Origin of the sequence: Oceanihabitans sp. IOP_32, from assembly GCF_009498295.1 — a bacterium.
GTDB lineage: Bacteria > Bacteroidota > Bacteroidia > Flavobacteriales > Flavobacteriaceae > Wocania > Wocania indica.
The window spans coordinates 415,001-472,671 of sequence record NZ_CP040813.1; the positions used below are offsets into that span (position 1 = coordinate 415,001).

49 protein-coding genes, 1 tRNA gene and 1 rRNA gene (2 of these 51 running past the window's edge) are annotated in these 57,671 nt (G+C 35.1%); 37 read left to right on the forward strand and 14 right to left on the reverse strand.

Going from position 1 to position 57,671, the window contains the following annotated elements:
• Positions 1-1,292, reverse strand: a 16S ribosomal RNA gene (locus FEZ18_RS01700) (it extends 230 nt beyond the left edge of the window).
• A 1,024-nt stretch (positions 1,293-2,316) separates the two neighbouring features.
• Between FEZ18_RS01700 and thrS the strand changes: the two genes are divergently transcribed.
• The 5 genes from thrS (at position 2,317) to FEZ18_RS01725 (ending at position 6,627) form a co-directional block, all read left to right on the forward strand.
• Entirely contained in the window at positions 2,317-4,251 is a 1,935-nt protein-coding gene (gene thrS / locus FEZ18_RS01705) for a threonine--tRNA ligase (RefSeq protein ID WP_153266709.1), read from the forward strand.
• Positions 4,252-4,283: 32 nt separating this feature from the next.
• Positions 4,284-4,829: a translation initiation factor IF-3 gene (gene infC / locus FEZ18_RS01710; protein WP_228122913.1), complete on the forward strand. Its 546-nt coding sequence runs from the start codon at positions 4,284-4,286 to the stop codon at positions 4,827-4,829.
• A 94-nt stretch (positions 4,830-4,923) separates the two neighbouring features.
• Positions 4,924-5,121 (forward strand): 50S ribosomal protein L35, encoded by a 198-nt coding sequence (gene rpmI, locus FEZ18_RS01715; RefSeq protein ID WP_153266711.1) that lies wholly within the window; start codon positions 4,924-4,926, stop codon positions 5,119-5,121.
• Between the two features lie 140 nt (positions 5,122-5,261).
• Positions 5,262-5,606 carry a 50S ribosomal protein L20 gene (gene rplT / locus FEZ18_RS01720; protein ID WP_153266712.1) on the forward strand — a complete coding sequence of 115 codons (345 nt, stop codon included), beginning with the start codon at positions 5,262-5,264 and terminating at the stop codon, positions 5,604-5,606.
• Between the two features lie 196 nt (positions 5,607-5,802).
• The gene (locus FEZ18_RS01725) at positions 5,803-6,627 is read left to right on the forward strand and encodes an HAD family hydrolase (protein ID WP_153266713.1); all 825 of its coding nucleotides are present in this window, start codon (positions 5,803-5,805) and stop codon (positions 6,625-6,627) included.
• A 4-nt stretch (positions 6,628-6,631) separates the two neighbouring features.
• On the opposite strand, the gene FEZ18_RS01730 is transcribed toward FEZ18_RS01725, so the two are convergent.
• Both FEZ18_RS01730 and FEZ18_RS01735 read right to left on the reverse strand, forming a co-directional pair.
• Entirely contained in the window at positions 6,632-7,054 is a 423-nt protein-coding gene (locus FEZ18_RS01730; protein WP_153266714.1) for a secondary thiamine-phosphate synthase enzyme YjbQ, read from the reverse strand.
• 93 nt (positions 7,055-7,147) lie between these two features.
• Entirely contained in the window at positions 7,148-7,993 is an 846-nt protein-coding gene (locus tag FEZ18_RS01735; RefSeq protein ID WP_194269502.1) for a universal stress protein, read from the reverse strand.
• 284 nt (positions 7,994-8,277) lie between these two features.
• Here FEZ18_RS01735 and FEZ18_RS01740 point away from each other — a divergent pair, with 284 nt between their 5' ends.
• A complete protein-coding gene (locus FEZ18_RS01740) occupies positions 8,278-9,279 on the forward strand; it encodes a M28 family metallopeptidase (RefSeq protein ID WP_153266716.1) in 1,002 nt (333 codons plus the stop codon).
• A gap of 189 nt (positions 9,280-9,468) precedes the next feature.
• On the opposite strand, the gene FEZ18_RS01745 is transcribed toward FEZ18_RS01740, so the two are convergent.
• The 3 genes from FEZ18_RS01745 to rlmF form a co-directional block, all read right to left on the reverse strand.
• Positions 9,469-9,544 (reverse strand) — tRNA-His (locus FEZ18_RS01745).
• 88 nt (positions 9,545-9,632) lie between these two features.
• A complete protein-coding gene (gene bshB1 / locus FEZ18_RS01750) occupies positions 9,633-10,349 on the reverse strand; it encodes a bacillithiol biosynthesis deacetylase BshB1 (protein WP_153266717.1) in 717 nt (238 codons plus the stop codon).
• Between the two features lie 209 nt (positions 10,350-10,558).
• Positions 10,559-11,524: a 23S rRNA (adenine(1618)-N(6))-methyltransferase RlmF gene (rlmF, locus tag FEZ18_RS01755; protein ID WP_410505146.1), complete on the reverse strand. Its 966-nt coding sequence runs from the start codon at positions 11,522-11,524 to the stop codon at positions 10,559-10,561.
• A gap of 3 nt (positions 11,525-11,527) precedes the next feature.
• Between rlmF and FEZ18_RS01760 the strand changes: the two genes are divergently transcribed.
• On the forward strand, positions 11,528-12,187 hold the full coding sequence (locus FEZ18_RS01760; protein ID WP_153266719.1) for an HAD family hydrolase: 660 nt from the start codon (positions 11,528-11,530) through the stop codon (positions 12,185-12,187).
• 169 nt (positions 12,188-12,356) lie between these two features.
• On the opposite strand, the gene mscL is transcribed toward FEZ18_RS01760, so the two are convergent.
• Positions 12,357-12,800: a large conductance mechanosensitive channel protein MscL gene (mscL, locus tag FEZ18_RS01765; RefSeq protein WP_153266720.1), complete on the reverse strand. Its 444-nt coding sequence runs from the start codon at positions 12,798-12,800 to the stop codon at positions 12,357-12,359.
• 232 nt (positions 12,801-13,032) lie between these two features.
• Here mscL and FEZ18_RS01770 point away from each other — a divergent pair, with 232 nt between their 5' ends.
• Positions 13,033-13,647, forward strand: a complete 615-nt coding sequence (locus tag FEZ18_RS01770; RefSeq protein WP_153266721.1) for a transcriptional regulator — start codon at positions 13,033-13,035, stop codon at positions 13,645-13,647.
• Positions 13,629-14,351 carry a DUF3307 domain-containing protein gene (locus FEZ18_RS01775; protein WP_153266722.1) on the forward strand — a complete coding sequence of 241 codons (723 nt, stop codon included), beginning with the start codon at positions 13,629-13,631 and terminating at the stop codon, positions 14,349-14,351. Before FEZ18_RS01770 ends, FEZ18_RS01775 begins: the two co-directional genes overlap by 19 nt.
• Before the next feature lie 85 nt (positions 14,352-14,436).
• Here FEZ18_RS01775 and ccsA read toward each other — a convergent pair whose 3' ends face one another.
• Both ccsA and FEZ18_RS01785 read right to left on the reverse strand, forming a co-directional pair.
• The gene (ccsA, locus tag FEZ18_RS01780) at positions 14,437-17,634 is read right to left on the reverse strand and encodes a cytochrome c biogenesis protein CcsA (protein ID WP_153266723.1); all 3,198 of its coding nucleotides are present in this window, start codon (positions 17,632-17,634) and stop codon (positions 14,437-14,439) included.
• A 142-nt stretch (positions 17,635-17,776) separates the two neighbouring features.
• Entirely contained in the window at positions 17,777-18,169 is a 393-nt protein-coding gene (locus FEZ18_RS01785) for a group III truncated hemoglobin (protein ID WP_153266724.1), read from the reverse strand.
• 143 nt (positions 18,170-18,312) lie between these two features.
• On the opposite strand from FEZ18_RS01785, the gene FEZ18_RS01790 reads away from it, so the two are divergent.
• From FEZ18_RS01790 to FEZ18_RS01830, 9 genes are all read left to right on the forward strand, one after another.
• Positions 18,313-19,080: a Rossmann-like and DUF2520 domain-containing protein gene (locus tag FEZ18_RS01790; RefSeq protein ID WP_153266725.1), complete on the forward strand. Its 768-nt coding sequence runs from the start codon at positions 18,313-18,315 to the stop codon at positions 19,078-19,080.
• The gene (locus FEZ18_RS01795; protein WP_153266726.1) at positions 19,061-19,591 is read left to right on the forward strand and encodes a KdsC family phosphatase; all 531 of its coding nucleotides are present in this window, start codon (positions 19,061-19,063) and stop codon (positions 19,589-19,591) included. Before FEZ18_RS01790 ends, FEZ18_RS01795 begins: the two co-directional genes overlap by 20 nt.
• Before the next feature lie 293 nt (positions 19,592-19,884).
• Complete coding sequence (locus tag FEZ18_RS01800; protein ID WP_153266727.1) at positions 19,885-20,475, forward strand: Maf-like protein; 591 nt, start codon at positions 19,885-19,887, stop codon at positions 20,473-20,475.
• Positions 20,476-20,510: 35 nt separating this feature from the next.
• Positions 20,511-21,446, forward strand: a complete 936-nt coding sequence (locus FEZ18_RS01805) for a septum formation inhibitor Maf (RefSeq protein WP_153266728.1) — start codon at positions 20,511-20,513, stop codon at positions 21,444-21,446.
• Positions 21,447-21,563: 117 nt separating this feature from the next.
• Positions 21,564-22,094 carry a mechanosensitive ion channel domain-containing protein gene (locus tag FEZ18_RS01810; protein WP_153266729.1) on the forward strand — a complete coding sequence of 177 codons (531 nt, stop codon included), beginning with the start codon at positions 21,564-21,566 and terminating at the stop codon, positions 22,092-22,094.
• 58 nt (positions 22,095-22,152) lie between these two features.
• Positions 22,153-23,220 carry a magnesium/cobalt transporter CorA gene (gene corA / locus FEZ18_RS01815; protein WP_153266730.1) on the forward strand — a complete coding sequence of 356 codons (1,068 nt, stop codon included), beginning with the start codon at positions 22,153-22,155 and terminating at the stop codon, positions 23,218-23,220.
• A gap of 159 nt (positions 23,221-23,379) precedes the next feature.
• Positions 23,380-25,905 carry a PIG-L family deacetylase gene (locus tag FEZ18_RS01820; protein ID WP_153269021.1) on the forward strand — a complete coding sequence of 842 codons (2,526 nt, stop codon included), beginning with the start codon at positions 23,380-23,382 and terminating at the stop codon, positions 25,903-25,905.
• Between the two features lie 114 nt (positions 25,906-26,019).
• Positions 26,020-27,834, forward strand: a complete 1,815-nt coding sequence (locus FEZ18_RS01825) for a sodium:solute symporter (RefSeq protein ID WP_153266731.1) — start codon at positions 26,020-26,022, stop codon at positions 27,832-27,834.
• Positions 27,812-28,801 (forward strand): Gfo/Idh/MocA family protein, encoded by a 990-nt coding sequence (locus tag FEZ18_RS01830; RefSeq protein ID WP_153266732.1) that lies wholly within the window; start codon positions 27,812-27,814, stop codon positions 28,799-28,801. Before FEZ18_RS01825 ends, FEZ18_RS01830 begins: the two co-directional genes overlap by 23 nt.
• Positions 28,802-29,100: 299 nt before the next feature.
• Here the strand turns inward: FEZ18_RS01830 and FEZ18_RS01835 are convergent, their stop codons facing one another.
• Positions 29,101-29,946, reverse strand: a complete 846-nt coding sequence (locus FEZ18_RS01835; protein WP_153266733.1) for a DUF2911 domain-containing protein — start codon at positions 29,944-29,946, stop codon at positions 29,101-29,103.
• A 181-nt stretch (positions 29,947-30,127) separates the two neighbouring features.
• Between FEZ18_RS01835 and FEZ18_RS01840 the strand changes: the two genes are divergently transcribed.
• The 19 genes from FEZ18_RS01840 (at position 30,128) to FEZ18_RS01930 (ending at position 45,768) form a co-directional block, all read left to right on the forward strand.
• Positions 30,128-30,784 (forward strand): TetR family transcriptional regulator C-terminal domain-containing protein, encoded by a 657-nt coding sequence (locus tag FEZ18_RS01840; RefSeq protein ID WP_153266734.1) that lies wholly within the window; start codon positions 30,128-30,130, stop codon positions 30,782-30,784.
• Positions 30,785-30,974: 190 nt separating this feature from the next.
• Positions 30,975-32,285 carry an ABC1 kinase family protein gene (locus FEZ18_RS01845; protein ID WP_153266735.1) on the forward strand — a complete coding sequence of 437 codons (1,311 nt, stop codon included), beginning with the start codon at positions 30,975-30,977 and terminating at the stop codon, positions 32,283-32,285.
• The gene (locus FEZ18_RS01850; RefSeq protein ID WP_153266736.1) at positions 32,285-32,917 is read left to right on the forward strand and encodes a flavin reductase family protein; all 633 of its coding nucleotides are present in this window, start codon (positions 32,285-32,287) and stop codon (positions 32,915-32,917) included. The genes FEZ18_RS01845 and FEZ18_RS01850 overlap by 1 nt, the downstream gene beginning before the upstream one ends.
• Before the next feature lie 49 nt (positions 32,918-32,966).
• Positions 32,967-34,391, forward strand: a complete 1,425-nt coding sequence (locus tag FEZ18_RS01855; protein WP_153266737.1) for an SDR family oxidoreductase — start codon at positions 32,967-32,969, stop codon at positions 34,389-34,391.
• Positions 34,384-34,533, forward strand: a complete 150-nt coding sequence (locus FEZ18_RS01860) for a DUF2256 domain-containing protein (RefSeq protein WP_153266738.1) — start codon at positions 34,384-34,386, stop codon at positions 34,531-34,533. Before FEZ18_RS01855 ends, FEZ18_RS01860 begins: the two co-directional genes overlap by 8 nt.
• The gene (locus tag FEZ18_RS01865; protein ID WP_153266739.1) at positions 34,503-35,810 is read left to right on the forward strand and encodes a DASH family cryptochrome; all 1,308 of its coding nucleotides are present in this window, start codon (positions 34,503-34,505) and stop codon (positions 35,808-35,810) included. The genes FEZ18_RS01860 and FEZ18_RS01865 overlap by 31 nt, the downstream gene beginning before the upstream one ends.
• Complete coding sequence (locus tag FEZ18_RS01870) at positions 35,811-37,343, forward strand: cryptochrome/photolyase family protein (RefSeq protein ID WP_153266740.1); 1,533 nt, start codon at positions 35,811-35,813, stop codon at positions 37,341-37,343.
• The gene (locus tag FEZ18_RS01875; protein ID WP_153266741.1) at positions 37,333-38,817 is read left to right on the forward strand and encodes a cryptochrome/deoxyribodipyrimidine photo-lyase family protein; all 1,485 of its coding nucleotides are present in this window, start codon (positions 37,333-37,335) and stop codon (positions 38,815-38,817) included. The genes FEZ18_RS01870 and FEZ18_RS01875 overlap by 11 nt, the downstream gene beginning before the upstream one ends.
• Before the next feature lie 100 nt (positions 38,818-38,917).
• On the forward strand, positions 38,918-39,346 hold the full coding sequence (locus FEZ18_RS01880; protein ID WP_153266742.1) for a hypothetical protein: 429 nt from the start codon (positions 38,918-38,920) through the stop codon (positions 39,344-39,346).
• Complete coding sequence (locus FEZ18_RS01885; RefSeq protein WP_153266743.1) at positions 39,343-39,615, forward strand: TIGR03643 family protein; 273 nt, start codon at positions 39,343-39,345, stop codon at positions 39,613-39,615. Before FEZ18_RS01880 ends, FEZ18_RS01885 begins: the two co-directional genes overlap by 4 nt.
• Before the next feature lie 36 nt (positions 39,616-39,651).
• Positions 39,652-39,876, forward strand: a complete 225-nt coding sequence (locus FEZ18_RS01890) for a hypothetical protein (RefSeq protein ID WP_153266744.1) — start codon at positions 39,652-39,654, stop codon at positions 39,874-39,876.
• A gap of 158 nt (positions 39,877-40,034) precedes the next feature.
• Complete coding sequence (locus FEZ18_RS01895; RefSeq protein WP_153266745.1) at positions 40,035-40,250, forward strand: hypothetical protein; 216 nt, start codon at positions 40,035-40,037, stop codon at positions 40,248-40,250.
• Between the two features lie 23 nt (positions 40,251-40,273).
• Positions 40,274-40,957 carry an SDR family NAD(P)-dependent oxidoreductase gene (locus FEZ18_RS01900; RefSeq protein WP_153266746.1) on the forward strand — a complete coding sequence of 228 codons (684 nt, stop codon included), beginning with the start codon at positions 40,274-40,276 and terminating at the stop codon, positions 40,955-40,957.
• Between the two features lie 2 nt (positions 40,958-40,959).
• The gene (locus tag FEZ18_RS01905) at positions 40,960-41,499 is read left to right on the forward strand and encodes a glutathione peroxidase (protein WP_153266747.1); all 540 of its coding nucleotides are present in this window, start codon (positions 40,960-40,962) and stop codon (positions 41,497-41,499) included.
• A gap of 5 nt (positions 41,500-41,504) precedes the next feature.
• Positions 41,505-41,672 carry a Lacal_2735 family protein gene (locus FEZ18_RS01910; protein WP_153266748.1) on the forward strand — a complete coding sequence of 56 codons (168 nt, stop codon included), beginning with the start codon at positions 41,505-41,507 and terminating at the stop codon, positions 41,670-41,672.
• Positions 41,669-42,130: a TspO/MBR family protein gene (locus FEZ18_RS01915; RefSeq protein ID WP_153266749.1), complete on the forward strand. Its 462-nt coding sequence runs from the start codon at positions 41,669-41,671 to the stop codon at positions 42,128-42,130. The genes FEZ18_RS01910 and FEZ18_RS01915 overlap by 4 nt, the downstream gene beginning before the upstream one ends.
• Complete coding sequence (locus FEZ18_RS01920; protein ID WP_153266750.1) at positions 42,130-42,591, forward strand: SRPBCC family protein; 462 nt, start codon at positions 42,130-42,132, stop codon at positions 42,589-42,591. Before FEZ18_RS01915 ends, FEZ18_RS01920 begins: the two co-directional genes overlap by 1 nt.
• Before the next feature lie 2 nt (positions 42,592-42,593).
• A complete protein-coding gene (locus tag FEZ18_RS01925; protein ID WP_153266751.1) occupies positions 42,594-43,898 on the forward strand; it encodes a cryptochrome/photolyase family protein in 1,305 nt (434 codons plus the stop codon).
• Positions 43,899-44,091: 193 nt separating this feature from the next.
• Positions 44,092-45,768 (forward strand): formate--tetrahydrofolate ligase, encoded by a 1,677-nt coding sequence (locus FEZ18_RS01930; protein ID WP_228122915.1) that lies wholly within the window; start codon positions 44,092-44,094, stop codon positions 45,766-45,768.
• Positions 45,769-45,963: 195 nt separating this feature from the next.
• Here FEZ18_RS01930 and FEZ18_RS01935 read toward each other — a convergent pair whose 3' ends face one another.
• The 4 genes from FEZ18_RS01935 to FEZ18_RS01950 all read right to left on the reverse strand — a co-directional run.
• Positions 45,964-46,890 (reverse strand): type IX secretion system membrane protein PorP/SprF, encoded by a 927-nt coding sequence (locus FEZ18_RS01935; RefSeq protein WP_153266753.1) that lies wholly within the window; start codon positions 46,888-46,890, stop codon positions 45,964-45,966.
• 23 nt (positions 46,891-46,913) lie between these two features.
• Entirely contained in the window at positions 46,914-53,834 is a 6,921-nt protein-coding gene (locus FEZ18_RS01940) for a gliding motility-associated C-terminal domain-containing protein (RefSeq protein ID WP_153266754.1), read from the reverse strand.
• 1,353 nt (positions 53,835-55,187) lie between these two features.
• Positions 55,188-57,173 carry an OmpA family protein gene (locus tag FEZ18_RS01945; RefSeq protein ID WP_153266755.1) on the reverse strand — a complete coding sequence of 662 codons (1,986 nt, stop codon included), beginning with the start codon at positions 57,171-57,173 and terminating at the stop codon, positions 55,188-55,190.
• Between the two features lie 10 nt (positions 57,174-57,183).
• Positions 57,184-57,671: the 3' portion of a type IX secretion system membrane protein PorP/SprF gene (locus FEZ18_RS01950; RefSeq protein ID WP_153266756.1), read on the reverse strand. 439 nt of this gene lie beyond the right edge of the window; 488 of the gene's 927 nt are visible here — the last part of the coding sequence; its start codon lies off the right edge, out of view; it ends in the stop codon at positions 57,184-57,186.

Here is a 57,671-nt window from a genome sequence, read left to right on the forward strand (position 1 = left end):
CGAACTGTGATAGGGTTTATAGATTCGCTCCTTCTCGCGAAGTGGCTGCTCTCTGTCCCTACCATTGTAGCACGTGTGTAGCCCAGGACGTAAGGGCCGTGATGATTTGACGTCATCCCCACCTTCCTCACGGTTTGCACCGGCAGTCTTGTTAGAGTTCCCGACACTACTCGCTGGCAACTAACAACAGGGGTTGCGCTCGTTATAGGACTTAACCTGACACCTCACGGCACGAGCTGACGACAACCATGCAGCACCTTGTAAATTGTCCGAAGAAAAGTCTATCTCTAAACCTGTCAATCTACATTTAAGCCCTGGTAAGGTTCCTCGCGTATCATCGAATTAAACCACATGCTCCACCGCTTGTGCGGGCCCCCGTCAATTCCTTTGAGTTTCATTCTTGCGAACGTACTCCCCAGGTGGGATACTTATCACTTTCGCTTAGTCACTCAAACCGAAGTCCGAACAACTAGTATCCATCGTTTACGGCGTGGACTACCGGGGTATCTAATCCCGTTCGCTCCCCACGCTTTCGTCCATCAGTGTCAGTTCATTATTAGTAATCTGCCTTCGCAATTGGTATTCCATGTGATATCTATGCATTTCACCGCTACACCACATATTCTAACTACTTCATAATAACTCAAGATAACCAGTATCAAGGGCAATTCTACAGTTGAGCTGCAGACTTTCACCCCTGACTTAATCATCCACCTACGGACCCTTTAAACCCAATGATTCCGGATAACGCTTGGATCCTCCGTATTACCGCGGCTGCTGGCACGGAGTTAGCCGATCCTTATTCTTACAGTACCGTCAAGCCTCTACTCGTAGAGGTGTTTCTTCCTGTATAAAAGCAGTTTACAACCCATAGGGCAGTCATCCTGCACGCGGCATGGCTGGATCAGGCTCTCGCCCATTGTCCAATATTCCTCACTGCTGCCTCCCGTAGGAGTCTGGTCCGTGTCTCAGTTCCAGTGTGGGGGATCCCCCTCTCAGGGCCCCTACCTATCGTAGCCATGGTATGCCGTTACCACACCATCTAGCTAATAGGACGCATAATCATCTTTTACCGATAAATCTTTAATATAAAATCCATGCGAATATTATATACTATGGAGTATTAGTCAGAATTTCTCCTGGTTATCCTCCAGTAAAAGGCAGATTCTATACGCGTTACTCACCCGTGCGCCGGTCGTCGACAAGTGCAAGCACTCTCGTTACCCCTCGACTTGCATGTGTTAGGCCTGCCGCTAGCGTTCATCCTGAGCCAGGATCAAACTCTTCATCGTTAATTTTTATCGTGCTCGCTAATTCTAAAACTAGCCAACAACTTTAACAACTAAATAGGAATGTTCTAGTTCTCAAAATGGTCTATTCTCTTTTGTGATCTTAACCGTTTCCAGTTAAAATCTTACGCTGTCAATTCAATATGTTTATGAACTTGTTTCTCTTGAACTAACGTCGTTTCCTCCGTTAGCGGGTGCAAATATAACACCTTTTTTTAATCTCACAATGCTTTTTAAAGTTTTTTTTTAAAAAAAATATCACTCTACTTTTTTATCCTTAAATCACACTCTAAATGAACTTCGCTTCTAACAAGTTTAATACCCGTTTTAGCGGGTGCAAACATACAATACATTTCCGTATTATCAACTACTTTTTTTAGCCTTTTTTTAAAGTTTTTTTGCCGCCTTTTTAATCGCCTTGTTTTGTGGGGGTTATAAACTTAAAACCAATCGAATACTATAAACTAATTTTGTTTGAGGCGGTTTTTTGGTGTTAAACACCTATAAGTCCCACACGTTTTACAGATGTTATCGTAAATGTATTGGTTTACATTGGGCCTACTAACAAATTTATTAGATTATGATTCTTTTTAGATAGTCTTTAAATAATACTCCTTAATAAGGTCGCACTACCTCATTACACCCCTACCTATTATAAGTCCGTATGGTATTACCTCGTTTTACGGTTTGTAGGTCTCCTTATTATATAGCTATAAGATTATATAGGTATAAGGTTTTACTCCACTACCATAATATACAGAACCCCAAAAAAAAGCTGAAAACCTACGTGCAACGATAGACTGGGTTAAGGATTAAGGTGACAGCCTTTATTTGCGGCCGCCTATGGTAAAAAAAAGATCTGCCGGCCGGCCGGCAGGTACAGCTCAAAGCCTGACCTTACAACATCCAATGCGCGGTAAGGGAACGCCCTAAGAAAAAAAACAACAGCTCTATTATAAATTACTCCTATATATTGTGTGGATTTATTTATATGTCTATTTTTGCGGATTGAATATAATTATATTAAATGATACATATAACATTACCTGATGGCAGTGTGAAAACGTTTAACGCGAACGTTACACCAATGGATGTTGCTAAAAGCATAAGTGAAGGGTTTGCTAGAAATGTGATTTCGGCAAATTTTAACGGTACCACAGTAGAGACCGAAACACCACTAACTACCGATGGTACTCTGATTTTATACACTTGGAAAGATGATGCTGGTAAAACCGCTTTTTGGCATAGTAGTGCGCACGTTTTAGCTCAAGCGATCGAAGAACTATACGTTGGCGCCAAACTTACTATTGGCCCTGCTATTGAAAATGGGTTTTATTATGATGTTGATTTTGGTGAACATACGGTTTCTGAAAAGGACTTTAAAGCCATTGAAACTAAAATGTTGGAGATCGCAAGAGGAAAACACGAGTTTAAAATGCGTTCTGCAACAAAAGCTGAGGCTTTGTCCTTTTACGAGGATAACCCATATAAAACCGAACTCATTGAAAACTTACAAGATGGTACGATTACATTTTGTGATCATTCTACGTTTACTGACTTATGCCGTGGCGGACATATTCCTAACACAGGTATTATTAAAGCTGTTAAGGTTTTAAGTGTTGCCGGTGCCTATTGGCGTGGTGACGAGAATAAGCCTCAATTAACCCGTGTTTACGGTATTTCGTTCCCGAAACAAAAGGAACTCACAGAATATTTACAACTACTTGAAGAAGCCAAAAAACGTGACCATAGAAAATTAGGTAAAGAATTAGAATTGTTTACCTTTTCACAAAAAGTTGGGCAAGGTTTACCACTTTGGTTACCCAAAGGAGCCGCTTTACGGGAGCGCTTAGAGAATTTTTTAAAGGTTGCGCAGAAAAAAGCAGGTTATGAAACAGTAATGACACCACATATTGGTCAAAAAGAATTATATGTAACCTCTGGGCACTATGCAAAATATGGTGAGGACAGCTTTCAGCCTATTAAAACACCAAAGGAAGATGAGGAGTTTTTGCTGAAACCAATGAATTGTCCGCACCACTGTGAGATTTACAAAAGCGCACCTTGGAGTTATAAAGATTTACCAAAGCGTTATGCAGAATTTGGTACAGTTTACAGATATGAGCAAAGTGGTGAATTACACGGTTTGACGCGTGTACGCGGGTTTACTCAAGATGATGCACATATCTTTTGTATGCCAGAACAATTAGACAAAGAATTTAAAGATGTTATCGATTTAGTGCTTTATGTATTTGGTTCGTTAGGCTTTGAAAATTTTACTGCACAAGTTTCTGTAAGGGATCCTGAAAATCCAGACAAATATATAGGAGATGTTAGCAATTGGGAAAAAGCAGAACAGGCCATAATAAATGCGGCTACAGATAAAGGCTTAGACTATGTTATTGAAACAGGAGAAGCAGCGTTTTATGGTCCGAAGCTAGATTTCATGGTGAAAGATGCTATTGGAAGACGCTGGCAACTAGGCACCATACAAGTTGATTACAACTTACCAGAGCGTTTCGATTTAACCTATAAAGGCAGTGATAACGAGACACATAGACCTATAATGATACACCGTGCACCGTTTGGTAGTATGGAGCGGTTTATCGCATTATTATTAGAACATACTGGCGGAAATTTCCCACTTTGGTTGATACCTACTCAGGCCATTATATTATCTATTAGTGAAAAATATGAGAAATACGCCGAAAAAGTTTTAAATTTGCTAGAAAATGACGAAATTCGCGCACTTACTGATCACAGAAATGAGACCATAGGCAAAAAAATTAGGGAAGCCGAAATGCAAAAGCACCCATATATGATTATTGTTGGTGAGCAGGAAGAACAAGAAGGTAAGATTACAGTACGAAAACACGGTGGTGAAGATTTAGGCATGATATCTGTAGAAGCCTTCACTGAGATGATAAAAGAAGACATTAAAAAAACGCTAAAATCGTTTTAAAAATAATTAGTTTAATTTAAAATTATAAAGTCATAGCAATTAGAAGAAGACAACAACCTAGAAGGGTTTCACAAGAGGATAAACACAAAATCAACTCCAAAATTACGGCACAAAAAGTGCGTCTTGTTGGGGATAATGTTGAAATTGGTATTTATACTAAAGGTGATGCTATGAGAATAGCAAATGAGCAAGAATTAGATCTGGTAGAGATATCACCAAATGCAGAGCCTCCTGTATGTAAGGTTATGGATTATAAAAAGTTTCTTTACGAACAAAAGAAACGTGATAAATCTTTAAAGTCTAAAGCCACCAAAGTTACGGTAAAAGAAATCCGTTTTGGACCTCAAACTGATGAACACGATTACGAATTTAAAAAGAAACACGCTGAAAAGTTCTTAAAAGAAGGTGCTAAATTAAAAGCATTCGTTTTCTTTAAAGGCCGTTCGATAATATTTAAAGAACAGGGACAAATCTTATTACTAAGATTAGCGCAAGATCTTGAAGAGTTTGGAAAAGTGGAACAAATGCCTCGTTTAGAAGGTAAGCGTATGACTATGTTTATGACCCCAAAGAAATAAACATAGGTATTGCACAAGTATATAACACTATAAGCCCATTTTAAACTGGGCTTCAAAATAATTAAGCGAATTAATTAAAAACTAGGAGAAAAAAATGCCTAAAATGAAAACCAAATCTAGTGCTAAAAAGCGTTTTAAGCTTACAGGCACTGGTAAAATTAAAAGAAAACACGCTTTTAAGAGTCATATCTTAACGAAAAAATCTAAAAAGCGTAAGAAAGCCTTAACTAAAATGACTTTAGTTCATGAGGCAGACTTAAATAATGTTAAACTCATGTTACGTTTAAAGTAACAGGATTTTAATCGGTTAAAACAATTTATAAACCCTGGAGTTAGGCTTATTTATTTCTAGTTTAAGAATTTTGATTTCAAGCTAGAAAAAATAGAAAAGTATCTCATATTGATCGCCTACTACAAAAAACAATTAAAATTATGCCAAGATCAGTAAATTCTGTAGCTAAAAGAGCCCGAAGAAAAAAGGTGATTAAGCAAGCAAAAGGTTACTTCGGACGTCGTAAAAACGTTTGGACAGTAGCAAAAAATGCGGTTGACAAAGCGATGCAATACTCGTATAGAGATCGTAGAAACAAAAAGAGAACATTCCGTAAACTATGGATTACGCGTATTAACGCAGGAGCCAGAGAGCACGGTTTATCTTATTCTCAATTTATGGGAGCCTTAAAAGCTAATGACATTCAATTAAACCGTAAGGTTTTAGCAGATTTAGCTATGAATAACCCGGAAGCTTTTAAAGCTGTAGTAGAGAAAATTAAATAAGGCGTTTCGCCTATTGTAAAACATATTATTCGCTTAATAAAAAATCTGATTCTAAATTGAATCAGATTTTTTTTTGTTCTTTATTAAACTTACTTCAGAATGACGCTCCTATTTGCTCCTACTACAATATATTTGAAATTAATTTAAACGATAAAAACTCGAGTACTAAGTTTGTAAACCGCAATAAAATAATTTGATGGATTTATCTAAAATAAAATTAGTTGTTACCGATTTGGACGGCACCCTACTAAATTCAAAACAAGAAGTGAGTGCACAGTTTACAGAATTGTTTAACCAACTATTGGCACATAATATTGTTTTTGTTGCCGCTAGTGGCAGACCACAATATAGCATCATAAAAAAACTACATACCATAAAAAATGATATTACCATAGTATCGGATAATGGTGCGCTAGTTTCCAAAAATAACGATGTTATTTTATCTTCCCCTTTAAAAAAAACCAAGCTGGCTCAAGTTATCCGTTTAATTAACGCCCTAAAACATACTCACCCCGTTTATTGCGGAAAAAACAAAGCATTTGTAAACAGTGATTCTAAAAACCTTATAGCACTTTTAGAAGAGTATTATCCCGATTACGAGTTTATTGAAAATGCAAATACTATAACAGAGGATATTTATAAGGTAGCACTTTTTCATGAAGAAAATTCTGAAAAACATATTTATCCTTTCGTAAAACATTTAGAACAGGACTTTAAAGTAAAAACATCGGCACATCACTGGGTAGACATATCGGACAAATTAGCTCACAAAGGATACGCCATTAGAATGCTTCAAGAGCGTTTAAATATTTCTTTTGAAGAAACTATGGTTTTTGGAGACTATAACAACGATATCGAAATGTTAAAACGTGGCTATTTTAGTTACGCCATGGAAAATGCTCATGAGACGGTTAAAAAAATTGCGCGTTTTAAGACCAAAACAAATAATGAATTGGGCGTAGAATACGTATTACAACAATTAATTTGTGCAAAAAACAAGTTAAAACCAAATGGAGTATAAAAGTTTATTGTCCAAAAGCAGTAATCACTAAAGCTCTTGAATTGGCATGGTTTCGATGTTCACATAAATAAATGCCTTGCCAAACTCCTAAATTAAGTTCCCCATTAGAAATAGGAATTTGCACAGACGCCCCTAAAACAGATGCCTTAATATGTGCGGGCATATCGTCAATACCTTCATAAACATGTTCGTAATAAGGAGCATTTTCGGGTATCATGACATTAAAATGACTTTCAAAATCATTTCTTACCGTATAATCGGCATTTTCGTTTATAGTTAAACTTGCAGAAGTATGTTTTATAAACACTTGAAGTACTCCAATTTTAATAAGATGTATTTCTGAAATTGCATTAATAATTTCATCTGTTATTAAATGAAATCCTCTAGAGCGCGGTGTTAATGTTATGTGTTTTTGAAAAAATTTCATTTGTAATTATTTCTGATAAGTCAAGCTATAAAAATAGCTATACACACTAATATTTGTAAAAAACATAATAGGCTTTTTAACAAAGCCCATTATTTAAAGGGCTGTGTTTCTCATCACTAAAAAGGGAATATCAATATTAAAAGCAAACCGTTGAATGTCTTGAATTTTAAAAAGACGTTCAAAAAAAGAATGTTTTTTATCTACCATTGCTAATACTTTAATATTATTGTTAACAATATAATCATGAACATCATCATACATTGTTTCAATCGAAGTATTAATAAATTCGTGCTTAGCCTCTTTAAAAATCGTATTGAAAAAGTCTTGAGCTTCTTCTTGACTATAACCCTCTTGTCGTTGATCTGAAAGATGTAAAATATCTAAAGTCGAATTTTGCACGGTCATTATATCTTCAAGGGGCTTAAAATTGTTGGTATTAATCAATTTGAAATTTGAATTTACAAAAGCGATTTTTTCAACACCCTGAAAACTATATCCAGACGGAATAGCAAGAACAGGAAGATTACTACGCTGCATGATTTTTACGGTATTACTACCGAAAAGAATTTTCTTTAAACCAGATGCACCCTTTGTTCCCATAATAATTAAGTCGATATTATGATTTTCTGAGACTTGATTAACAGCGTCAATAAAATCGTCGTAATCTACAACCGAGTGAAATAGATGCTTATTATTACGGTATTTCGATTTCATATCAGAGATAAGTTGCGATATAGATTTTTGAGCCTCATCAATCAAGGTTTGATAAACACTTGTAGTTGAGGAAACCGTCATCATGTCTCCAGAAATATACGAAGAGGCTTTCTGTACGTTAAAAAAGTAAAAATCGCAGTGCGTATTTTTAAATAACTCCAGAGCATAATGGATTGCATTTATAGAGTTTTCAGAAAAATCTGTTGGTAATAATATCTTATTCATAAATTTTGTGTCTTGTACAAAGTAAATATACAGGAACAAGGGCATTGAAAAAATGACAAATGTCAGTTGCAAAATAATTTTGACTCGGGTACAAATAGTACTCCATAAAAACTCATGTGCCCATAAATAAAACAGGCCATCGTCGTCCTAGATTTATAAAAACAATATGTTTAGGGACTAAATTTAAACTTATAAACGCCATTTTATATCTATTTATAACCATTAAGCAGGAAAAATGAACTGTTTTTTGTAATATAGTAAGCTAAAACCAAATGTCTAAACTCATGAAAAAAATTGGTTTATTATTTTTTAGTGCACTATTAATAGTGTCCTGCAGCTCTTCTCAAAATAAAAAGTTAGGGATTGACCCTAGCCAGTACGCCGAAACCATAACAGCCACCGAACTCGAAAAGATGTTATTCATATACGCATCTAATGAGTTTGAAGGACGAAGTACGGGTGAACTTGGACAAAAAAAAGCCATTGAATTTATTAAAAACAATTATATAGATGCCAAAATCTCGTCACCTCTTGGTGATGGTGACTATTTTCAAACTATACCCGAAGCTTATTTTAACGGTAAAGCGAAAGCATCAGAAAATGTTCTTGCGTATATAAAGGGCTCTAAAAAACCAGAAGAAGTAATTGTAATATCTGCACATCTAGACCATATTGGGATAGCTTCAAATGGCGACATTAACAATGGTGCAGACGATAATGGTTCGGGCACGGTAGCTATCATAGAAATTGCCAGAGCTTTTAAAGCTGCCGAGATCGATGGTTATGGTCCCGAGCGTTCTATTCTTTTTTTACATGTAACTGGCGAAGAAATTGGGTTGTTTGGCTCGCGATATTACACCGAGGTAGAGCCCGTATTTCCTTTAGCGAATACTGTTGCTAATTTAAATATAGATATGATTGGTCGTGTGGATTCTAAACATAAAAATGGAGATAATTATTTATACCTCATTGGATCGGATCGATTAAGTAAAGCCTTGCACGATGTTTCGGAAGCTGTAAATAAGAAATATGTAAACCTTAAATTAGACTATACGTACAACGATTTAAACGATCCTAATCGTTTCTATTACCGATCAGATCATTACAATTTTGCTAAAAACAACATCCCAGTAATCTTTTATTTTAATGGTACTCATGACGATTATCACAGACCAACAGATACTCCAGATAAAATAAACTATAAGTTTCTAGAAACCCGTACACGTTTAATTTTTTATACCGCTTGGGAGTTAGCTAATCGTGAAGAGCGGGTGCCCTTGGATTAATTTTTTTTTTGAAACATGACATTTATACCAAATTAACAATACGATATTTCAAAATAAATTGGTGTTACACCATAAAAGAAGGTCAAGTCCAAAAGTTGTGTTCAAGTAACAGTTGTTAATCTAGAAAGGAAAAACCTTCAGTAATCTCACAAAAAAAGCCCCTCAATTTCTTGAGAGGCTTTTACTTTTGGGTGGAAGACCGGATTCGAACCGGCGACCCTTGGTACCACAAACCAATGCTCTAACCAACTGAGCTACAACCACCATGTAACTTGCATTTTGTAATGCGCTTGCAAAGATAGTTTATTTTGTGATTGCACCAAATTTTTTCTTTCCTTTTTTAAGAATAATTTTCACTTTAAATCGAACAAACTATCTACTGCAGGGTAACGTTCTGTTGTAAAGCCTTCTGCAAACTCAACACCAATTAATCGCCCTAAATCTCGAGCTCTATAATTTACACTTTCGGTGAAATTTTTACTAGATATTGGTGTTTGGGGCGCTTTACTTGAGGCGTCGAAAAACTGAGTTTTATACGCTAAAACCGCCTTCATTTTAACTTCGATAAAATCGGAAACATCTACCACAACATCTGGCTCTAAATTTTTCCATTGAATATAATGGTAAACCTGTTTTGGACGCCAAGGTTCTTGTAAATCCTTGTCAAGAGTCGTTTCGATTTTAACTAATCCGCTTAAAAAACAAGAATCACTAACCAATTGACTTCCTTTAGCGTGATCTATATGTCGATCTTCTACAGCATTACAAAGCACAATTTCGGGTTTATATTTGCGAATCATTTTAATAACTTCTAATTGGTGCTGCCTATCATTGACAAAAAAACCGTCAGCGAAACCTAGATTCTCTCTAACCGCAATTCCCAATATTTTAGATGCATTGCTAGACTCTATTGCTCTAGTTTCAGCAGTACCTCTAGTACCCAATTCGCCACGAGTTAAATCTATAATCCCTACCTTTTTACCATGGGCTATTTCTTTGGCTATGGTAGCTCCACAACCCAATTCCACATCGTCTGGATGCGCACCAATAGCAAGAATATCTAATTTCATATCTCTATTTTTAATCCTAAAATGCAAAAATAACTTTTTAACATTATTGTTTTCTCTGTTTTTAAATATTTCTTATTACCAACTGCTTCAATAAAAAAATCTTTTTTTTAAAAATGTCTTTATAAATCCCTAGCATTTCTTGTAATGAGATAATCAGGCACAGCATAAATAAGCAGGTAAAGCATGAATTTATCTGGAAACCTATTTGTTTATTCGAAGGTCCAGGCCACAATACGCGATAATTTATTACCCTGTTTCATAGGTATGGTTTCAATAGTGCTAGCTCCTAACTTTTTTAAAGAGCTGTAAAAATCTTTTAACAATTCTTTTTTAGACACTAAGGTGCTAAACCAAATACATTGTTCTCTAAATAAAGAACTTTCGTATAAATAATTGTGAATAAATGCTTTTTCACCACCTTTATACCAAAGTTCATTATGGGTGCCAGCAAAGTTTCTAACCACCTCAGCCCCTTCCCTATTTAATCCCTTCAGTTTTCTTCTAGTTGCTTCTAAGGCTTCTCTTTCAGATTTATAAAATGGTGGATTACAAATAGAAATTGAGAATCTATCTTGTTCATTTAAAATTCCTTTAAGAATTTGAGCAGGATTTTTTTGGTGTCTTAAAGAAATATGAGTGTTTAATTTATTCTTATTAATGATGTTCTGGGCAGTTTCTATAGATTTTGTATCAATATCCGATCCCACAAAAGTCCAATTATACTCTGCAACTCCCAAAATAGGATAAATACAAGTAGCTCCTGTACCAATATCCAGGACTTTAATGTTATTTGTAATATTCGCTGTTTCTAAAAGCTGTGATATATGGTGAATATAATCTACCCGACCAGGAATTGGCGGACACAAATTAATATCTGGAAACTCCCAATAATGTATGTGATAATGCTGCTTTAACAACGCCGTATTTAATGCTTTTACCGCTTTAGGATTCGCAAAATCAATGGTTTTAGTGTCGAATTTATTTAAAAACACAAATTCTTTTAATTGGGGCATACACGCACATAAAACCTCTAAATGGTATCCAGCCCTATGTTTGTTTTTCTCGTGAAAATTTGATTTTGTTTTGATAATTAGTTGTTTTATGGATAATTCAAAACTACAAAATAGTTTGTTTAGGTGTTTATTAAGTAATCTAATATCTTTGCCAAAAATTATACTATGTTAAAAGCTGTAATATTTGATATGGATGGGGTAATTGTGAATAGTGAACCCCTGCATCACAAAGCGTATGATAAAATGTTTAATGAGGTAGGTATTCAAGTGTCTGATGCGCTTTACCAATCGTTTACCGGTCAAGCGACATATCCTATATGCGAAACGTTATGTCAAACTTTTGGTCTTAATCAATCTCCAGAAGAATTAGTTGCTATTAAACGCAAGCATTTTAAATATTTATTTGATAATGATGACAGTTTTCAACTTATTGACGGCGTTTTAGAATTGATTCGAGATTACCACAGCAATGGATTAAAACTGGTATTAGCATCGTCGGCATCTATGCCCAATATTAATAGAATCTTTGAACGTTTTAACCTAGACCAGTATTTTGTTGATAAACTAAGTGGAGCCGATTTAAAAGCCTCAAAACCGCATCCAGAAATATTTATAAACGCGGCTAAATCTTCTGGTTTTGATAGAGCGTCTTGCCTGGTTATTGAAGATTCTACCAACGGTATAAAAGCCGCAAACGCAGCTCAAATTTTTTGTGTTGGATTTAATAGCGGGTATTCTAACAACCAAGATTACTCGACAGCTGATAAAGTGATCTCAGATTTTAAAGACATTCATTACAATAAAATAAAAGACCTTTTAAAATAAAAGTAATCCCAGTCAAGAAACTGAAACTTGTTAACTTGTTAACAGCTTATCACGTTGCCTTTTGTTTACGACATCTGGTAACTATACTAAACGCAAATTGCCTTCAGTGTTTTTATTAAGTCGGAAACTCTTGGTTTCTGTCATTATTTACAACTTGTTTATATTGCTTTTATTTTTTTGACTTCAAGAGCGTATTTTGCTCTTCCATCAAATCTGTAAGTTTAGAGAGCAATTCAATATCTTTTGGTGTAGCAATTGAAGTGTCTTTAGTGTCCTGCGATTTTTTACGCAAGCGATTCATAAATTTAACGGCAATAAAAACGGCAAAACCCACTATTAGAAAATCTAAAAAAGCTTCGGCAAAAGCGCCGTAACCAATAGCCACTTCGTTTTTAAGAATCGTATTATCTGCACTTAGCACAGCATCTCTTAGTATAATACGCTTATCGTTAAAATGTACCCCATCGGTTAATAAGGATAATGGTGGTAATAACACTTTTTTAACCAAAACATCGATTACTTGATTAAATGCAGCGCCAATAATAATACCAATAGCCATGTCCATCATATTGCCCTTTACAGCAAACTCTTTAAATTCTTTAAATAATTTCATAAATACCCTTCTTTTTTAAAAATTGTCTGCAAAGGTATTAGTTTAAAATGGAGTTTAACACCTACTTTTTTATCAAGTTTTGTAGAGCGAACAATTTACATATTAAGTATAATACTAATAAGCACAATTATTAGTTTAATAGCTAATAATATTAATTATTAGTTTTTAAGCTAATAATTTAATTTTCATTAATAAAATTTATATCTTTGATAATGACTATTTTATATGACTTATGACAAGTATAATAACTGGAGATATCATAAACTCTAAAAAAAGCGCTCCAAAACAATGGTTAGAGGGTCTTAAAACGGTTTTGAATTATTTTGGAAGCTCGCCATTAATATGGGAAATATACAGAGGTGATAGTTTTCAGGTAGAAGTTAAGCCAAAAGATGCGTTAAAAGCCAGTATTTTAATTAAGGCCGCAATAAAACAATTTGAAATAATTGATGTCAGACTCGCCATTGGTATAGGAGATAAAACCTATCAATCTGAAAAAATCACAGAATCCAACGGTAGTGCCTTTGTGAATTCTGGCGAATGTTTTGAAGCCTTAAAAAAAACCACGCTTGCCATAAAAACACCTTTTAAAACTTTTGACAAGCCTATAAATATCATGTTGGAATTAGCCTTATTAACTATGAATAATTGGACGCCAACAACTGCAATATTAGTTAAAACAACACTTGAAAACCCAGAATTAAACCAAATGCAACTCGCTAAACATTTTGGTAAAACACAAGGAAATATTAGCCAAGGTCTTAAGCGTGCTGGTTTTGATGAGATTTCAAGCTTGTTAGAGTACTACAACACCGAAATACAAAAGCTATGCTCACATTATTCATAAAATTAATTTTAGCGCACTTTATTGGCGATTTTTTATTGCAACCCGACAAATGGGTTGCTCACAAAGAAACCCACAAGCATAAATCGAAGTTTTTATATGGGCATATTTTAGTTCATACCGGCGCATTAATTCTGGTTTTGCAGGCCGATTTTAACTACTGGTTGGGAATTTTAATCATTATTGCTTCACATTACATTATAGACATCATCAAGTTAAACCTCACGAATGTTATTAATAACAGACTTCTTTTTAGTTTAGATCAATGTGCACATATCATAATAATCGCTGTGGTTGTTAATATCTACGAGCCTTTTAACTTTAGTATAAATTCGCTTTACAACTCCAAATTTATGTTATTAATTACATGCTTGTTGGGGGTTACTGTAGTCTCATCTACAATCATGAAAATTGTTATTTCCAAATGGTATTTAAAGGAAAATAATAGTGACAAATCTCTAGAACACGCTGGCGCCTATATTGGTATTTTAGAACGTTTGTTTGTATTTGGCTTTATAATCATGAATTATTGGGCGGGTATAGGATTCTTAATAACCGCAAAATCGGTATTTCGTTTTAGTGATTTATCGAAAGCTAAAGACCGTAAGTTAACCGAATATATCCTTATCGGAACTTTAATGAGTTTTGGATTAGCTATCGTTTTCGGATTAGGATACAGATACCTTTTAAACCTGCTTGACATTTAATTTCGGGATAAGAATTAAAAAAAATTCAATCCAAAAAAAACGAACCCTCTTGGTTTTAAAATAATATGGTTGCTAGATTATTAATTCATTTTTTGTAATGCCTAGCATATCCGCGGTAAGCGAAAAAACCTAAAATGGCAATAATAACACAAGCCACGGCAATAAACTTAACACTTACTATTTGATCGCCACTGGCGTAAGAATGCAAACCTGCTAAATAGAAATTTACTCCAAAATAGGTCATTAATATACTAGAAAAGGCCACAATAGACATCAGATTAAACAACCAACGACCACGCAACCCTGGAATTAATCGCATATGCACAACAAAAGCATATACCATTATACTTATTAGTGCCCAAGTTTCTTTGGGATCCCAGCCCCAATAACGACCCCAGCTTTCGTTAGCCCACATACCGCCTAAAAAGTTTCCAATAGTTAACAACACTAAACCTACCACTAAAGCCATCTCATTAATAACGGTAAGTTCTTTAATATTTAAATCCATTTTGGCTTTATTCTTTTTGGTGGTAAAAATCATTAGCAATAAAGCCACCGCTCCTAAAATCATCCCTAATGCAAACGGCCCATAACTTGCCACAATAACTGCAACGTGAATCATAAGCCAATAACTATCTAAAACAGGAGGTAAATTAGCAATTGCAGGATCCATCCAATTCCAATGTGCAATCATCAAGATCATAGCCGTTATAAATGCAGTTGCCGCAATGGTTAAATCACTTTTTCTGCCAAAAACCAAACCAAAAAACATAGTTGCCCAAGCCACATAGATCATGGACTCGTAGGCATCACTCCACGGTGCATGACCAGAGATGTACCAACGCATAATTAGACCAACAGTATGCACTAAAAACAATGCAATTACAACAGCATTTAACACTTTTACAGCGCCTTTTATAGCCTTGCTTTTTTCTTTAAAAATTTGAAATATTAAAACCACAAACAGCAAGAAACCTGCATAGAGGTACCAACTAAACAGTTTTTTAAAAATATCATATTTATTATATAAAACTTCGGTATTAATCTTCTCGTCACTTAACATGACTTCTGCGCCATGTTGATGCTGCGTTTTTTTAAATGCACTTAATAAACTTGAGGCTTCGCTAAAGTCACCCGATTGCTTTGCTCTATTTAAGGTTACTAAATACGCTCTAAAACCATTTTTAATAAAGTTGCCATAGAGGGAGTCTTTAATTTTTTCTCTCAGATCTTTATTCATGCGATAATCGTATGCCGAAATCCATTTATTATTTTCATGGTTTGGAATTGGGAAAATTCTTAGAGACATCCCCTCAACCGCGTTGTACAATAAGCTAACACGCTGGTCGGTTTCTTTAAACTCCTTTTGAAACCCCGAAGGCACCTGTGCTTTATAAGCCTCTTCTAAATACGGTGATAATTTATATTCGCCTCTTACTGTAAAAAAATCGGCTAGAGTGGCATGTTTAGCCTCTTTTGGGATACCTATTAAACTTCTTATAGAATCGCCCTTTTTAGGTTTAATATAGATAATAGGTACGTTATACCATAATAAAGGACTCTCTTGTATGGATAAGAGGACTTGGTTAGCATCAAAATCTTCGTAAGTATCATTTTTACTTAATTTTCTGAGCATTTCAGAGGCATAGGTATTTACTGGCATCATACGGCCACTAATATCCTGAATAACCAGATGTCCAAACTCGTCGGCATGCGCCTTAGGAGTAATATTGGCTTTAAGTATAGAATCTATTTGTGTTTTTGATGGTTTAGAATGGTTATGACCATCATTTTCTGCATGCGATTGCGAAAACACATTCATTCCCAGGCATAAAAACACCAAGGAGAGTAATTTTGCTTTTTTAGTCTTTATTTTATTGAGTTGTTTTTTTAAATCATGAAAACGAGAGCCTTTAACAAATAAAATGGCCATCATACTAAAATACAGTAAAATATAACCAATATAAGTTATTAGGGTACCCCAATAATCATGATTTACAGATAGTATGGTACCTTTTTCGTCGGGATCAAAACTAGCTTGAAAAAATCGATATCCACGATGGTCGAGGATATTATTCATATATATTTTATAATCGAAATCCCCTTTTTCTTCATCTAAAACGGTCACTTGACTTGAGAATGCAGAATAGCTTTTATCGGTACCTGGATAACGTTCGGCCTCAAAATCATTTAATTTAATTTGAAAAGGCAATTCTAAAACTTTAGAGCCGTACCTGAATGCAAAATCTAAACCGCCCACTTTTAACTGTTTAAAAGCATTATTAACCCCTTTACCTCCCAGTAGCCCAATCGTTTTGGTTTCGTTATTAGTAGTTACCTTAAGCACAACACCATCGCTATCATTTTTTTGCACTTCAGACTTTTGCACAACACCAAAAACGCCTTTAACAACAGGATTTGGAAAAACCATTTGCATAGTACCAATTTTATACAACGATCGCAATACCAAAGGTTGTAAGCTATCTTTAACCAGCTGTCCTTCTGCACGCGTGGCCATAGTCATATACTCCCCTTCAAAAGGCGAATTGATGTCTAATGAGCCGTCATCATTATAGCTAATATTTATGGCCCCTTTTGTGGGTTTATTAAGCGCGAAAAGAACATTATGAATATTTTGTACTTCACCAACTTTTAAAAAATGATTATGTCGCCCACTATCGCCACCTTCAACCAATTTCAGGAATAAATCTCCATTGTCATCAGGAATAACATCTTCTTCTGCACCAGCAATAAAATCGACCAACTCGATTGTTACAGGTTGCTTATTATAATCGGTAGAAACTTTAAATTTATTTTGTAAACGTTTAGAAAAATCAACTTCAGATTCTAACACGCGTCTTTGATGTTGTCCATTAACTTCAAAATCTCCATCAATATATGTCGTAATATATGTTTTTTGAGATAAGAACGTGTTTTCTACTTCACCTTCCCGTATAGCCATCATACCTTCAAAACTCACATAGCGTGTTATAAAGGCACCAAAAAGTATAAGAATAAAGGACAAGTGGATTATTAATGTGGCCCATTTTTCTTTTTTATAAAGTCTATAGCGATAAATATTTCCAGCAAAATTAATAACAAAAAACACCATGATGGCTTCAAACCACCATGCATTATAGATTAAATTTCGCGTGTAAGGTGTAGGCGATGTGTCTTGCCCAGCATCCATAAAAGTACCTGCGGCCATAGCGGCAATGTAAATAATAAATAAAATGGCGGTAAATCGTGTAGAGAAAAGAACTTTGGCGAGTTTATTTTGCATAATAACAACCTTGTTTTGGGTTTTGCAAATTTAAGGATTTATGAGTATTTAAAGTGTTAAATTTGGAAGAGTTGACAAGAATTTTCGATGATTCATAAAATACCAGTAAACTTAAAACTATAATACAATGGTGGCTTAAAATTTAAGTTGTTTTGCGACTTTCAAATATTTTTAAATACAAAAAAGTGCTCATTTTTCGAGCCCGATATTTGGCGTTTTCGGCATAATCGCCTTCAAAAAGTGTGTTAACTGTTTCAAACCAAAGATTTAACCAGAGCCCAAAATGGAATTCGGAAATAGAGTGATTATTTTCTTTATCGACTTTTATATGCACCTCTAATGGATTACCATTGTACTTTGTTTTAAGAAATAAACTGGACTCCCAAAAGTTGGTTAAACGCTCTAAATGGGTATCCCAGTCTTTAATGGCATTGTTAAAAATAGGCCCTAAAACAGGATCTTTTCTAACCTTCTCATAGAAGGACGAAACCAATAAAAACACATCGTCTCTAGTTTTAATATCTTTTTTTATCATAGTAAACAAAGTTAGAATATTTATTTTTTAAGATGGATGAAAGTTTTGAAAACTTAAAACAGCTTTGCACCGTGTATTTTTTACTGTTTTAAAAAAACTGTATTTCAGCATTTGTAATTGGTAATTCTTAGTATTTTAGCGGAATGATTTTAGTAACCATTATTGGCGCTGGAAATGTTGCCACACATCTTTTTAAAGCTTTCAATAAAGCTGAAAACATCACTGTAAACCAATGGTTTAGTAGAGACACAAACACCATTAGTGCGCATAAAAACGAGGTTGAAATTATTAACGATTTATCGCAATTAAAACAAGCCGATATTTATATTTTAGCGATAAGCGACGATGCAATCGCGGGCGTATCAGAACAACTGCCGTTTGAAAACAGAATTGTACTCCATACTTCGGGTAGTGTTGGGGTTTACGATATGGATAAAAAACATCGCCGTGGCGTATTTTACCCCTTACAAACATTTAGTAAAACGGCCGATATCGATTTTAAAAATGTACCCATTTGTATTGAGACGATAAATAAAAAAGATTATTCTATAGTTAAAGCCCTTGCTGTTGCCATAGGAAGTCCCACTAAAAAAGTAAATAGTGACCAACGACGTGTACTCCATTTAGCAGCTGTTTTTGTGAATAATTTCACCAATCAATTGTACAGAATTGGACACGAAATAACCGAAAGTGAGGGTGCAGAATTCGATTTATTGAAGCCCTTAATTCTAGAGACTGCAAAAAAAGTTCAAGATTTATCTCCGTATAGGGCTCAAACAGGACCAGCAAAACGACACGATAAAAAGACCATTAGAAAACATTTAAAACAATTAAAAAACAATCATCACAAAGCCATATACGAGCTACTAACCTATTCAATTCAAAAAACCCATGGAAGAAAAAAGTTATAAAGAACACTTAAAACATATTAACACCTTTATATTTGATGTAGATGGTGTTTTAACCGATGGCTCTATTAGCGTTACCACAAATGGCGATATGCTTCGCACCATGAGCATTAAAGATGGTTATGCCCTTAAAACCGCCGCAGATGCAGGATTTAATGTTTGTATAATTTCTGGAGGTACTAACGAAGGCGTTCGTATTCGATTAACCGGTTTGGGCATTACCGATATTTACCTCGGTGCGCATAATAAAATTGAACAGCTTGACGACTACTTAAACAAAAAAGGGATTACACCAGAACACGTGTTATATATGGGTGATGACATTCCAGATTTCCCTGTAATGAAACGCGTGGGCCTACCGTGTTGTCCACAAGATGCTGTACCTGAAATAAAAGGAATTTCGAAATATATTTCTCACAAAAAAGGAGGCCAAGGCGCTGCTCGTGATGTTATAGAACAGGTTTTAAAAGTACAAGACAAATGGAATAGTAATTTTAGCGCAAAATATGATTAATTGGTCATGTATTGCGTATTAGTTTAAAAGTAACCCTCATTAAACTTAAGTTGAATTTAACTCTTAATTGTTCTATTTCGATACTTTAAAACTCAACTACAAAAAACATCAAGGGTTACTTTAACGTCTCCCTGTGTTGTATTTATTCTATTTTAGAGCTTTCGGGATTTAGTTTATATTAGTTTGAAAATTTTGTTTACTACAATCGCATTTAAGTTTTTGAAATATTACCACTAATTAACTTGTAATGTACAAGGTAGTATGGTAAGCAAACAAAGTAACCATTTAAAGTCATGCTAAAAGAAAAGCTTAAAAACCACCACATTATCTTGGCGTCTGGATCACCACGACGCCAAGAACTTTTAAAAAATTTAGGAGTAGAATTTGAAATTAGACTTAAACCCATTACTGAAGAATACCCTTATCGTCTAAGGCATTTTGAAATCAGTAATTATTTAGCTCAATTAAAAGCTCTGCCTTTTAAATCTGAACTAAAACCAAAAGATATTTTAATAACAAGCGATACCATCGTTTGGCACAATAATAAAGCCTTAGGCAAACCAAAAGATGCAGAAGAAGCTTTTACTATATTAAAAACGCTAAGCAACTCCACTCATGAGGTGATTACTTCGGTTTGTTTTACCACAACAACTTCAGAAAAAACAGTACACAGCATCACGAAAGTCACTTTTAAAACCTTAAGTGATTCAGAAATATTACACTACATAAAAAATTACAAACCTTTTGATAAGGCTGGTGCTTATGGTATTCAAGATTGGATTGGCCTCATTGGTGTTACCCAAATAGAAGGCTCTTATTTTAATGTTATGGGATTACCTCTTCATATGGTTTATAAAACGTTAAATGACATGGCTTTAAGCTGATAAATTTGTAGTTTTAACTATAAAATTTATCGCAGATGACACATTTTTTTAATACCAAAACACATTTTTGGTTAATTATTGTGATTTTAGTACTTATCACTTCTTGCGGAAACCAAGATAATAAGGAGGCCTTAAGTGAAAATTTAGAAAATAAAGTTATTCAAAACAACGCTACTTCACATCAAATCCCTTGGCAAAAATTTAAAGAGTACTGGTATTCTGGAAAAGCAGAAATCACATCCTATAAATTAGAGCAAGCGCGTTATGGTGAAATACACCAAGGTCAAGCTGTTTTAATATATGTTACCGAAGATTTCTTACCCCACAAACAAGTAAAAGCAGACCAAAAAAGTAATAACACAGTCTCTGTTTTAAAACTAAACGCGACCAAAAAGTTTAATACAGGTATATACCCTTACTCTGTAATGCAAAGCACTTTTTTTCCCGTTTCCAACAATCAACATGCCATTAAAATAACAAGTTCTATACAAGAGTGGTGTGGCCAAACATTCTCGCAACTAAACAATAAAGACCAGTTTGAAATTAAATCATACTCCTATTTTGAAACCGCCGGCGACACCTTTTTTAAACGTGAAAAAAGTATTTTAGAAAATGAACTCTGGGTAAAATTGCGGATTAACCCAAAATCTTTACCAACGGGTGATGTAAAAATTATTCCAGCTTTAGAATACTTTCAGTTAAATCAAAAAGAACAAAAAGCTTATCAAGCTAAAGCAGATTTAAAAAGCAGTTCGTACACATTGAAGTACCCAGAATTAAACAGAACCTTAACCATAGAGTTTAACCCTGTTTTTCCACACCAAATACTGGGCTGGAAAGAGACTGTTAAACACAAGTCCGATAAAACCACCATTACAAAAGCAGTAAAACTGGCATCTATTAAATCTGCCTACTGGAAAAAAAATACCATTAAAGATACCGTTCTAAGAACTGTACTTAAACTGCACTAGAGTAAAGGGTTTAAATACTAAAAGCACATTTAAAACAGTTGTATTATGTACACTCACAGATCTTGTCATATGAGTTTCTACTGTATATTTGCACTGTAAATAATATAATAAAACATTATGCTCTCAGAGACACTGCAACACCAACTAGTAATAACAGCCATTGTACTTATTTCCTTATTAATTATTAGGGCCATTACTAATTTCACTATTGCTAAGGTTGCCAGAAAGAACGGCATAAACGAAGCGCGAATACGTCTCGTATTTAGATATGTTTCAGTAACACTTGTTTTAATAGCTATAGTAATTGTAACCTATATTTTTGGAGCTAAATTTAAAGATTTAGCACTTATATTCTCATCGGTATTTGCAGTTATCGGTATCGGATTATTTGCAGTTTGGTCTATTTTAAGCAACGTTACCTCGGGTGTTATTATGTTTTTTAACTTTCCTTACAAAGTTGGTGATAAGATTAAAATTCACGATGTAGATTTTCCAATTACCGCCATTATTGAAGACATTAGAGCTTTTCACTTACATTTACGTCTAGATAATGGAAACCTCGTTACTTACCCTAACAACCTAATGCTACAAAAAGCAGTAACACTTGTAAAAAAAGATGCCATTGGAGATCATGATAGCGGTGTGTAATAATTTAGCTACGCAACTTAATCCATAATTACTTATCTTTAACAAACATATTTTTTTCATGTTAGAAACCAAAGGGAAAATTTTTAATAAAAAACTAGGACAAATTCCAGGTAGCATCATCTACACGGGCAAAAAAAGGTCTCAAAAACTTTTTATTGAAGTTTTCGATTACAATAAAGAAGAATGTATTGAAAAAGAATTGCTAACTGTAGAAGAAAGCTTCGATTTTAAACTTTCGGATTCTGTTACGTGGATTAATTTAAACGGATTAAATCACGTAAAAGACATTGAAAAATTGGGTCAACACTACAACCTGCACCCTTTAGTTTTAGAAGATATCGCAAATATTTCTCAGCGTCCGAAAATTGATGAATACGAAGATTATTTATTTGTCGTCTTAAAGATGCTGTATTATGATGCCAATAACAAGGTAGCCGCAGAGCAAGTTAGTTTTGTTTTAGGAAAAAACTACGTGCTATCTTTTCAAGAATCTGACGGCGATGTTTTCGATGGTGTTAGAGATAGAATACGCCACTCTAAAGGCCGAGTGCGTAGTCTGCATTCAGATTATTTGCTCTATATTTTAATCGATGCCATTGTAGACCATTATTTTAACATTATTGATGTATTGGGAGATAAAATAGAAGATTTTGAAACCTTAATATTTTCAGGAAAAGCCACCGATGAAATTAGCAAAGACATACAAGATTTAAAACGAGAAATACTAAAGGTTAGACGTGCCATTTTTCCGCTTCGCGAAGTGTTAAGTCGTATTGAAAAAAACGAAAGCACACTAATTCATAAAAAAACTAAAACATTTTATCGAGACATTTATGATCATCTCATTCAAGTGTCTGAAAACATCGATATATACCGGGAAATGATATGGAGTTTAATGGATATGTACATGACCACCATTAGCAATAAAATGAATGAGGTCATGAAAGTACTTACCATCATGTCCACCATTTTCATTCCGCTTACCTTTATTGCTGGTATTTACGGCATGAATTTCGAGCACATGCCAGAACTAAGTTATAAATATGCCTATTTTATTTTATGGGGTGTTATGATTTTAATTTTTATAGGTTTATTGTTGTATTTTAAACGCAAAAAATGGCTCTAATTTATGGGTAACTATTTTGAGTAATTTTTGATTAAAATTGGTTAAAACTTAAAATTACCTTAATGACGTTTCGCGTTTAGATTATGTAAAATTTAACAGTACAAGCAACATTTCAGCAAGCTTACTTTATTATATTTGGTGTTAGATAATAAAAAAATGATGCAAAAACACCTAGTCTATTTTTTCATATTACTATTTTTTTCTTCGCTTTTACAAGCACAAAAACCAAAAAACCCTTCTGCATCTTATATTTACGAGTCCATTCAAAAACTTAATTTTTTTGGCTCTGTATTATATGTTGCGGCACATCCAGACGATGAAAACACACGTTTAATTTCCTACATGTCTAACCATATTAAAGCGCGAACAGGCTATTTATCGCTTACCAGAGGCGATGGCGGACAAAACCTTATTGGCCCAGAATTAAGAGAGCTTTTAGGCGTTATACGCACCCAAGAATTATTGGCTGCCAGACAAATTGATGGTGGTGAACAATGGTTTACTAGAGCTAACGATTTTGGCTATTCTAAGCATCCTGACGAAACTCTAGCGATTTGGGATAAAACCGAAGTTTTAAGCGATGTGGTTTTAGCCATTAGGCAGTTTAAACCAGATATTATTATTAATAGATTTGACCACAGAACGGTAGGTAAAACCCATGGGCATCATACCGCTTCTGCTTTGTTAACCTTGGAAGCATTCGATTTGGCACATGATAAAAAGGCATATCCAAATCAATTAAAACAAACGAGTACCTGGCAACCAAAACGCATATTTTTTAATGCCAGTTGGTGGTTTTACGGCAGTCAAGACAAATTTGATAAAGCCGATAAAAGCCATATGATATCTTTTGATGTGGGCAATTATTACCCGCTAAAAGGCTTGTCTAACAACGAAATTGCTGCCCAATCTAGCAGTCAGCATTTAAGTCAGGGCTTTGGTCGTTTATCCCAACGAGGCTCGCAACAAGAATATATTGAATTTTTAAAAGGCGATCCTTTAACCAACAACGACAATATTTTTGACGGCATAGACACCTCATGGAATCGCATTAAAGGCGGAAAAGCCATTGGTGACATTTTAAATGCTGTTGAAAAAAATTTCAATTTTAAAAATCCGTCGCAACATATTCAGCCATTACTAAAAGCTTATAAATTGCTTCAAAACGTTGAAAACAACCATTGGAAAAGCCATAAATTACAAGCCATTCAAACTATAATTGAAATGTGTGCAGGCTTATATTTAGAAGCTTCAGCAAACACCAATTATGCTACGGCCAACGAAAACATCAAAATTAATATAGAAGTTTTAAACCGAAGTAATCTTCCAATAACATTAGTAAATATAAGTGATATACACGATTTTAATCTTACAAAAAAAAGGGTTTTAGTAAACAACGTGAAATACAATTTCAACACGCTTTTAAGCATAAACAAAAACGAAAACCCCACAGCGCCTTATTGGTTAAGTGAAAAAGGGACTTTAGGCATGTACAAAGTTAACGACTCTAAATTAATAGGGTTGCCAGAAACGCCAAGGCCTTATAAGATGGCTTTTAACCTCTTAATAGATAGTGTTGCGTTTACAATTAGCAAACCTATAATTTACAAATATGCAAAACCCGATAAAGGCGAATTATACAAGCCTTTTGAAATTATCCCAGAAGCCTCGGCTAAAATAACTGAAAATGTGGTTATTTTTGAAAATAATAAACCACGCGATGTCACCGTGATTGTAAAAGCTGGCCGAGACAGTCTCGAAGGTTTTGCTAAACTTAATCATCCCAGCGATTGGGAGGTTTTTCCGAAAAATCAAAAAATAAATATTCTTAACAAAGGTGAAGAACAAACGCTGGTTTTTACTGTGATACCGCCAGAGAGTAAAAGTGAAGGATTTATTAGACCTCTAATTAGTATCGGCGATAAAAATTATTCCAAAGAACTTATCGAGATTAACTACGCCCATATTCCTACTCAAACCGTATTATTGCCAAGCGAGAGCAAAGTTGTACGCTTAGACATTAAAAAGAAGGGTGAAAATATTGGCTATATCCAAGGGGCTGGTGATCTTATTCCCGAAAACTTGCAACAACTTGGCTATAACGTATCCATTATTAAACCAGAAGACATTGATACTCTAATGCTTAGTGAATTTGATGCTGTTGTAGTTGGTATTAGAGCTTATAACCTATTGGACAAGTTAGCATTTAAGCAAGAACTATTATTCGATTTTGTAAGAAATGGCGGCAATATGATTGTACAATACAACACCAGTCGTGGTTTAAAGATTGATAATTTAGCACCTTATCCTTTAACATTATCACGAGACCGTGTAACGAACGAAAATGCCGAAGTGCGTTTTTTAAACCCCAAACACCCCCTTCTTAGTTACCCTAATAAAATAACGCCCGAGGATTTTGAAGGTTGGACACAAGAGCGCGGTTTGTATTTTGCCAACGCCTGGTCTGATGAATTCACCCCTATTTTATCTATGAATGATGCTAATGAAAGTGCAAAAAACGGAAGCTTATTAGTCGCTAAACACGGCAAAGGTTATTATATTTACACAGGCCTTAGCTTTTTTAGAATGTTTCCTGCTGGTGTTCCTGGCGCCTATCGCTTATTTGCCAATATGCTTTCTATAGGAAAGGCGCATTTAAAACTAGAAGCCAAACTAAACGATTAAATATGACTAAACTCAAACCACAAAAACAACCTTGGCTTAAACTATATTCTATCGTTTTAATTGCCAATGCCCTTTATATTTTAGCCTTTTATTTAATCATGCAAGCGTTTTAAAATGCAGACATTAAGTTGGATTGATTGGATCGTTTTACTCGCTACACTATTAACTATTGTAGCTTATGGCACTTGGAAAACCAGAGGAAGAAAAACTGCACAAGACTATATAAAAGGTGGTAACACCTCAAAATGGTGGACTATTGGTTTATCGGTAATGGCAACACAGGCAAGTGCCATAACTTTCTTATCGACTACAGGTCAAGCCTATACAGACGGCATGGGCTTTGTGCAATTTTATTTTGGCTTGCCTATTGCCATGATTATTATTTGCTTGGTTTTTATTCCTATCTATCATCGTTTAAAAGTATACACCGCTTACGAATTTTTGGAAAATCGATTCGATTTAAAAACCCGGAGTCTAACAGCTACTTTGTTTTTAATTCAGCGTGGCTTAGCAGCAGGGATAACCATTTTTGCGCCTGCCATAATTCTATCGGTGGTTTTAGGTTGGCCCATTGTTTACCTTAACATCGCCATTGGTATTCTAGTTATAATTTACACGGTTTCAGGTGGTACAAAAGCCGTTATGGTAACGCAAAAACAGCAAATGTTTGTCATTTTTTCCGGCATGCTCGCTGCGTTATTTATTATTTTAGATTTAATTCCAGACGAGGTTTCTTTTACCAATGCGCTCGATCTTGCCGGTGCTAGTGGCCGTATGGAAATTTTGGACTTCTCATTCGATTTAGAAAACAGATACACCGTATGGTCTGGATTAATTGGCGGTACATTTTTAGCTTTGTCTTATTTTGGCACCGACCAAAGCCAAGTGCAGCGCTACCTATCAGGTAAATCGATGAAAGAAATGCAAATGGGATTAATATTTAACGGCCTGTTAAAAGTACCTATGCAGTTCTTTATTTTACTGGTTGGGGTTATGGTTTTTGTTTTTTATCAATTTAATCAGGCTCCTTTAAATTTTATTGATACTTCTATTGAAAGCGTTTTAGCTTCAGAATATTCTGAGGAATATCAAAATCTTCAAAAGCAACATCATACACTTTTCAATGAAAAAAAAGCATTGAGCCTTCAGCTTTCTAAAAATCAAAATAACAAATTAAAACACGATTTATTCATTTTAGATAGCATTGAAAAAACACAACGTTTAGAATCAAAATATTTAATTAAAAGAGCTATCGATACTATTTATGCCCAAAACTTCGATAGATTAAAAAGCGAATTATTAGCGATAACAAATAAAAATTCGAATACTTACAAAGAAAAAGAAGCGGCGCTAAACACCTTGTATAGAGAAGCTGCAAAAGACACCAAGACCAACGATAGGGATTATATGTTTATTACATTTATTCTTAAGTATCTTCCTAAAGGCTTGATTGGTTTATTACTGGCAGTGATACTATCTGCGGCCATGTCTTCAACAGCTTCAGAGATAAATGCTTTGGCGACTATTACGTCCATCGATTTATATGGTAGAAATTTAAAAGAGGAAAAAGATGAAAAACACATGGTTAAAGTCACCAAGTTATTCACGCTACTCTGGGGCATGATTGCGATAACCATTGCTTGTTTTGCCAATCTTGCCGAAAATTTAATTCAATTAGTTAACATTATAGGATCTATTTTTTACGGTAATGTTTTGGGGATTTTTCTATTGGCATTTTTCTTTAAATTTATTAAAGCCAATGCCGTATTTATAGCGGCTTTAATTACTCAAGCTATAGTAATAACAGGGTGGTGGCTAGATTGGATGCCCTACTTGTGGCTTAATTTATTTGGCTGTCTCTTAGTTATTCTAATCGCCTTTATAATTCAAATTGCACAAAAAAACAATGACGAAGTTGGCACAGAATAAAACCATTAATTGGGGTATTATTGGTTTAGGCAATATAGCTAATAAGTTTGCTCAAGACTTACTAACGGTAGAAAACGCAAAACTTTATGCTGTGGCATCGCGCAGTCAAGCCAAAGCAAATGCCTTTGCACGAAAATATAAGGCGACCAAAGCTTACGCTAGTTATGAAGCTTTAGCCAAAGACCCCAATATTGATGCGGTTTATATTGCAACGCCACATGTGTTTCATAAAGAAAACACCTTGTTGTGTTTAGAGCATGATATTGCTGTTTTATGTGAAAAACCTTTTGCCATGAATGCCGAAGAAGTGGAACAGATGATAAGCAAAGCCAAAGAAAAAAATGTACTCTTAATGGAAGCGCTTTGGACTTATTTTTTACCGCATTATCAATTTGTAATTCATGCATTAAACAATAAAACTTATGGTAACCTTTTAAAACTAGAGGCCGATTTTGGTTTTAAATCCAATCACAGTAAAAACTCTCGGGTTTGGGAAAAATCTCTGGGTGGCGGCAGTTTATTGGATATTGGCATCTACCCTATTTTTGCCGCCTTATCAACTTTAGGGATCCCCAATTCTATGCATGCAGAAGCAACGTATACAGAAACAGGGGTGGATTCCTCGTGTTCTATGGTGTTTAACTACAACCAAAATATTACCGCCATTTTAAAAAGCTCTTTTCTTGAAAAAACACCAACCGAAGCTATTTTTTATTGTGAAAACGCAACGATTAAAATTAATACGCGGTTTCATGCCCCAACTACTGTTAGCATTATGCCTTTAGATGGCAAAGAAGAAACCATCGATTTTAATTACAAAACCATTGGTTATAACTTCGAAATTGAACATTTTAACACCCTATTAAGAACACAAAAAACAGAAAGTGATGTGATGTCCTTTGCTTTTAGCAAACAGCTTATTAAAACTTTAGATGCTGTTAGGGAAATAATCAATCTTAAGTATTAACAACTACTTTCTATTTTAAAAACTTTAACCTATATTCTTCACAGAAAATACCGATTAACAAATCATAAAACCGTTTTGGCAAACACCTGTGTTACAGATTTAACGGCCTGTTTGAGCTCCCGACAACGAAGGAGCGCGTAGTGAAATATTTATATTCACGATTTCCAAAATTTTAAATATAACCCCATGAGTAAAGCCTGTTAAACCGCCAAAAAAAATTAAAAAAAGCGCAACCTTAACCGTTGCGCTTATTAATCCTTTAAATCCACCTGAAATTCAAGCCTTTTAAGAGGCTTAACTTAATTTGCTCCCCACTCGGCAAGCGAGTCCTTATTCATTTTTACATAATCGGCGTTTCCGGCTTTCTCGGCGGCCGCTAAAGATTTTTTAGCAGTTTCTACTGCCAATTGCTTATCACCAGCTTTTGCATAGATTAAAGACTGGTTACGCAATTGCCAAAAACGAGGGTTTTCTGTCATTTCCATAGCTTTTTCAATCCATTCTTTAGCCTGATTGATATCTTTGCCGTTTTCAGAATAATACACTGCCGCGGCGTAATAATCGGCAGCACTTGGTCCGTTCATGACTTTCTCAATGGCAGCCGTTACCGTTTTATCGGTCGGAACTTGAAAAGGTACACCAACATAAACGTTTTCCCATTCTATCCCTAACACAGCACCGTTATGGCTTAAATCGTTAAAACCTATGGTAAAAGATTCTGTTTTACTTGGCATTTTTATTACAGGTACAGAAATTTTTGCTGCCACTTTAGCCTCGTCCCATGCTCTAGGTGTACCCCAATTGTTGGTATCGGTATAAAAAACTACCTCCCATGATTCTTTTCCGGGTTTAGTGAAAATAGCGTATTCGCCAGCTTCTAAGGTTTTACCCTCTATAGTCACATCATTAGAAAATGATATTTTGGTATTCGCATCGGCTCCTGTGCGCCACAAGGTATTGTAAGGCACTAAATCGCCAAAAATGGTACGGCCACGCATGGCAGGTCGCGAATACTCTAAAGTTACGTCTGTTAAACCAACTTTTTGCTCGATTTTTGAATACGGGCTGGATCTTGGTACTTCAATTTGTCCATTTACAGTGTAAACCATTGTAAAGATCATAAAGGCAAATAATGATTTTTTCATTTTATCTCTGTTTTTGTTAGTAAAAAAATAATATCCTTTAAAATTACGCAATACGATGGCTAATATTGTTAACAAAACCTTAAAACCAAGTGAAGAAACTTAAAATATAAAATAAACAAACTGTTTAACTAATGTGTTTATTTGTTAAACATTTTGTATCTTTGGGCTAAACAAAATCATTATGGCAAAGAAGAAATCAATTACAAAAGACCACATCATAACCTTTTATATGGATTATGTTTTGGAACATGGTGAAAACCCCAAGTCTGTATATGCTTTTTCGAAATCTAATAATTTTGAAGAGGCCAAATTTTATGAATTCTTCTCAGATTTTCAAGCCATAGAAAAAGGAATTTTTGAAGCTTTTTTTTCCAACTCCATCACCGTGTTAGAAAAAAGTGAAGATTATGAAAATTTTGACCCTAGAAACAAACTCCTAAGTTTTTATTTTACGTTTTTTGAAAATCTAACAGCCAATAGAAGTTATGTGGTACAGGCCTTAGAGAAACATAAAAACGATCTCAAAGGTTTGAAAATGCTAGCTGGATTAAAGCGTCATTTTACAGCATACATCGCGAATCTCGATATAGAAATGTTAGATCTTAAGAATGAAACCATTGAAAAAATTCAAGACAAAACCTTAAAAGAAACCGCCTGGCTGCAATTATTAATCACCATGAAATTTTGGTTGGATGACAGCTCAAGATCCTTTGAAAAAACAGATATATTTATAGAAAAGTCTGTTAATACGACTTTTGATGTGCTTGATATTGCGCCCTTAAAGAGCGTTATAGATTTAGGTAAATTTATTTTTAAAGAAAGATTCCAAATGAAATAAACTGTAGTGAAACCGACAAGCCACGAAATAGGCTAACAAATTTCTCCAGTTTCATTTTGTTTAAAAAAGCTATAAAATTTGTTACACGTGAAATTAGCAAAAAGCAGTTTAGAGCATTCTTAAAAGAAAGGCAATATCGCAAACCCAGAGACAGAGTCCTTGGAGAATTATTCAGATTAAAAACAAATTAATGAAAACCATAGACAAAATACCAACATCGAAAATACAACGCGCCACTAAATTAATGTCTACTGGAGCTAAAGTAGGCGTAAATTATTTAAAGTATTATGGCGATAAAATGGTTAATTCTGAAGCTGATGCCAAAGAGCGTTTAAACCAGAGTAATGCTGAAGATATTTACGATGGCTTAAAACAACTTAAAGGTAGCGCACTTAAAGTAGCCCAGATGCTAAGTATGGAAAAAAGCATATTACCACAGGCCTATGTTGAAAAATTCTCGCTTGCACAATTTTCTGTACCGCCATTATCGCCACCATTAGTGATAAAAACATTTAATAAATATTTTGGTAAAACACCAAATGAAATTTTTGATACTTTTAACGCAACTTCTGTCAATGCTGCCAGTATCGGTCAGGTACACGTAGCAGAGAAAAATGGGAAAAAACTTGCTGTGAAAATCCAATATCCAGGAGTTGCTGAAAGTATCGCTTCCGATTTGGCGATGGTTAAACCTATTGCAATGAGTATGTTTAACATTAAAGGCAAGGAATCCGATAAGTATTTTCAAGAAGTCGAAGATAAATTGGTTGAAGAAACCAATTATACCTTAGAAATGAAACAAAGCAAAGAGATTGCTTCGGCTTGCTCGCATATACCGAATCTTATTTTTCCTAGCTATTATGAAGAATTCTCGTCTGAACGTATTCTCACGATGGATTATATGCAGGGTGAACATTTATCAGAATTTGTTGCACGAAATACCAACCAAGACGCTTCAAATAAATTAGGTCAGGCGCTTTGGGATTTCTATATGTTTCAAATTCATAAGCTTAAAAAGGTGCATGCCGATCCGCATCCTGGTAATTTTTTAATTTCAGAAAAAAACCAATTAATCGCTTTAGATTTTGGATGTATGAAAACCATTCCTATGGCATTTTATACGCCTTATTTTGAATTAGCTAAATCTGAAAACATTAACAATAGAGATTACTTTACAGCTAAATTATACGAGCTTGAAATATTGAGAACAGACGACTCTAAAGCAGAATTAGATTTTTTCACCGAAATGTTCCATGAGATGTTAAGCCTATTTACACAACCATTTAATAGTGAGGTTTTCGATTTCTCGGATGCTCATTTCTTTGGAAAAATATCAGAGCTAGGACAACGTTATTCTAAAAATACCGATCTTAAAAAAATGAATGGTAGTCGTGGTTCTAAGCATTTTATCTATATTAATAGAACTTTTTTTGGTCTATACCATTTAATGTTTGACCTGAAAGCTGAAAATATTAAAATTAACAACTACAAACATCTTTAATGACTTATTTTAGCGAACACGATATTGAAAAATTGCATCATCTCTACCAAATCAACTTAATAAACAGTTGCTCTGGCTATAAATCGGCAAACCTTATAGGAACCAAATCCAAAAAAGGAATAGAGAATGTTGCTGTTTTTAGCTCCATAACACATATAGGGTCCAGCCCGGCAATGCTAGGTTTTTTTTTAAGACCAACAACTGCAATAAGAAACACGTATAACAATATAAAAGAAACAGGTTTTTTTACTATTAATCATATTCACAAAAACATCCTCGAACAAGCCCATCATACCTCGGCAAAATACAGCGCTGAAATTTCTGAGTTCGATATGACATCTTTAAACTCAGAGTATCAAAACGATTTTTTTGCGCCTTTTGTACAAGATGCCCCTATTAAGTTAGCTATGCAATTTGTTGAAGAGTACAACATAAAAGCCAATAACACCATTTTGCTTGTCGGAAAAATAACAGGGCTCTATATTAACGACGGTCTTATTGAAAACGATGGTTTTGTTAACCTCTCTAAGGCACAAATAGCAACGATTAACGGTTTAGATGGTTATGCCGTTCCGCAAGAGAGAATAAGGTTTGGTTACCAAAGACCAAAACAACTTACAGCGGATAACTAACACCAAAAATTTTAAATTTTCGGTACAGTTTTCGAAATTATCAAAACAAATGAAAATACTCGTAACAGGAGCCACAGGCTATATAGGCAAAAGACTCATACCGCTTTTAATAAACCAAGAGCATCAGGTAATTTGCGCTGTTCGAGATAAACTTCGTGCCGACGAGAATTATTTAAAAGAAGACCTCATTGAAATCGTAGAAGTCGATTTTTTAAAGCCAGAAACACTAAATAATATTCCAGAAGATATTGATGTCGCGTATTATTTAATACACTCCATGTCTAATTCTTCTAAAAATTTTGAGTCTCTTGAAGAAACCTGCGCCAAAAATTTTAAAACTTATATTGAAACGACCAATGTTAAACAAGTTATTTATTTAAGCGGGATTACAAACGAAGAAGAGCTCTCAAAACACTTACGCTCAAGGCAAAACGTAGAGCATATTTTAAATTCAGACCATTACGCAACAACCATCTTTAAAGCTGGAATTATTGTGGGTTCTGGAAGCTCTTCTTTTGAAATAATAAGAGATTTAGTTGAAAAATTACCCATTATGATTGCCCCAAAATGGCTAAACACCAAAACACAACCGCTGGCAGTGCGCGATGTTTTAAGCTTTTTATCTGGAGCAGCAGGTAACACTAAATTGTACAATCAATCCTATGATGTTTTTGGCTCTGAAGTATTAACATACAAACAACTCTTATTACAATTTGCAGAAGTAAGAGGCTTAAAACGCTATATTTTTACGGTACCTGTAATGACCCCCAAACTATCTTCCTATTGGTTGTATTTTGTAACCTCTACATCTTATAAATTGGCATCATCGTTAGTTGATAGTATGGGTGTACAAATTATAGGTAAACCAAGTAATATTAATGCGTTGCTCGATGTAAATCCGCTTTCCTACAAACAGGCAGTCGCTTTGGCTTTCGAGAAAATAGAACAAAACAGTATTGTTTCCAGCTGGAAAGATTCTATGGTAAGTAGCGGGAGATTACGAAATAATTTACACAAATATATTAACGTTCCAAAATACGGCTGCTTTAAAGATTACAAAGAGCGTCAAGTACAGGACACCCAAAAAACCATCGAAAAAGTATGGGCTATTGGAGGAAAAACCGGCTGGTATTACGGCACGTTTTTATGGAAAATAAGAGGCTATATCGATAAACTTTTTGGAGGTATTGGCCTTCGAAGAGGTCGCACAAACCCCACCGAATTGCATGCTGGCGATGCCCTAGATTTTTGGCGCGTTATTTTTGCCGATAAAAATCAAAAAAAACTCTTGCTCTATGCAGAAATGCGACTTCCAGGAGAAGCCTGGTTAGAATTTAAGATTGAAGATGGCTTCTTAAAACAAACAGCAACCTTTAGACCTCGCGGGTTATGGGGAAGGTTATACTGGTACAGTGTTTTCCCTTTTCATGGTTTTATTTTTAATGGGATGATAAATAAATTAGTAAATGCGTAAACCCTTAAAAAAAGACTTACCTAAAAAAATTTGCCTTGTTTGTAAATTACCCTTTAGTTGGAGAAAAAAGTGGGAGAAAAATTGGGAAAACATAAAATATTGTAGCGAAAGATGCAGAAGACACAAAAAAACACAGCGTTAGTTTGGTTTAGAAACGATTTAAGGGTTCAAGACAATAGGGTTTTAAACCGAGCCATTATTGAAAACAATAACGTAATAGCCCTGTATTGTTTCGATCCCAGACATTATGAACTTAGTAATTTCGGATTTAAAAAAACCGAAAAATATAGGGCTAAATTTTTAATAGACACTATTAAAGACTTAAAAGCCAACCTCAAAACTCTAAATATAGAGTTATTTGTGTATCATAAAAAACCAGAACATGTAATTAAAACATTAGTTGATGCTTATGCCATAAATTCGATATATCTTCAAAAAGAATGGACTAGCGAAGAAAATTTAGTGCTAAAAAAGGTGAAAAACACAGTAGAAAGCACTCTTGTGTTTAACGAAATTTACGATCAGTTTTTATACCATCCAGAGGCAATCAATATGCAGCCCTCCCAAATACCTCAAGTATTTACTAATTTTAGAAAAAAAGTAGAAAAACACAGTAATGTTTGGCCGGTTACAGTTAATCATGCCCTTGAAAAAACAGTAATTACAAACAACACAATCATCCCATCGCTTGAGGATCTTGGCCTGGAGAGTTTTAAAACACATCGCAACTCTGCGTTTCCATTTTCGGGTGGAGAAACTGCAGGACTTAAACGCTTGGACGATTATTTTTTTAAGACTAAAAAATTAGCTGTCTATAAAAAAACGAGAAATGGATTGCTAGGTTTAGATTACAGCTCAAAATTTTCACCTTGGCTAGCTAATGGCAGTATTTCTGCAAGAACCATATACTGGAAAATTAAAGAATTTGAACAACAATTTTACAAAAACGACTCGACGTATTGGTTAATCTTTGAACTCATTTGGAGAGACTATTTTAAATATATCGCATTAAAGCACCAAAATGATATTTTTAAAATTAATGGAATCCTTAAAAAAGATTACGATTGGACATACGATACAGAACTCGTAAACAAATGGATAAACGGCGAAACCCCATCCCCTTTTGTTAATGCCAACATGATTGAACTTAAAAAAACAGGATGGATGAGTAATAGAGGCCGTCAGAATGTAGCCTCGTATTTCGCAAAAAATTTATTACTCGATTGGCGTATTGGTGCTGCTTATTTTGAATCTGTACTTCTCGATTACGATGTACACAGCAATTATGGCAATTGGATGTATGTTGCTGGAGTTGGAAACGACCCCAGAGACCGTAAATTTAATGTATCGCTGCAAGCTAGTCGTTACGATGCGAATAATAAATTTAGAACGACTTGGCTACAAGAAACCTTATTTTAAATGAAGACATTAAGACTCATATTAGGAGACCAACTCAACATAAAACACTCTTGGTTTAAAAACACCAACAAAGATGTGCTGTATTGCCTATTTGAAATGCGCCAAGAAACCGATTACACTACCCATCATATCCAGAAAATTGTTGGATTCTTTGCTGCCATGCGCAAATTTTCAGAAGATTTACAGGCGCAAGGCCATAACGTCGTATTTTATAAAATAAAAGATGCAGAGAACACGCAAAACCTAACTAAAAATCTATCAAAAATAATTAAAGAACACCAGGTTGAAAGATTTGAATATATTTTACCTGATGAGTATCGTTTAGATAAGCAACTCCAAAACTTTACATCGTCTTTACAAATTGAAACTAATCGTATTTCAGCCGAACATTTTTACACAGAAAGAGACGATTTAGCCACCTTTTTTAAAGGTAAAAAGCAGTATCTCATGGAGAATTTCTACAGAGATATGCGCAAAAAACATGATATTTTAATGGTTTCAAATCAACCCGAGGGCGGCAAATGGAACTACGATAAAAGTAATAGAAACAAATGGAAAGGTGATGTAGAAATTCCGAATCATAAAGTTTTTAAAAACGATATTTCCGAAATTAAAAACGATATTTTATCGACAAACATAAAAACAATTGGTAAATTTGATAACGAAATATTTTTATACCCCATAAATCGAATTCAAGGTTTGGAACAGCTTAAGTATTTTTGCGAAGCCCTACTGCCCCATTTTGGCGACTACCAAGATGCCATGCATACCGATGAAGATTACCTTTTTCATTCCAGACTATCTTTTGCTTTAAATTTAAAACTTATTTCTCCTAAAGATGTCGTGACAACGGTAATGAATTACTACCGAAAAAACGAAGATCGTATCAGTATTTCTCAAGTCGAAGGTTTTATTAGACAAATTATTGGTTGGCGAGAATATATGCGTGGCATGTATTGGGCCTTTATGCCAGAATATAAAACACAAAACGAACTACAGAATAACAATAAATTACCCGATTTTTTCTGGACTGCAGAAACAAAAATGAATTGTTTAAAACACGCCATAAAAAATTCGTTAGACAACAGTTACGCACACCATATTCAACGGCTCATGGTTACAGGAAATTATGCCTTACTCACGCAAACGAATCCTGACGACGTAGACAATTGGTATCTAGGTATTTACATCGACGCTATAGAATGGGTTCAGCTTCCAAACACTAGAGGCATGAGCCAGTTTGCCGATGGTGGCAAAATAGCAACCAAACCTTATGTGTCATCTGGCTCTTACATAAATAAAATGAGTAATTATTGTAAGGATTGCACGTATAATAAAGACAAAAAAACCGAAGACGATGCCTGCCCTTTTAATAGCTTGTATTGGAATTTTTTAGACGACAAAAGGTCTCTTCTGGGAAATAATTTTAGAATGCGCATGATGTATAGCCTCTTAGATAAAATGAGCCCTGAAAGTTTAGAAAAAATAAAACAGAAAGCACAACATATTATTGAACATCAAGATGAATACTAAACCCCAAATACATTTAGTCTGGTTAAAACGCGATTTGCGCTTACACGATAATGAAGCTATTTTTAACGCTTTATCTTCTGGAAAGCGCGTATTACTTTTTTACGCTTTTGAACCTCTTTTACTAAACGACCCCCATTATAGCGAGCGCCACTGGGATTTTGTTAAACAATCGTTAGAAGACTTAAACCAAGCCTTAAAACCTTATAATTCGAAAATACTTGTTGTAAAGTCCGATATAATTGCCGCACTCAATCAACTCTTAACAAAATATAAAATAAACAATATCTACTCACATAAGGAAACGGGTATTTTAGTAACTTTCGATAGAGATAAATCTTTTAAACGGTTTTGTAAAAACAATTTAATAACCTGGACCGAAAGCAAAAATAATGGTGTACATCGCGGTTTAAAAAATCGTGAAAAGTGGACTGAACTTTCTAATCGCTATTACGAAATAGAACCTCTAAAATTTAATCCTCAGGCCAATCAATTATTACCCATTGATGAAATAAACGAATTAGAGAAAAGCTTTAAAACCATATCATTAAAAACGAAAACAAACACACCTTTTCAAAAAGGAGGAAGAACAACGGGATTAAAATATTTAAAATCTTTTTTTGATAGCCGTTACTTAAATTACATGCATCACATTTCAAAACCAGATTTAGCGCGCATAAGTTGCAGTAGGCTTTCGCCCTACATTGCCTGGGGAAACCTTTCAGTTAGAGAAGTATATCATCAAGCTTATCATTTAAAGAAATCTTCAAAAAACAAAAAAGCTTTAGACGCTTTTATGTCACGTTTACGTTGGCATGCACATTTTGTGCAAAAATTTGAAATGGAACATACCATGGAAGAGGTTAGTATAAATAAAGGCTACCATAAGCTTAAAAAAAGTGTGTCTGAAAAATATCAAATCGCTTGGAAAACCGGGCAAACCGGTATTCCTTTAGTAGATGCGTGTATGAGGTGTTTAAAAGAAACTGGCTATCTTAATTTTAGAATGCGTGCATTGGTTGTTTCTTTTTTTACGCATAACTTATGGCAACCGTGGCAAGAAGCTACAACCCATTTATCGCAAATGTTCCTCGATTTTGAACCCGGAATACACTTTCCTCAACTACAAATGCAAGCTGGAGAGACCGGTATAAATATGCTGCGAATTTACAACCCCATAAAAAATAGTTTAGAACACGATCCAAACGCCGTATTTATAAAAAAATGGGTCCCAGAGTTAAAAGATTTAGATACAGCATTTGCGCATCAACCCTATTTAATGACCGAGATGGAACAGCAGTTTTACAACTTTAAACTCGGTGTAAATTACCCACACCCCATTATAGACATTGATACCACACGTAGAAAAGCAAGTGATGCCTTATGGGAAATGCGTAATAACAAACTTGTAAAATCTGAGAGTGCTCGAATTCTAAAAAAACATGCCTTATCCAAAAAACATTTAAATAAAACTTAAGGATTAATTCTAGTCTAAATATTTATTAGTTTATAAATTTTTGTTTAATAATTTTTAGATTTTGTTAAACATTTTGTATATTTGAGTCTATAAGTAGGTTATGATAATAGATTCAACATATACAAATAAAAAGCACAAAGTACTTCTAAATGATTTTGTAGGGCGCTCATTTTCCTTTTTTGAGCGACTTAAAATGAATGGTATAGGCTCTAAACGTATGATAATTAACGACGTAAGCCCCAATTTACAACCCTATTTAAATCGCATAGCAGATGTGAATTACGCTAATATAGAATTACGCTATAAAGGCATTCTTATTCATATTAACAAAGGTCTAAAGAATTTTATTTGGGCTATCCCCTATTATCAATTAGTAATTTATAAAACGAATGGTTCAAGCATTCATGCTCAGGGTAGATTTATCCATTTTAAGAATAATAGGACTTTTAAAGAGAATAAATCTTTTTTCAAAAAAATGCTAGACGAAAAAATTAAATACGATTCAAAATACAACTTTCAACCGCGATGAAATTAACCGTAACAGAGATAGATAGAATTATTGAAATGGCTTGGGAAGATAGAACAACTTTTGAGGCCATAAAATTTCAATTTAATCTAAAAGAGCAAGAGGTTATTCAGGTCATGCGACGAGAATTAAAACCCAGCAGTTTTAAATTATGGCGAAAAAGGGTTCAAAACAGAAAAACAAAACATGAAAAATTAAGAGGTTTTGATGCGGGCAGATTTAAATGTAGTAGACAAAGACAGATTACGCATAACAACATCTCTAAATGTTAAAAATCTTCTTATTAATACTTAAAACAAAATCAGATTATGGACTTAATTAGTAGAGCTTTAGAATTTGAAAAAACAAAAATGAGATCACTATCCACAAGCGATAGAGTAAAAATATCCAGAGAAGCGAAATCTTTAATTTTAGCACTAAATGAAATATACAAAGCGAAAAAAGATGAGAAAATAATGGATATTATGAAAAGGTTAACGGTAATTAAACGTAAAGTGGAAAAACGCCTTAAAGGTGCACCTTTAACTTCTTAGCTAAAAATAGGTTTTTCTAATGTAATGTGTTTGAAACAAAAAATATTAAAATTTAGCTAATATTTATACATAAAAATTTATAATATGATAGATTTTATTATATTGTACCAACATGGATTTATTTTATAATCCGGAACATATATAAAGATCAACATATTATGGAAATTTTAGATAAAGCTTTAGAGTTCGAACAACGCAAGCACACTTTTAAAACAACTAGTGAGCGTATAGAATCCTCTAGAGAAGTTAAGGAATTAATCTTAGATTTAAATACAATTTATAAAGAGAACAAAGATCCTGAAATTATGGATTTAATGAAACGCTTAACGGCGATTAAACAAAAAATTGAAAAACGGCTTAAGGGCAGGCCATAATAAAAATTATGCCCAGAAACCATATGAAAACAATAATAGTAGTAGGCGGTAGTAAGGGCATAGGCAATGCCATTGTAAATACACTAATTAAATCTTTTAAAGTTGTTAATATTAGTCGAACCTCTCCAGAATTAGAACATGCTAATTTAACACACTTCTCTTGTGATGTCACACAAGATGACTTACCAGAAATAGAAAATGTTGACGGCCTAATATATTGTCCAGGAAGCATTAATTTAAAACCTTTTTCTAGGTTAAGTATCGAAGATTTTAAAAACGATTTTGACATTAACGTTTTGGGTGCTATTAAAGTGATTCAAAAGTATTTACCCAAATTAAAAAAAGGCAACACCCCATCTGTAGTACTCTTTAGCACCGTAGCCACAAAATTGGGCATGCCATTTCATGCCAGTGTCGCCACTTCCAAATCGGGTGTAGAAGGTTTGGTGAAATCTTTAGGTGCAGAGTTAGCACCAACCATTCGCGTTAATGCTATAGCCCCAACGGTAACAGACACTCAATTAGCGGCTAAGCTATTGCGAAACGAGAAAATGGTCGATAATATAACTCAAAGACATCCTCTTAAAAAGTTTTTAAATCCAGAAGAGGTAGCTGGAATGGCCGAGTTTTTAATATCAGATAAAGCCGCTTCAATTTCAGGTCAAATTTTCGAAATGGATTGTGGTATTGTTAGTTTTAAGATTTAAATATGAATCCTTTTAAAACGTTTTTAGCGACCTTATTTTCAAAAGAAAGCCACTCGAAATCACTAGATTATAATTCTATTTATGATATAGAAATAAACCATCTTAATGGAAAACCTTTAAATCTATCTGAATTTAAAAACAAACATATTCTGTTTGTCAATGTGGCCTCAAAATGCGGTTTTACACCTCAGTACACCAAGTTACAAGAACTACAAGACAAATTTAGCGATAAGCTTCAGGTTATTGCTGTGCCGTGCAACCAATTTGGTAAGCAAGAACCAGGAGATTCTAAAGCTATCCAGTCCTTTTGTGAAATTAATTACGGTGTAACATTCCCCATTACTGAGAAAATTAAAGTTAAAGGTACAAACCAACACCCTCTGTATGCCTGGTTAACACAAAAGGTAAATAACGGGAAGAAAAATTCTTCAGTAAAGTGGAATTTTCAGAAATATTTAATTGACGATCAAGGTAATCTAGTGGACTATTTTTTCTCGAATACGAATCCATTGAGCTCTAAAATTGTAAAACATTTAAAATAGGAATTATGTTCGGATTATTTAAAAGACCGTCTGAAGCTGAAAAACTTCAAAAAAAATACGAAAAACTGATGAAGGAATGGCATGCCTTATCGACTGTAAACCGAGCAGAAAGCGATAAGAAATATGCAGAGGCCGAAGTGATAGCCAAACAAATTGAAAACCTGAAAAATTGAGAGTCCTTAAATATTTTATAATTTTTCTCGTTCTTAATTTTAGTGCTTTAGCCGCTGGAAGTTGGCTTATGGACTCTGGTGCGCAAAGTATTTGGTACAGCAATTTAAACAAAGCACCGTGGACACCCCCTGGCTGGGCATTTGGAGTCGCTTGGACCACCATTATGATTTGTTTTTCAATTTATATGGCCTTTTTATACAAACTCGCAAATGGCTTAAAACTAAGAACTCTATTTTTTATACAGCTGGTATTAAATATAAGTTGGAACTTTCTTTTTTTTAATCAACACCTAATTTCTCTAGCATTAATTGACATTTTTTTGCTCACCACGGTTATAGGTACATTTCTATTTAAATACAAAACCATACTCGGCTACACCTCGCTTTTAATACTGCCCTATTTTATTTGGCTGTGTATTGCAACCTCCTTAAATGCGTACATCTTAATTTATAACTAATGAAAATTTACAGGCTTCATAAAAAACAAAACCTACCCATTACCGTAGATAAAGCATGGGAATTTCTATCAGATCCTAGAAATTTAAAAACCATTACTCCAGATTATATGAGTTTCAAGATTTTATCTGGCGCAGAAAAACCAATGTATGCTGGGCAAATTATTCAATATATTGTAACACCCATTTTAGGTATAAAAACAACTTGGGTTACAGAAATAACCCATGTAAAAGACAAGCGATATTTTGTAGACGAACAACGCTTTGGACCATACGCGTTGTGGCATCACAAACATTTTATAAACGAAATTAATGGTGGCGTAGAAATGGAAGACATCATTGATTATAAAGTGCCGTTTGGCCTACTTGGGCAATGGGTACACCCCATTTTAGTTAAACCCAAACTCGAGGAAATTTTTAACTATAGAACATCAAAATTAGAAACTTTATTTGGTAAATATTAACAATGAATCAACCTATTAACATATTTTGGTTTCGTCGCGACTTGAGACTCGAAGATAATCATGGTTTATTTGAAGCCTTAAAAGGAGAAATTAATGTACTCCCTATATTTATTTTCGATACAGATATTCTGGATAAATTACCAGAAAACGACGCACGCGTAAATTTTATACACGACACACTCCAAAGCATAAACACTAAGCTTAAGGATGAGTACAGTAGTGGAATCGCTATTTATTCGGGAAAACCCATTGAAGTTTTTAAACACTTAGTAAAAAGTTATACCATTAAAAATGTTTTCACAAACCATGATTACGAGCCCTATGCCGCCACTCGTGATAACGCAGTAAAACTATTTTTAAACGAACATAATATTGACTTTAAAACTTATAAAGACCAAGTTATCTTCGAAAAAAACGAGGTTGTAAAAAACGACGGATCATCTTATCTTGTTTACACGCCTTATATGAAACGATGGAAAGAGGTTTTCAAAAACACCGCGCTAATTCATTACGCGTCACAAACATTACTGGGTAATTTAGTTTCAGGTATCGTGTTCCCAAATTTAAGACTAGCCGATATCGGTTTTAAACCTTCAAAACAACACATAAAACCCTATCAAGTTCATCCTAAACTAATCCAAACTTACGAAGACACACGAAACTTCCCTGCCAAAGATAGCACCTCAAGACTTGGGCCTCACTTACGGTTTGGGACCGTAAGTATCCGAGCAATGATTAAAAAAGCCATAGCAGAAACCAACGAAATATTTTGGAATGAGTTAATTTGGCGTGAGTTTTTTATGCAAATTCTATGGCATTTTCCGCATACAACAGCACAAAGTTTTAAGCCTAAATACGACCGTATTGTATGGAGAAATAACGAGGCAGAATTTAAAGCCTGGTGCGAAGGAAAAACCGGTTATCCTTTTGTAGATGCCGGTATGCGGCAATTAAACAAAACAGGTTTTATGCATAACCGCGTACGAATGCTTGTGGGTAGTTTTTTATGCAAACACTTACTCATTGATTGGCGTTGGGGCGAAGCTTATTTTGCCGAAAAACTGCACGACTACGAAATGGCCAGCAATATAGGTAATTGGCAATGGGTTGCAGGTTGTGGTGTAGATGCTGCACCGTATTTCAGAATTTTTAATCCAACCACGCAAATCCAAAAATTTGACAAAAACTTAGAATACATAAAAACTTGGGTGCCCGATTATCAAGAACTTACATACCCTACTCCAATTGTAGAGCACAAAACAGCGCGCGAACGTTGCTTAAAAGTCTATAAAGCGGCACTTGAATAAATACTTGAGCTCTTCAATAAACTTTAGAGCACTAATCTCTTACGACATAAACCAATAGAATCTCAATTATTTTTTTTCGTTTGAGCCTTTAAAACACTTTATCATATCATTGTAAATTATTTTTGATGTGCGTGAATAAAAAATAGAAAATTCATATGTTTACATCTGTAAAAAATTATCGATAATTTAAATTATAACTTACATGACCGATTTACAAATAGCTAAAACCATTACACCAAAACCAATTACAGAAATAGCTGAAAAATTTGGAATAAAACCTGAAGCTATTGAAATGTATGGCAAGTTTAAAGCCAAATTACCCTTACATGCTATAAACAAACAAAATGCCGCCAAAAGTAATTTAATTCTAGTTTCTGCAATTTCACCTACGCCAGCTGGAGAAGGTAAAACGACGATGTCTATTGGTTTATCGGAGGGCTTAAATCGATTACACAAAAAAACCACTGTTGTTTTAAGAGAACCTTCTTTAGGCCCAGTTTTTGGCATAAAAGGCGGTGCTACAGGTGGAGGTAAATCGCAGGTAATACCTATGGAAGATATTAATCTACACTTTACTGGCGATTTTTCGGCTATTGAAAAAGCACACAATTTATTGTCTGCGCTTATCGATAATAATATTCAAAGTAAAACAAATTCTTTAGATATAGATCCTAGAAAAGTAGAATGGAAACGTGTTATGGACATGAACGATCGTGCTCTACGCCATATCATTATTGGTTTAGGCGGAACAGCATCTGGCGTTCCTAGAGAGACTGGATTTGACATTACTGCAGCCTCAGAAATTATGGCGATTTTATGCTTAGCAGAAAACTTAACCGATTTAAAAAAACGTTTAGGAAATATTTTTATTGGTTATACCCATAAGAAAGAAGCTATTTATGCTAAAGATTTAAAAGCAGAAGGTGCCATGGCTACTTTGCTAAAAGACGCCATAAAGCCCAATTTAGTACAAACTATTGAAGGTAATCCTGCCATAATTCATGGTGGCCCTTTTGCCAATATAGCCCAAGGTACTAATTCTGTAATCGCTACCTTGATGGGTATGTCTCTTTCAGACTATACTGTAACTGAAGCTGGTTTCGGACTTGATTTAGGTGCCGAAAAATTCTTAGATATAAAATGTCAAAGCGCAGGACTAAAACCTAAAGCTATTGTTCTAACCACAACCATTCGGGCTTTAAAATATCATGGCGGTGCCGATTTAAAATCTCTAACAACTCCAAACATTGATGCCCTTAAAAACGGACTACCAAATCTGGAAAAACATCTTGAAAATGCTTTAAAATTTAATATTGTTCCCGTAATTGCCATTAATCGATTTGCCTCCGATAGTGATGCCGAAATACAATTAATTAAAGATTTCGCTAAAACTAAAAATATAAAAGTAGCCTTGGCAGACGTTTGGGCAAAAGGTGGTGAAGGTGCTTTAGAATTAGCACAATGTGTTATTGATGTGGTCGAGTCGAAAAAATCAAACTTCACCCCTCTTTATAATTGGGATTCGAGCGTTACCCATAAAATAGAAACGATTGCTAAACAAATTTACGGAGCCGATGGTGTAGACTACACCTCAAAAGCTAAAGCACATCTAAAGAAAATTTCTAATTTAAGTTTAGATCACCTGCCAATTTGTATAGCTAAAACTCAAAAATCATTATCTGATAATCCTCAATTATTAGGACGCCCAAAAGGTTTCATAATAACGGTTAGAGAAATTGAAATTGCAGCTGGAGCTGGTTTTTTAGTGCCTATTACCGGAGATATTATGAGAATGCCAGGCTTACCAGCACATCCCGCTTCAGAACATATAAACATTAATGAGGATGGTGAAATTACAGGGTTATTTTAAAGTTAGTTACTACTGTATTTAGAAAATAATACGCTCAAAATACAAGCGCCGTCTTAATGGTCATTGTCCATAATTTAAAAGGGATGAATGTGGTTAAATCATTCATCCCTTTTTTAATTTTAAGACACTCAAACTAAACCTAAGTCATCCCGTTTTAATATGGTCTTTCTAGTCTTTAAGTAGAACTTATTTTCTCTAAAAACCCCGGGGCTTATAACGTCTATCTTCACGTTTCATTTCAAAACGTAAAATCATTTCGTGAGTGCCACTATTGTAATTGTTTAGCCCAGAAGTTGTGTAATCGTAGCCATAACCAATAAAAATCCCTTCCGATATAGAAAAACCAACCATCCCAGCTATAGAGTCATCCCAACGCCAAGCTACACCAAGTGTTAGCAAATCATTAATTAAAAAATTGGCCGAAACATCAGCAATTAGCGGTGCCCCTTGGGTACCTTTTACTAAAAAAGCAGGTTTAAAAAGCACTTTTTCACTAAGATCGAAAACATAACCTCCAGTGAGAAAATAATGCAAGCGCTCGGTGGCCAAAGATTCTTGAAAATCGTCGTAATGCTCGGTGGTAAACAAGTTAGGAACAGATAACCCAACATACCACTTGCGGTTACTTAAATACAATCCCGATCCAAAAATAATACTGTTCAAACTGATATCTTGATTAAATATCGGGTCTTGATTTTGATACACACCTTTTGTCCAATCGGTTGAAATATTATGCCAACCCGCCTTTACACCAAAGGATAACTTGGTGTTATTATAACCAATAGGAATGGTGTACGAAAAATTAGCATCCAAAAAATTCTCACGTGCCGGTCCCAAGCCATCACTAATAAAATTTAATCCCAAACCTATTCGCCTATTGCGTAATGGTGAATGTACACTAAACGACTGTGTTTGTGGAGCACCGTCGATACCCACCCATTGTGTTCGATTTAAGCCTAAAATACTCAAAGTCTCACGTTGCCCTGCATAAGCAGGATTAATACTCATGGTATTATACATGTAATGGGTGTACTGCGGATCTTGTTGACTAAAACCATCTTGAGGAGCTAAACCTAGTATGAGCACCACAACAATAGTTGTTAATGAAAGTCTTTTTATCATCTTTTACGTTTTATAAGAATTTTTTATCTGTTTATATATAACCATCCTACTTTAGGCTTATTACCATCTCCTAGATCTAATACATAATAATAGGTACCTACAGGAAGTTTCTCTGAGGCTCTTATAACTGAACGCCCGTTTGATGTTCCATCCCAATCATTATTATAACCCGTTTTACGGTAAACCAAATTACCCCAACGATTGTAAACCTCTAGTGTATTATTAGGGTAATTATCAATACAATTAATTATAAAGGTGTCGTTATTACCATCGCCGTTTGGTGAGAATAAATTAAATGTAAGCAGACAACCTAATTCGGTTTCCGTCGGATCATCGGTTGTGTTTCCATCAAAATCATCACCATCATCACTTACATCGCTTACAATAGTACCATTATTAGTGCCTATAGCAGTAACTATAACCGAGTTAGACACACCGCCTGCTGTTATGGCTTGTTGGTTAATGGTAAAGCGCGCTGTGTAGATGGCTAGCTCTCCTGGCAATAAAACCCCTTCTTCACTGTTTAAAGATGAGCTCACAAACGTTGGCAAACTACTTAAAATCAAGGCGTTGCCTTGTGCGTCGGTAAAAATATCGGTAAGCTCTAAACTGCCTAACTCGACATTACCTGTATTGGCTATCGTAATGGTATAATTTATTCGGTCTCCCAATTTAATTCCAGATACTTCAGCCGTTTTAGTGGCCTCTATCGAAGCTAGACATACAACATTAGTCGTTACTGGCAAGGTAATATTTGATGCATTAAAACTACAAGCATCAAGAGGATTGGTTTCTGTACCATCAGTATTCGCAATACCGTCTCCATCTGGATCAACTTCATCGGCATTGGTTACACCATCTCCATCACAATCGGCATTAGACCATATCGGATTGTTTAAATCTCCTAATACAACTCCTGGATCACAAGGATCTAAGGCATCGGTTATCCCATTTGGAACACCAACTGTACGCGGATCGTCGATACCCGTGGTTTCTTCACAATCGCTAAGACCATCGCCATCGGTGTCTACTGGAGATGGACAAGCTGCTACATCAACCGTTACGGTAGCTGTATCGCAGTTAGTCGGATTATTATTCTCGCAAAGGGTATAAGTAACGCTATATATCCCGCCAGGAGTTCCAGGTGTCACTGTAACTGTACCATCTGAATTTACGGTTAATTCTGGCGTCGCGGTCGATGTTATCGTCACATCCGATGGCACTACTGGTAAACCGTTTAAGGTATCATTATCTAAGACATTGATGCCTGCATCTCCACCATCGAAGCCGTTAATTGGCCCTGCACTGTCATCTACAGCATCAATTACAGGAACAACAACAGTTATGTCAATTGTAGCGGTCGCATTTACATTGCAAGGTGCAATTGCTAGTACCGTATATGTAATTGTAGCTGTACTTTCATTAATAGCAGTAACGAAACCAGTATTGGAATCAACCGTTAAAATACTTGTATCGGAAGATGAAAATGTTCCACCTGAATCTCCATTTGTTGTTACTGTTATAGTCTCTCCTTCTGTTAATGTTAAAGTAGTACTATTAAATGTCCCTGCATTAGGTTGGACTTGTTCGCTCACTACAACCAGTGCGGTGTCCGCTGTGGTACATGGTGATGTGGCCGCTACGGTATAAGTATAGGTGCCTGCACCAAATAAAGCTGGGCTCCAGGTTCCACCAGTATCTGCACCAGTTAAAGCGCTGAATAACTGGGTGGTGGTTAGCGTATCACCTGCACAAATGGTTAGAGTTCCATCGCTACCTGCATTCGGTTGCGTTTGTTCACTCACTACAACCTGTGCGATATCAGCTGTGGTACATGGTGATGTGGCCGCTACGGTATAAGTATAAGTGCCTGCGCCAGTTAAAGCTGGACTCCAGGTTCCACCAACATCTGGACTGCCTGCTAAGGCTCCAAACAATTCTGCGGTAGTTAGCGTATCGCCTGTACAAATAGTTAGAGCTCCATCGCTACCTGCATTAGGAGCAGGTGTAACAATCACATCTACAGTATCCGTTGAAGTACAACCATTTGGTCGAGTAATTGTAAGGGTATATGTAATGGTCTGAGGGGTTTTAATGGGAGCACCACCATATTCAAAAACTGGCTGTGCAGTTGCTGTGTTACTTAAAAAAGCTGTTTCTGTAATACTAGGTCCAGTCCAAGAATAGGAATAATTAGTGTTATCACTAACCCCTAATTGAATGTTTGAATTTGAGAAACATACAGTCTTGTTACTACCAGCCACACCAGAAAGCACGATGGGTGTTAGCATAGGAGTAACAGCTCCAGAACATAAGCAGGTATTGTTATCTGTTGAAATTTCTAGTAAAATATTACATACTTGAGTTGGACTAGCAGTGAAATTTATGGCGTGATTCACAGAACTCCCGGCAGAAATAACAGAATTTACAGTTTGACTGCCCACCAAAATGTCACTTCCGTCTACTACACCATTACCGTTTACATCATAATAAGCATCTACTATTGTACCCGAAGAGACATCAAAAGTGCTGCTTGTATTATTAATAGTAAAGTTAGCTGTAATATTTTCATTACTACCACTAATAGAAGATGTAGTGCTTGTTGAAGTTAAGGTAACATCTGCTTTATCTACTGTAAAGTTATAATTATAATCTCCTACCTGCGCCATAATTGTGGAACAGGTTCCTCCGGCGGCACTACTACATGGAACATCAGTTACTTGGTCTATAACAACAACTTGAATACTTTGATTTCCACAAGCCACGTAATTAGTCGTACTTTCGTTAATTTCTAAAGTATAATTGAGTGTAGTTCCAGAAGCCATTCCTTGAGGGACATCTAATGTAATAATTTCGCCAGTTGGGGTCGATGCCACGTTATTAAAGACCGCCTGATATGAACCTGTGGCTGCATAAGAATTTGTTGTGTAGGTATAGCCCAATGGTAAACGAATTTCAATATAAGCGTTGTTACCTGTAGTATTACCAGAAGAAGTTATTTGATGAAATCCTTGTAAAGTTACTGGATCGCCACAATTATTGAAAGATCCTCCTGTTTCAGTTAAACTTGTATTTACAATGTAATTTGCTTGTGCTCCAAAAATACTTATTGGTGCTGAAGAAATCCTCCTATCGGAACCAAATGCAGGATCACCACATTGACTTGATGCTGCGGTCGACATACTAAAGGAAGAGCCCGATACGAAGTCGCAATCGGTAATCATATTAAAGCGCACTGCCATGAGACGACTATTTGTATCTCCAGCAGCATTTATAGCACCATTTAACCCGTTTGTTGGGTAAGCCAGATGCTCTGTTAAATCGATTGTATATTCGGTTCCGTTAATAGTTGCTCCTACGGGATCCCAATCCCCAGATCCCACGGGAAACTCGACCTCAAAACTACCCAGTTCTGGACTAAGGCCTGTATTTCCATAAACGGTAAATGTATTATTAAAAGCGTTTCCCGATTTGGTACTATTAATATGGTATTCGTATGCAATGGGGTCGCACAAGGGAACATTATGCCCTCCTTGCGTAATTGGTAGCACTTCTACACCAGCTAATTGTGGTGTAAATGATAAAGTTACCGATTCTGCACTACATAACGAATAGTCTGCAGGGCTGGTAGGGTAACTTGAGCAATTCCATCCTCCTTGTACAATAATATCTGTTGTCGTGCATGTTGTATATGTAAAATCTATACGATAATCCTTAAGAGCGCCCGAAGCTAATCCCGTCTCACTCAAATGGTATATATTACCGCCTGGATATGGTGTTGGAGGTATTGCACTTCCAGTAGAAATATCTACAACTTGGGTTATACTAACCCCTGGCACATTATCGATAGCAATCCAATTGTATGGTGCAGTAGATGCCCCTGTACTCTCTAAGCGAACAACAAAATGCTCTGATGAATTGTTTGATTGAATACTTCCTGTTTGATCTAAAAGTGAGATGCCAGGTTTATTTTGCATCTCTATATTTCGATTTATGGTGAGATCCGTTTCAAAAGAACTAGGTATGGTCGCTAAACCAGCAGTATGGTAATAATAATCAATAACATTAACTTTAAAAGAAATAGGCTCGAAGGTTTGTGATGAACAATTCCCTTTTACAGTAAATGGTATTCGTGCTCCATAGCCATTTTGAACCGTGATTTCTAGAGGTGACCATTTTTCTGGTCCTGTACCTGGATTTTCAAAAGTAAGTACGTTACCCACTACAGATGTTGGCGTAATGGTTATGGGAGCTGGATTTACATTGCCATAACTAGGTGTATACAAAATAAATTCAGCTTTTTCATAATCATAGCCCTGAGGCATGGTAACTTCCATAGAAGTGACATAAAGTGCTGGGCGAAACTCATCGGTGTATTTTAATCCTGAGGTATTAAAACGTCTGGCTAAATAATTGGTATTATATCCTAAATTGGTAGATTGGCATCCATTAACCACAAAAGGGTTGGTGCCATTAATACTATATGTGCCTACCAAATACATTTCAGGAACAAAATTATTGCAAAAAACCTTTGTGTTGTTCGTATCGAGGTTGTAGCAATACCAATCGCCTCCAGATTGCACATCGAATTGGGGGAGTCCAGAGTTTGTCGCCACTCGGTAACGCGCTACGAGTTCTAAAACATCACCATCTAAAAGTCCACCAGAAGGTAAAATAGAGCTTAAATTATAATCAATTTTTTGATCTGTAGACGTGCTTTCTGCCATAGAAGAAGTTGTAACAGATGCTGTTACAAGTTCGGTAGCACCTCGAGTAATAACAACATCTACTCCTAAAGGTTCTAGTTTATTTACACCACCGGACGTCTTTGGTAATTCTAAACGTGTGTAAAAGTTTGATGCCGCCCCATTTTGAGTAACGGTGCTAGACACCTCAATCTCATCGAGATACAAGGCTTTAGATAAATCGTAAGCATTAATGTTAGATGCCGATTGTCTTGTGCTTAGTGTTCTATCGGTATAACCCAAAGAATTATCAGATCGTCGCACTACAGGTAAACTAACACTAGGCCCAGCAGAACAAGCTGAAGTAGGGCAATCGGCATTCACGGTTAAGGTGCCACAAGCCAATTCTTTTAAACAATCGCAATTTGTATTAATGTCGTTAATAAAATTAGCCGTATAAGGTATATCTATAGAACCACCAGTTCCGCAAGTGTACACCAGGTCTATATTGGCATAGCCAAAATCTTTATCGGGTCCCGTAATGGTAACCACATCGCCATTTTGTGTATACCCTACTGATGAGCTCACCCCAGACCCTCCATATTTTCCTTTGGTCCATATTACATTACCAGTCCCAGCTATAGCAACATTTGGAGGTAAAGTCATTTCATAAGAATATCGAGAGTTTGATGATATAAAATGATTCCTTATACCAAAATAAGAACTACTTAATCTTACTCTAAAAGGCACACCACCCTCCACATTAGGAGGTGCGGCACCATTGGTTTTAAAATGACTATAATTAAACCCTAAAGACTCATTTACATGAGAAATAACATCTGTTGACAGCGCTGTTGTGGGATCGCACATGGTATTATACTCCAAAACAGCACTTACTTTGTACATATATTTATCATTTACCGCAGAACCACAGCTATTCGAGAAGGCGCAGTTAAATGCCCAAGTAAACTCTGTTGTTATGGTATTACCAACAGGCAAATCATCATAGAAACCATCGCCATCTAAATCCTCTAAACCTACACCAGCCCCATCTGGATCGCTTGTAAAATAATTCTCTAAATTAATCACCAAATGGTTTTCAGTATTAAAGGAATATGGCACACTTTGCCCACTAATAGTGACATTACTAATGTCTACAAAACCCGGAAACCCACGCAACACATTACTTGAGGCGTGCCCTCCTCTTAAAATTTTTAAATTGTAAAACCCACCTGCTGCAGGATCTCCACTTCCAGAGTTTCGGTATGTTGATCGTACGGTAAAAGAAGTGCACATATCAACATAACCAATTTTTTCATTGGTAAGATCGTTGTTTTTAAACTCTGGCAAACCCAAAGCCGTGGTAATGGCCCCAACACCTGTAGAGGTATCACACCAGTTCACAGGACTGGCATCGCATCCCCAGCCTACGGCATAATGTGTTGCTGACCCCCCTAAACAATTTCTCAAAATATAGGTCTCGGTAAATACTAAAGTTTCACCGTTACACAGTTGTTCATCGGCAGTAAGTAAAGCACCATTTATGGTATAATATTCAATATTGCCAACTTTCGAAGTAGGACTTATAGGATTGCCGCCTAAGGTTAAAGACACCAATTCTGTCGAGGCATTTGCACGATCTATAGAAAAATAAACCGCATCAGCACAACCATCAGCACCATTTGTAATTTCGAAGGTACGTGTGTATTGTGAATTTATTATAGCATTATTTTGAGCTGCTGGCTGGGTAAAGGTAAGCACAGGAAAATCGACGATGTACGATGGTGAAACTCTTGGAAAAGATACCAGTCCGTTAACTTCGACAGTAGCACTAGATTGAAAAGTCGTGTTCGCTAATGAAGATGCTCTTACTTCACAATTTCCGCTACGGGCGATGGTAAAAATTATTCGATCGCTCGTTGCGATACTCCCAGAAATTCTAAATATAGGCGTATTTGGAGTACCACCATCTTCTGAAATGCTAAGTCCTGGCGCACCTGAAATTTTTAGTACAGAACCAGAAACATATTCCATGTTTTGTGCCAATTGAATAGTCACTAAAGCTTCTGAAGCTCCAGATGAACTCCCATCGAAATCTACCTGTACCGTTAACAACGAAGCCGTATTACAAACCGTAACGGGCTCTGGATCTACTGGGAAGGAAATAATAGCTTGAGAATGGGACTGAAAACTTAATAATCCGAAAACTAAAACAAGCAAACTTGTAACTTTTTTGAATGAACGTAATGATAAATTCATATGTCAAATAAATTAAATATTTAATATTTTATAGAGAAGGTGCTTTAATTATATCCTCTTTAAGCTGTAATTGACCTACAAGGGCTTATGACCCGTTATAAAAACGATATGAAGAGAGAAATAATAAAGACACAAGAAATTGAGTTTAATTAAGCATCATCTATGGTTGCCTCTTGTTATAAGGCAGCCCACAGTTTAGGCCATAAAAAACAATTAATAATTACAGCGCTCTGAAATTTGATAAAGACGAAAATGACATTAAGTGCCGTAGAACAATATTAAAATAGAGTTCAAACGGTTTAATCACACAAGATAATAAGCTAGTATTCTCTTTTACTCTAAGAAAGGATTGTGAAGAGCTATTCGATTTAATTAAAGTAGGCTTTTCCATAAGTAGGTTAGTAATAATTACACATTATTTTTGGCGTGTCAAGGTTGATTTTGAGGGATAAAAAACACTTAAACGTTAATTAAATATATTAACTTACAAAATACGTAATTTTTTGTAAGAAACATAGTAAAAATTCTACAACTAACACAAATACTCGTTAAACTGCAGACATAATCGGTATTAAATTTTAAATAACTGTAAAACAAATATTTATCTGTGATAAAATATAAAACAAATAAAGATGTTACTACATGATATATTTAATATTATTCTTACTTTTAAAATGTAGTACATATAGTATCTTTAAAGCCCTTTTTGTAAGTAAAAGCAAATTAAAAGGTATTGAAATCTCTATGCTTATTTTTTATTCTTAAGGATAGCATATTCTTTAAAATTTCAAATAAAACTAATCTGTTAAAATTTGAAATTAACATTACCTCTTATACCAAATTAGCCATGTCATGCCGCATATAATTTGTTTACTCACATCTTTCCATTTTATAAATAGGTGTTCATGATGTGCTTCGCAGTTCTTTTTTGCCCATATTTAGATATAACATAAAACAACAACGCTGGTGTGCTTTGATTTAATAAATCATCTGAACAAAAAATAGCTCAAATTAACCAGACGACATTTTAAAATTAAATTCGTCTCATATTCTGTTGAGCTTTAACATTAATAAAATTGAATACTTTTTATTTTTTAGAAAGGTTATAAACCTGTATTCTTGAAAACTAAAATTAAGGACTTAACCGAAGAGAAAAAGTCCTTAATTTTATACATCAAGCTTTTACTAATATTAATTATGGTCTAACCAGAAGAGTTTTTACAATTTATATTTAGCCCTAGGTGTGTTAAAAAAACCAATAAGAAAAACCGTTGAAAAATTCAATTACAAACTCCAATCTTCCTGAACAATTGTATTGATCTCGGTTTACAAACCATTTTCCTTATTAAAATATTACTCCATACATTTTTCGCCTTTAAAGCTTGAGATAACAAATTCGCTACGTCTGTTTTCTTGGTGTTTGGCTCGACTGCAACTAGATGGAGTACCCTCACAAGCACATTCATTTAATAGCTGAGATTCGCCATAACCTTTGGCAGTTAAACGCTCGGGCGATATTCCTTTATCAATTAAATATTGTCGTGTAGCTTGAGCTCTATTTTCGGACAGATAAAGATTGTAGGCTTCGGGACCTCTACAATCGGTGTGGCTTCGAATATCTAAAGTCGCACTAGGGTATTTAGTCAAGATAGCTATTATTTTCTGAAGCTCTATCTCGGCATCGCTTCTTATGTTAAATTTGTCAAAGTCAAAATAAATAATGCGATTGTCTAATAACTTCGCTAAATCGGCACAAGGCTCCATTAAAAACTGCTCATTCTTTTCTAGCAACATTTCAAGCTTCAGTTCTTGTTTAAGAGATGGTGTAGTAAAACGCTTCTCACTTGGAGTGTACATGGTTTGTTCTGCTCTAATTAAATATTCTTTCTCACATTCCAACTTAAAGCTAAAGGTTCCATCAGCCAATGCTTTTTTGCGATTTACTTCCTCCCCTTTTGCATTAAGCATTATAATAGTAGCCTGAGGAATAATAGCGTTTGTGGCTATGTCCTTAACCACACCAACGACAACTTGTTCGCAATCGGTTACTATATACTTATAAATATCATCATCGCCTTTGCCACCTTCTCTGTTAGAACTAAAAAAGCCAGATTTACCATCTAGATTTTGATAGTATGAAAAATCGTCGGCTTTACTATTTAGAGGTTCGCCTATATTTTTAATTATAAACGTATTGTCATCACCTTGAGAGATTTTATTATCAACATCCTTAGAGGCAAAAATGTCTAAGCCCCCTAAACCTGGAAAACCATCGCTAGAAAAAAACAGATCGCCATTAGCATTTACAAAAGGAAAGGTTTCTCTGCCTTCTGAATTAATGGAAGATCCTAAATTTATAGGGTCGCCCAATGTACCATCATCTTTTATATTGACATAAAAAATATCGGATTGACCATAAGTACCTGGCATATCCGAAGAAAAATAAAGCCTTGTGTCATTAAAATTCAACGCTGGGTGCGCGACGCTGTAATTTTTATCATTAAAATGCACGGGCTCAATATTATCCCACTCACCAGCATCGTTTAATGTTGCTCTATAAAGTTGTAGGCGGTTTACGCCTTCGTCACCATCTTTAACAGTGTATCTTTTATAATAGGTGTTTCTTGTAAAGTACATCACGCTTCCATCTTTGGTAAATGTAGCAGAAGATTCATGATACTTAGAGTTGATTTTAGGGCTAAAAGGTTTAACGGAAGTCGGATTTGAAATTTCACCAACCTTATACAGATCAAGATAAGGCTGTTCGTTCCATTGGTATATTTTACCGTCGCCTCGAGATGAGGCGAAAACGAAATTTTCGTTTACAAAAGCCGCGCCAAAATCTGAATACTTACTATTTATTTCTAAATTTTCGACCTCAATAAAATCATTCCTATTAAAGTTTATGGCGCTCTTATAATCCACTTTAGACAAAAAAGATTTACCTCGAGAATCTTCAGGTTTAACGGCTGTAAATTTTTTCATCCATACATCGGAAGCTTCATAATCACCCGTTCCTTTTAATGCAAGGGCATATCTAAAATAATATTCTGGATCTACAACAAAATTTTCCGTTTCGGCTTCTATAAACAGTTCGCCATACCACTTAGCAGCCTGATCCATTTTGTTCGTAAAATAAAATGAATTAGCAAGCTTTTGTAAGACGTCTTGATTTCTATAACCGTTCTCGACTACTTCGAGTAAAACTTCGCTAGTTTTTATGTAGGAATAATTGGTGTAGTCATCTTTAACCGATCTTGCCTTTAGCTTTTGTGCTTGTATTGGATTAAAGCTATGTAGTAGCACTATTACGCATATGTATGTAATTATTTTTTTCATGAATATAAATTTAGAAGAAACGTGGGGATAATATTCTACCTAAGCGTTGTGTTTCAAAACGCAATATAATCTCGTGAGTGCCACTATTATAATTGCTTAGTCCAGAAGTTGTGTAATCATAACCATAACCAATATAAATACCTGGGGTAATTTGAAATCCAGCCATACCAGCTATGGAGTCATCCCAACGCCAAGCGACACCAAGTGTTAGCAAATCATGAATTAAAAAATTGGCCGAAACATCAGCAATTAATGGTGCCCCTTGGGTGCCTTTTACTAAAAAAGCAGGTTTAAAAAGTAGGTTGTCACTAAGATCGAAAACATAACCACCGGTGAGAAAATAATGCAAGCGCTCGGTGGCCAAAGATTCTTGAAAATCGTCGTAATGCTCGGTGGTAAACAAGTTAGGAACAGATAACCCAACATACCACTTGCGGTTACTTAAATACAATCCCGATCCAAAAATAATACTGTTCAAACTGATATCTTGATTAAATA

Bases quoted from the DNA above. Each gene is read 5' to 3' on its own strand.
- ccsA (WP_153266723.1), bottom strand. From the start codon at position 17,634: ATGCAAAATAAACTCGCCAAAGTTCTTTTCTCTACACGATTTACCGCC.
- FEZ18_RS01800 (WP_153266727.1), top strand. From the start codon at position 19,885: ATGCTAAAAGAAAAGCTTAAAAACCACCACATTATCTTGGCGTCTGGA.
- FEZ18_RS01730 (WP_153266714.1), bottom strand. From the start codon at position 7,054: ATGAAATTTTTTCAAAAACACATAACATTAACACCGCGCTCTAGAGGA.
- FEZ18_RS01850 (WP_153266736.1), top strand. From the start codon at position 32,285: ATGACTTATTTTAGCGAACACGATATTGAAAAATTGCATCATCTCTAC.
- FEZ18_RS01920 (WP_153266750.1), top strand. From the start codon at position 42,130: ATGAAAATTTACAGGCTTCATAAAAAACAAAACCTACCCATTACCGTA.
- FEZ18_RS01870 (WP_153266740.1), top strand. From the start codon at position 35,811: ATGAAGACATTAAGACTCATATTAGGAGACCAACTCAACATAAAACAC.
- FEZ18_RS01790 (WP_153266725.1), top strand. From the start codon at position 18,313: ATGATTTTAGTAACCATTATTGGCGCTGGAAATGTTGCCACACATCTT.
- FEZ18_RS01840 (WP_153266734.1), top strand. From the start codon at position 30,128: ATGGCAAAGAAGAAATCAATTACAAAAGACCACATCATAACCTTTTAT.
- FEZ18_RS01835 (WP_153266733.1), bottom strand. From the start codon at position 29,946: ATGAAAAAATCATTATTTGCCTTTATGATCTTTACAATGGTTTACACT.
- FEZ18_RS01885 (WP_153266743.1), top strand. From the start codon at position 39,343: ATGAAATTAACCGTAACAGAGATAGATAGAATTATTGAAATGGCTTGG.
- FEZ18_RS01905 (WP_153266747.1), top strand. From the start codon at position 40,960: ATGAATCCTTTTAAAACGTTTTTAGCGACCTTATTTTCAAAAGAAAGC.
- rpmI (WP_153266711.1), top strand. From the start codon at position 4,924: ATGCCTAAAATGAAAACCAAATCTAGTGCTAAAAAGCGTTTTAAGCTT.
- FEZ18_RS01820 (WP_153269021.1), top strand. From the start codon at position 23,380: ATGCAAAAACACCTAGTCTATTTTTTCATATTACTATTTTTTTCTTCG.
- FEZ18_RS01925 (WP_153266751.1), top strand. From the start codon at position 42,594: ATGAATCAACCTATTAACATATTTTGGTTTCGTCGCGACTTGAGACTC.
- FEZ18_RS01770 (WP_153266721.1), top strand. From the start codon at position 13,033: ATGACAAGTATAATAACTGGAGATATCATAAACTCTAAAAAAAGCGCT.
- FEZ18_RS01805 (WP_153266728.1), top strand. From the start codon at position 20,511: ATGACACATTTTTTTAATACCAAAACACATTTTTGGTTAATTATTGTG.
- FEZ18_RS01945 (WP_153266755.1), bottom strand. From the start codon at position 57,173: ATGAAAAAAATAATTACATACATATGCGTAATAGTGCTACTACATAGC.
- FEZ18_RS01775 (WP_153266722.1), top strand. From the start codon at position 13,629: ATGCTCACATTATTCATAAAATTAATTTTAGCGCACTTTATTGGCGAT.
- FEZ18_RS01855 (WP_153266737.1), top strand. From the start codon at position 32,967: ATGAAAATACTCGTAACAGGAGCCACAGGCTATATAGGCAAAAGACTC.
- mscL (WP_153266720.1), bottom strand. From the start codon at position 12,800: ATGAAATTATTTAAAGAATTTAAAGAGTTTGCTGTAAAGGGCAATATG.
- FEZ18_RS01865 (WP_153266739.1), top strand. From the start codon at position 34,503: ATGCAGAAGACACAAAAAAACACAGCGTTAGTTTGGTTTAGAAACGAT.
- bshB1 (WP_153266717.1), bottom strand. From the start codon at position 10,349: ATGAAATTAGATATTCTTGCTATTGGTGCGCATCCAGACGATGTGGAA.
- FEZ18_RS01785 (WP_153266724.1), bottom strand. From the start codon at position 18,169: ATGATAAAAAAAGATATTAAAACTAGAGACGATGTGTTTTTATTGGTT.
- FEZ18_RS01795 (WP_153266726.1), top strand. From the start codon at position 19,061: ATGGAAGAAAAAAGTTATAAAGAACACTTAAAACATATTAACACCTTT.
- FEZ18_RS01940 (WP_153266754.1), bottom strand. From the start codon at position 53,834: ATGAATTTATCATTACGTTCATTCAAAAAAGTTACAAGTTTGCTTGTT.
- FEZ18_RS01875 (WP_153266741.1), top strand. From the start codon at position 37,333: ATGAATACTAAACCCCAAATACATTTAGTCTGGTTAAAACGCGATTTG.
- FEZ18_RS01935 (WP_153266753.1), bottom strand. From the start codon at position 46,890: ATGATAAAAAGACTTTCATTAACAACTATTGTTGTGGTGCTCATACTA.
- FEZ18_RS01860 (WP_153266738.1), top strand. From the start codon at position 34,384: ATGCGTAAACCCTTAAAAAAAGACTTACCTAAAAAAATTTGCCTTGTT.
- thrS (WP_153266709.1), top strand. From the start codon at position 2,317: ATGATACATATAACATTACCTGATGGCAGTGTGAAAACGTTTAACGCG.
- FEZ18_RS01735 (WP_194269502.1), bottom strand. From the start codon at position 7,993: ATGAATAAGATATTATTACCAACAGATTTTTCTGAAAACTCTATAAAT.
- rplT (WP_153266712.1), top strand. From the start codon at position 5,262: ATGCCAAGATCAGTAAATTCTGTAGCTAAAAGAGCCCGAAGAAAAAAG.
- FEZ18_RS01890 (WP_153266744.1), top strand. From the start codon at position 39,652: ATGGACTTAATTAGTAGAGCTTTAGAATTTGAAAAAACAAAAATGAGA.
- FEZ18_RS01845 (WP_153266735.1), top strand. From the start codon at position 30,975: ATGAAAACCATAGACAAAATACCAACATCGAAAATACAACGCGCCACT.
- FEZ18_RS01810 (WP_153266729.1), top strand. From the start codon at position 21,564: ATGCTCTCAGAGACACTGCAACACCAACTAGTAATAACAGCCATTGTA.
- corA (WP_153266730.1), top strand. From the start codon at position 22,153: ATGTTAGAAACCAAAGGGAAAATTTTTAATAAAAAACTAGGACAAATT.
- FEZ18_RS01740 (WP_153266716.1), top strand. From the start codon at position 8,278: ATGAAAAAAATTGGTTTATTATTTTTTAGTGCACTATTAATAGTGTCC.
- FEZ18_RS01830 (WP_153266732.1), top strand. From the start codon at position 27,812: ATGACGAAGTTGGCACAGAATAAAACCATTAATTGGGGTATTATTGGT.
- FEZ18_RS01910 (WP_153266748.1), top strand. From the start codon at position 41,505: ATGTTCGGATTATTTAAAAGACCGTCTGAAGCTGAAAAACTTCAAAAA.
- FEZ18_RS01760 (WP_153266719.1), top strand. From the start codon at position 11,528: ATGTTAAAAGCTGTAATATTTGATATGGATGGGGTAATTGTGAATAGT.
- FEZ18_RS01895 (WP_153266745.1), top strand. From the start codon at position 40,035: ATGGAAATTTTAGATAAAGCTTTAGAGTTCGAACAACGCAAGCACACT.
- FEZ18_RS01825 (WP_153266731.1), top strand. From the start codon at position 26,020: ATGCAGACATTAAGTTGGATTGATTGGATCGTTTTACTCGCTACACTA.
- FEZ18_RS01725 (WP_153266713.1), top strand. From the start codon at position 5,803: ATGGATTTATCTAAAATAAAATTAGTTGTTACCGATTTGGACGGCACC.
- FEZ18_RS01880 (WP_153266742.1), top strand. From the start codon at position 38,918: ATGATAATAGATTCAACATATACAAATAAAAAGCACAAAGTACTTCTA.
- FEZ18_RS01900 (WP_153266746.1), top strand. From the start codon at position 40,274: ATGAAAACAATAATAGTAGTAGGCGGTAGTAAGGGCATAGGCAATGCC.